At 52.8% G+C, this 57,671-nt stretch carries 53 protein-coding genes, 1 other RNA gene, 1 pseudogene and 1 riboswitch (1 of these 56 running past the window's edge); of the genes and pseudogenes, 48 read left to right on the top strand and 7 right to left on the bottom strand.

Annotation, left to right across the window (positions count from 1 at the left end):
* The 5 genes from dapF to NOS26_RS03870 form a co-directional block, all read left to right on the top strand.
* On the top strand, window positions 1–589 hold the 3' portion of the coding sequence (gene dapF / locus NOS26_RS03890; protein ID WP_036205034.1) for a diaminopimelate epimerase. Its footprint begins 251 nt before the window's first position; the window shows 589 of its 840 coding nt (coding positions 252–840); the start codon falls outside the window, past its left edge; its stop codon occupies window positions 587–589.
* Between the two features lie 215 nt (window positions 590–804).
* The gene (gene sfsA / locus NOS26_RS03885) at window positions 805–1,950 is read left to right on the top strand and encodes a DNA/RNA nuclease SfsA (protein WP_370687617.1); all 1,146 of its coding nucleotides are present in this window, start codon (window positions 805–807) and stop codon (window positions 1,948–1,950) included.
* A gap of 29 nt (window positions 1,951–1,979) precedes the next feature.
* Window positions 1,980–2,567: a hydrolase gene (locus NOS26_RS03880; protein ID WP_014015453.1), complete on the top strand. Its 588-nt coding sequence runs from the start codon at window positions 1,980–1,982 to the stop codon at window positions 2,565–2,567.
* Window positions 2,568–2,583: 16 nt separating this feature from the next.
* Window positions 2,584–3,006: an OmpH family outer membrane protein gene (locus tag NOS26_RS03875; RefSeq protein ID WP_022496865.1), complete on the top strand. Its 423-nt coding sequence runs from the start codon at window positions 2,584–2,586 to the stop codon at window positions 3,004–3,006.
* 193 nt (window positions 3,007–3,199) lie between these two features.
* On the top strand, window positions 3,200–4,597 hold the full coding sequence (locus NOS26_RS03870) for a GntP family permease (protein ID WP_014015451.1): 1,398 nt from the start codon (window positions 3,200–3,202) through the stop codon (window positions 4,595–4,597).
* A 100-nt stretch (window positions 4,598–4,697) separates the two neighbouring features.
* Here the strand turns inward: NOS26_RS03870 and NOS26_RS03865 are convergent, their stop codons facing one another.
* On the bottom strand, window positions 4,698–5,081 hold the full coding sequence (locus tag NOS26_RS03865) for a MarR family winged helix-turn-helix transcriptional regulator (protein WP_051014185.1): 384 nt from the start codon (window positions 5,079–5,081) through the stop codon (window positions 4,698–4,700).
* Window positions 5,082–5,281: 200 nt separating this feature from the next.
* On the opposite strand from NOS26_RS03865, the gene NOS26_RS03860 reads away from it, so the two are divergent.
* The 13 genes from NOS26_RS03860 (at window position 5,282) to eis (ending at window position 16,737) form a co-directional block, all read left to right on the top strand.
* Window positions 5,282–5,731, top strand: coding sequence for a GtrA family protein (locus tag NOS26_RS03860; protein WP_014015449.1), 450 nt, complete (start codon window positions 5,282–5,284; stop codon window positions 5,729–5,731).
* 12 nt (window positions 5,732–5,743) lie between these two features.
* On the top strand, window positions 5,744–7,288 hold the full coding sequence (locus NOS26_RS03855; protein ID WP_255917308.1) for a M20/M25/M40 family metallo-hydrolase: 1,545 nt from the start codon (window positions 5,744–5,746) through the stop codon (window positions 7,286–7,288).
* 134 nt (window positions 7,289–7,422) lie between these two features.
* Window positions 7,423–8,535: an OmpA family protein gene (locus tag NOS26_RS03850; RefSeq protein ID WP_255917307.1), complete on the top strand. Its 1,113-nt coding sequence runs from the start codon at window positions 7,423–7,425 to the stop codon at window positions 8,533–8,535.
* Between the two features lie 183 nt (window positions 8,536–8,718).
* An RNA gene (gene ffs, locus NOS26_RS03845) (signal recognition particle sRNA large type) lies at window positions 8,719–8,912 on the top strand.
* A gap of 40 nt (window positions 8,913–8,952) precedes the next feature.
* Complete coding sequence (dnaX, locus tag NOS26_RS03840) at window positions 8,953–10,872, top strand: DNA polymerase III subunit gamma/tau (protein ID WP_255917306.1); 1,920 nt, start codon at window positions 8,953–8,955, stop codon at window positions 10,870–10,872.
* A 27-nt stretch (window positions 10,873–10,899) separates the two neighbouring features.
* Complete coding sequence (locus NOS26_RS03835; RefSeq protein WP_014015445.1) at window positions 10,900–11,217, top strand: YbaB/EbfC family nucleoid-associated protein; 318 nt, start codon at window positions 10,900–10,902, stop codon at window positions 11,215–11,217.
* On the top strand, window positions 11,217–11,807 hold the full coding sequence (recR, locus tag NOS26_RS03830) for a recombination mediator RecR (RefSeq protein WP_014015444.1): 591 nt from the start codon (window positions 11,217–11,219) through the stop codon (window positions 11,805–11,807). The genes NOS26_RS03835 and recR overlap by 1 nt, the downstream gene beginning before the upstream one ends.
* Window positions 11,808–11,814: 7 nt before the next feature.
* Window positions 11,815–12,060 (top strand): pro-sigmaK processing inhibitor BofA family protein, encoded by a 246-nt coding sequence (locus NOS26_RS03825; RefSeq protein ID WP_014015443.1) that lies wholly within the window; start codon window positions 11,815–11,817, stop codon window positions 12,058–12,060.
* A 21-nt stretch (window positions 12,061–12,081) separates the two neighbouring features.
* The gene (locus tag NOS26_RS03820; RefSeq protein WP_014015442.1) at window positions 12,082–13,257 is read left to right on the top strand and encodes an efflux RND transporter periplasmic adaptor subunit; all 1,176 of its coding nucleotides are present in this window, start codon (window positions 12,082–12,084) and stop codon (window positions 13,255–13,257) included.
* Between the two features lie 21 nt (window positions 13,258–13,278).
* A complete protein-coding gene (locus NOS26_RS03815; RefSeq protein WP_255917305.1) occupies window positions 13,279–14,028 on the top strand; it encodes an IclR family transcriptional regulator in 750 nt (249 codons plus the stop codon).
* The gene (locus NOS26_RS03810) at window positions 14,025–14,633 is read left to right on the top strand and encodes a DNA-3-methyladenine glycosylase (protein WP_255917304.1); all 609 of its coding nucleotides are present in this window, start codon (window positions 14,025–14,027) and stop codon (window positions 14,631–14,633) included. The genes NOS26_RS03815 and NOS26_RS03810 overlap by 4 nt, the downstream gene beginning before the upstream one ends.
* 46 nt (window positions 14,634–14,679) lie before the next feature.
* Window positions 14,680–15,564 (top strand): phosphatidylglycerol lysyltransferase domain-containing protein, encoded by an 885-nt coding sequence (locus NOS26_RS03805; protein ID WP_353885128.1) that lies wholly within the window; start codon window positions 14,680–14,682, stop codon window positions 15,562–15,564.
* A gap of 12 nt (window positions 15,565–15,576) precedes the next feature.
* Entirely contained in the window at window positions 15,577–16,737 is a 1,161-nt protein-coding gene (gene eis / locus NOS26_RS03800) for an enhanced intracellular survival protein Eis (RefSeq protein WP_014015438.1), read from the top strand.
* A gap of 187 nt (window positions 16,738–16,924) precedes the next feature.
* Here eis and NOS26_RS03795 read toward each other — a convergent pair whose 3' ends face one another.
* Window positions 16,925–18,013: a hypothetical protein gene (locus tag NOS26_RS03795; RefSeq protein WP_255917303.1), complete on the bottom strand. Its 1,089-nt coding sequence runs from the start codon at window positions 18,011–18,013 to the stop codon at window positions 16,925–16,927.
* A 143-nt stretch (window positions 18,014–18,156) separates the two neighbouring features.
* Between NOS26_RS03795 and NOS26_RS03790 the strand changes: the two genes are divergently transcribed.
* The 6 genes from NOS26_RS03790 (at window position 18,157) to NOS26_RS03765 (ending at window position 26,139) form a co-directional block, all read left to right on the top strand.
* Window positions 18,157–20,202, top strand: a complete 2,046-nt coding sequence (locus tag NOS26_RS03790; RefSeq protein ID WP_255917302.1) for a zinc-ribbon domain-containing protein — start codon at window positions 18,157–18,159, stop codon at window positions 20,200–20,202.
* Window positions 20,192–21,535: a hypothetical protein gene (locus NOS26_RS03785; protein WP_255917301.1), complete on the top strand. Its 1,344-nt coding sequence runs from the start codon at window positions 20,192–20,194 to the stop codon at window positions 21,533–21,535. The genes NOS26_RS03790 and NOS26_RS03785 overlap by 11 nt, the downstream gene beginning before the upstream one ends.
* Before the next feature lie 27 nt (window positions 21,536–21,562).
* Window positions 21,563–22,477: a polyphosphate kinase 2 family protein gene (locus NOS26_RS03780; RefSeq protein WP_014015434.1), complete on the top strand. Its 915-nt coding sequence runs from the start codon at window positions 21,563–21,565 to the stop codon at window positions 22,475–22,477.
* 103 nt (window positions 22,478–22,580) lie between these two features.
* Window positions 22,581–23,093, top strand: coding sequence for a ferritin (locus NOS26_RS03775; RefSeq protein WP_014015433.1), 513 nt, complete (start codon window positions 22,581–22,583; stop codon window positions 23,091–23,093).
* An 11-nt stretch (window positions 23,094–23,104) separates the two neighbouring features.
* Window positions 23,105–23,285: riboswitch (cobalamin riboswitch) on the top strand.
* A 155-nt stretch (window positions 23,286–23,440) separates the two neighbouring features.
* Window positions 23,441–24,427, top strand: a complete 987-nt coding sequence (locus NOS26_RS03770; RefSeq protein WP_370687616.1) for a sirohydrochlorin cobaltochelatase — start codon at window positions 23,441–23,443, stop codon at window positions 24,425–24,427.
* A gap of 128 nt (window positions 24,428–24,555) precedes the next feature.
* Window positions 24,556–26,139 carry an acyl CoA:acetate/3-ketoacid CoA transferase gene (locus tag NOS26_RS03765; RefSeq protein WP_014015431.1) on the top strand — a complete coding sequence of 528 codons (1,584 nt, stop codon included), beginning with the start codon at window positions 24,556–24,558 and terminating at the stop codon, window positions 26,137–26,139.
* 307 nt (window positions 26,140–26,446) lie between these two features.
* On the opposite strand, the gene NOS26_RS03760 is transcribed toward NOS26_RS03765, so the two are convergent.
* Window positions 26,447–27,907, bottom strand: a complete 1,461-nt coding sequence (locus NOS26_RS03760) for a hypothetical protein (RefSeq protein WP_014015430.1) — start codon at window positions 27,905–27,907, stop codon at window positions 26,447–26,449.
* A 317-nt stretch (window positions 27,908–28,224) separates the two neighbouring features.
* Between NOS26_RS03760 and NOS26_RS03755 the strand changes: the two genes are divergently transcribed.
* The 4 genes from NOS26_RS03755 to NOS26_RS03740 all read left to right on the top strand — a co-directional run bounded on the left by NOS26_RS03755 (window position 28,225) and on the right by NOS26_RS03740 (window position 31,680).
* A complete protein-coding gene (locus tag NOS26_RS03755) occupies window positions 28,225–29,007 on the top strand; it encodes an enoyl-CoA hydratase-related protein (protein WP_014015429.1) in 783 nt (260 codons plus the stop codon).
* Window positions 29,008–29,130: 123 nt separating this feature from the next.
* Window positions 29,131–30,279 carry an acyl-CoA dehydrogenase gene (locus NOS26_RS03750; protein ID WP_014015428.1) on the top strand — a complete coding sequence of 383 codons (1,149 nt, stop codon included), beginning with the start codon at window positions 29,131–29,133 and terminating at the stop codon, window positions 30,277–30,279.
* 305 nt (window positions 30,280–30,584) lie between these two features.
* The gene (locus tag NOS26_RS03745) at window positions 30,585–30,935 is read left to right on the top strand and encodes a desulfoferrodoxin family protein (protein WP_014015427.1); all 351 of its coding nucleotides are present in this window, start codon (window positions 30,585–30,587) and stop codon (window positions 30,933–30,935) included.
* 496 nt (window positions 30,936–31,431) lie between these two features.
* The gene (locus NOS26_RS03740; RefSeq protein ID WP_014015426.1) at window positions 31,432–31,680 is read left to right on the top strand and encodes a hypothetical protein; all 249 of its coding nucleotides are present in this window, start codon (window positions 31,432–31,434) and stop codon (window positions 31,678–31,680) included.
* Window positions 31,681–31,682: 2 nt separating this feature from the next.
* Here the strand turns inward: NOS26_RS03740 and NOS26_RS03735 are convergent, their stop codons facing one another.
* Window positions 31,683–31,889 (bottom strand): zinc-ribbon domain-containing protein, encoded by a 207-nt coding sequence (locus tag NOS26_RS03735; RefSeq protein ID WP_014015425.1) that lies wholly within the window; start codon window positions 31,887–31,889, stop codon window positions 31,683–31,685.
* A gap of 174 nt (window positions 31,890–32,063) precedes the next feature.
* Here NOS26_RS03735 and NOS26_RS03730 point away from each other — a divergent pair, with 174 nt between their 5' ends.
* The 16 genes from NOS26_RS03730 to NOS26_RS03655 all read left to right on the top strand — a co-directional run bounded on the left by NOS26_RS03730 (window position 32,064) and on the right by NOS26_RS03655 (window position 50,981).
* Entirely contained in the window at window positions 32,064–33,320 is a 1,257-nt protein-coding gene (locus NOS26_RS03730) for a dicarboxylate/amino acid:cation symporter (protein WP_014015424.1), read from the top strand.
* Between the two features lie 340 nt (window positions 33,321–33,660).
* On the top strand, window positions 33,661–33,912 hold the full coding sequence (locus tag NOS26_RS03725) for a TM1266 family iron-only hydrogenase system putative regulator (protein WP_014015423.1): 252 nt from the start codon (window positions 33,661–33,663) through the stop codon (window positions 33,910–33,912).
* 9 nt (window positions 33,913–33,921) lie between these two features.
* On the top strand, window positions 33,922–34,677 hold the full coding sequence (locus tag NOS26_RS03720; protein ID WP_014015422.1) for an AAA family ATPase: 756 nt from the start codon (window positions 33,922–33,924) through the stop codon (window positions 34,675–34,677).
* A 2-nt stretch (window positions 34,678–34,679) separates the two neighbouring features.
* On the top strand, window positions 34,680–35,984 hold the full coding sequence (locus NOS26_RS03715) for a nitrogenase component 1 (protein WP_014015421.1): 1,305 nt from the start codon (window positions 34,680–34,682) through the stop codon (window positions 35,982–35,984).
* Window positions 35,981–37,015, top strand: a complete 1,035-nt coding sequence (locus NOS26_RS03710) for a nitrogenase component 1 (RefSeq protein WP_072983743.1) — start codon at window positions 35,981–35,983, stop codon at window positions 37,013–37,015. Before NOS26_RS03715 ends, NOS26_RS03710 begins: the two co-directional genes overlap by 4 nt.
* Before the next feature lies 1 nt (window position 37,016).
* Window positions 37,017–39,299: a carbamoyltransferase HypF gene (gene hypF / locus NOS26_RS03705; protein WP_255917300.1), complete on the top strand. Its 2,283-nt coding sequence runs from the start codon at window positions 37,017–37,019 to the stop codon at window positions 39,297–39,299.
* A 376-nt stretch (window positions 39,300–39,675) separates the two neighbouring features.
* Window positions 39,676–39,885, top strand: a complete 210-nt coding sequence (locus tag NOS26_RS03700) for a HypC/HybG/HupF family hydrogenase formation chaperone (RefSeq protein WP_014015418.1) — start codon at window positions 39,676–39,678, stop codon at window positions 39,883–39,885.
* A complete protein-coding gene (hypD, locus tag NOS26_RS03695) occupies window positions 39,885–40,943 on the top strand; it encodes a hydrogenase formation protein HypD (protein ID WP_022496894.1) in 1,059 nt (352 codons plus the stop codon). The genes NOS26_RS03700 and hypD overlap by 1 nt, the downstream gene beginning before the upstream one ends.
* A complete protein-coding gene (hypE, locus tag NOS26_RS03690) occupies window positions 40,936–41,940 on the top strand; it encodes a hydrogenase expression/formation protein HypE (RefSeq protein ID WP_022496895.1) in 1,005 nt (334 codons plus the stop codon). Before hypD ends, hypE begins: the two co-directional genes overlap by 8 nt.
* Window positions 41,941–41,954: 14 nt before the next feature.
* Complete coding sequence (locus NOS26_RS03685; protein WP_027895582.1) at window positions 41,955–43,310, top strand: nitrogenase component 1; 1,356 nt, start codon at window positions 41,955–41,957, stop codon at window positions 43,308–43,310.
* On the top strand, window positions 43,307–44,533 hold the full coding sequence (locus NOS26_RS03680; protein ID WP_255917299.1) for a nitrogenase component 1: 1,227 nt from the start codon (window positions 43,307–43,309) through the stop codon (window positions 44,531–44,533). The genes NOS26_RS03685 and NOS26_RS03680 overlap by 4 nt, the downstream gene beginning before the upstream one ends.
* A 12-nt stretch (window positions 44,534–44,545) precedes the next feature.
* Window positions 44,546–45,292, top strand: coding sequence for an AAA family ATPase (locus tag NOS26_RS03675; RefSeq protein WP_014015413.1), 747 nt, complete (start codon window positions 44,546–44,548; stop codon window positions 45,290–45,292).
* A gap of 15 nt (window positions 45,293–45,307) precedes the next feature.
* Window positions 45,308–46,504, top strand: a complete 1,197-nt coding sequence (gene hydF, locus NOS26_RS03670) for a [FeFe] hydrogenase H-cluster maturation GTPase HydF (protein WP_255917298.1) — start codon at window positions 45,308–45,310, stop codon at window positions 46,502–46,504.
* Window positions 46,505–46,598: 94 nt separating this feature from the next.
* On the top strand, window positions 46,599–47,927 hold the full coding sequence (locus tag NOS26_RS03665) for an aspartate ammonia-lyase (RefSeq protein WP_014015411.1): 1,329 nt from the start codon (window positions 46,599–46,601) through the stop codon (window positions 47,925–47,927).
* Between the two features lie 24 nt (window positions 47,928–47,951).
* The gene (gene rpoN / locus NOS26_RS03660) at window positions 47,952–49,220 is read left to right on the top strand and encodes an RNA polymerase factor sigma-54 (protein WP_014015410.1); all 1,269 of its coding nucleotides are present in this window, start codon (window positions 47,952–47,954) and stop codon (window positions 49,218–49,220) included.
* A gap of 105 nt (window positions 49,221–49,325) precedes the next feature.
* Complete coding sequence (locus NOS26_RS03655) at window positions 49,326–50,981, top strand: RNA-binding domain-containing protein (protein ID WP_255917297.1); 1,656 nt, start codon at window positions 49,326–49,328, stop codon at window positions 50,979–50,981.
* 112 nt (window positions 50,982–51,093) lie between these two features.
* On the opposite strand, the gene NOS26_RS03650 is transcribed toward NOS26_RS03655, so the two are convergent.
* Together NOS26_RS03650 and NOS26_RS03645 are read right to left on the bottom strand one after the other, a co-directional pair.
* Window positions 51,094–51,525, bottom strand: a complete 432-nt coding sequence (locus NOS26_RS03650; RefSeq protein ID WP_255917296.1) for a helix-turn-helix domain-containing protein — start codon at window positions 51,523–51,525, stop codon at window positions 51,094–51,096.
* Window positions 51,526–51,645: 120 nt separating this feature from the next.
* On the bottom strand, window positions 51,646–52,146 hold the full coding sequence (locus NOS26_RS03645; protein ID WP_255917352.1) for a hypothetical protein: 501 nt from the start codon (window positions 52,144–52,146) through the stop codon (window positions 51,646–51,648).
* Between NOS26_RS03645 and NOS26_RS03640 the strand changes: the two genes are divergently transcribed.
* Window positions 52,033–53,166: a thiamine pyrophosphate-dependent enzyme gene (locus NOS26_RS03640; RefSeq protein ID WP_255917295.1), complete on the top strand. Its 1,134-nt coding sequence runs from the start codon at window positions 52,033–52,035 to the stop codon at window positions 53,164–53,166. The genes NOS26_RS03645 and NOS26_RS03640 overlap by 114 nt on opposite strands.
* A gap of 1 nt (window position 53,167) precedes the next feature.
* A complete protein-coding gene (locus NOS26_RS03635; protein WP_255917294.1) occupies window positions 53,168–54,394 on the top strand; it encodes an acetyl-CoA hydrolase/transferase C-terminal domain-containing protein in 1,227 nt (408 codons plus the stop codon).
* A gap of 525 nt (window positions 54,395–54,919) precedes the next feature.
* Here the strand turns inward: NOS26_RS03635 and NOS26_RS03630 are convergent.
* The gene (locus tag NOS26_RS03630; protein WP_255411309.1) at window positions 54,920–55,675 is read right to left on the bottom strand and encodes a helix-turn-helix domain-containing protein; all 756 of its coding nucleotides are present in this window, start codon (window positions 55,673–55,675) and stop codon (window positions 54,920–54,922) included.
* 229 nt (window positions 55,676–55,904) lie between these two features.
* Between NOS26_RS03630 and NOS26_RS03625 the strand changes: the two genes are divergently transcribed.
* Both NOS26_RS03625 and NOS26_RS03620 read left to right on the top strand, forming a co-directional pair.
* A complete protein-coding gene (locus NOS26_RS03625; RefSeq protein ID WP_255917293.1) occupies window positions 55,905–57,128 on the top strand; it encodes a MalY/PatB family protein in 1,224 nt (407 codons plus the stop codon).
* 40 nt (window positions 57,129–57,168) lie between these two features.
* Window positions 57,169–57,671, top strand: a pseudogene (locus NOS26_RS03620) (transporter); the annotation flags it as partial.

Raw genomic sequence — 57,671 nt, 5'->3', positions numbered from 1 at the left:
CAACGGCATCATCGACAAGAAAGAATTTGCTGTCGAAACCCTGGCGGGCATCATGAAACCGAAAGTCACTGTCGGCGACGACGGCAAAGTCAGCCTGGTCACGATCAACATGGGCAAACCCTTTACCGACCGCGCCCAGATTCCCATGGAAGGCCCGTCGGGTCCGGTCATCGATGAACCCATCGACATCGACGGCAAGACCTATAAGATCACCAGCCTGCTCATGGGCGTCCCCCACACCATGACTTACGTCAAGGATGTCGATGCCGTCGATCTCCATGAATTGGGCCCGAAATTTGAAACGTATAAAGCCTTCCCGCGCAAGACCAATATGAACTTCGTCCAGGTCATCGACGACCACACCATCAAAGTCCATACGTGGGAACGCGGTGCCGGGGCCACCCTGGCCTGCGGAACCGGCTCCTGCGCCTGCGCCGTCGGCTCTTTCCTGAACGGCTTCACCGGCCGCAGCGTCGACGTCCAGCTCTACTTGGGCACGCTGCACATCGAATACAACGAACAAGACGGCAACGTCTACATGACCGGCCCGGCCGCCGTCACCTTCACCGGCGACTGGCTGGAAGACTAGCGCTTTGGCAGAAAACGGTTTCTGACGTTGGCCATGAGCTGTTTTTTCCCATCGTTTGCCGTTGTAGGGGCGCCACGCGGGGCGCCCGCGTGAATCCTGGAGATATCCTCATCATGTATTTACGTGAAACTTCGGCAAACGAACCACGAAAAAGGGCTGCTCGCTTATGCGACAGCCCTTTTTCATTTTACCAAGGGAGGTTTTCACTATTGGAAATGCATGATATACAACGCGGCGCCTTTGTCGACAGGCCGAATCGTTTTATCGCCCATGTTTCTCTCGATGGCGACATCGCAACTTGTCATATGCCCAATCCAGGGCGAATGTGGGAATTGCTCTTTCCCGGCGTCACGGTCTATGTCCGGCCGGCGACTAATCCCAAGCGGCGGACGGCTTACGACGTCGTCGGCATCGAGCGCGACGGCATCCCGATTCTGCTCGATACGCAGTACAATAATGATACGGCGGCCTGGCTGGTCCAGGAACACCGCATCCCCGGCTGGGAAGACTGGGACCTCATCCGCCGGGAAGTCACCGTCGGCGACAGCCGCTTCGACCTCCTACTGGGACGGGGAGAAGAACGCTTTTTCGTCGAAGTCAAGTCGTGTACCCTTTTCAGCCGAAACGGCGCCATGTTCCCCGATGCCGTCACCGAACGGGGCCGAAAGCATATCCTGGAACTAGCCGCCATGAGTCGTCAGGGCATCCATACGGGCGTCTTGTTCCTGGTCCATTGGGACCGGGCCCGCTGGTTCCTGCCGGATTATCATACGGATCCGGCCTTTGCCCAGGCCTTTTATGAAGCGGCACCGCACCTGGACTGGAAAGCCCTGGCCCTGCACTGGGACGGCTCCTTTTCCCGGTCCGGCGTAGCCGGTGTGTTAGCGTATCCCCAGGCTATCCTGGAACGGGAGAATCACGACGGCGGTGATTATACATTCATCCTGCACCTGCCAGAAACGAAGGATATCGTCATCGGTTCCAAAGGGAGCTTCCATTTCCCGGCCGGCTACTATGTCTATACCGGGTCGGCCCGGAAGAACCTGGCTGCCCGCCTGGCCCGGCACAGCCGCAAGCGCAAGAAGATGCACTGGCATATCGATTACCTGCGGCAGGAAGCGGACGTCGTCGCCGCCCTGCCCATCCGGACGGCCGATGACCTGGAACACGATCTGGCACAGGCCGTCGGCGCCGTTTCCGACTGGTCCATCGACGGCTTTGGTTGCACGGACTGTACATGCCCATCCCATCTCTTCGGCTTTACGGTCAATCCCATCCATTACCGGCCCTTCATCCAGATTGTCGAAGATTTCCGCATGAACCGCCTAGACTCGTCTATTTTTTATGCTATAATGGGGTAAATCACAATTTGCTAGGGGGAGATAAAGACATGGAACGCGCACAAGCATTGGCTTTATTGCAAAAATATAATCAGGAACCGTTTCACATCATGCATGCTCTGACCGTCGAAGGCGTCATGCGCTGGTATGCCCAGGAACTGGGCTATGGCGACGACGTCGATTTCTGGGGACTCGTCGGCCTGCTCCACGATGTGGATTTTGAAAAATATCCGGACCAGCACTGTAAAAAGGCGCCGGAACTGTTGAAAGAAATCGATGCCGACGACGCTTTCATCCACGCTGTCGTCTGCCATGGCTATGGCATCTGTGTCGACGTCGCACCGGAACACTTGATGGAAAAAGTCCTCTTCGCGGCCGACGAATTGACGGGCCTCATCTGGGCTGCCGCCAAAATGCGTCCGTCCAAGAGCACGAAAGACATGGAAGTCAAGAGCCTGAAGAAGAAATTCAAAGATAAGCGCTTCGCCGCTGGCTGTTCCCGGGATGTCATCAAACAGGGGGCAGAAACCCTTGGCTGGGACCTGAACGACCTCTTTGAAAAGACGATTTTAGCTATGCGCTCCTGTGAAGACGGCGTCCGCAAGGAATGTCTGGAACTGACAGGCGTAGAAGAATAAATAGGAGGAAACCACTATGAAATTACGTAAAATGATGATGACCACTGTAGCCGCAGCCATGCTGACCCTCAGCGCTGCCGGCGTATCCTTCGCATCGGGCTTGGGCACGATCAATGCCGGTGCTCTCTTGCAGCAGCATCCGCAGTACGCTAAGACCATGGCTGCTTGGCAGTCCGACGTCAAATCGGCTCAGCAGGATTTCCAGAAAGAATTAAAAAAGACTAACGACAAGGCCGCTCAGCAGGCACTGGTACAGAAATATAACACCAAACTGAACCAGCAGCGCATCGCCCTGTTCTCGCCCTTGGAAAAGGATATCCTCGCTAAGACCCAGGCCGTCCAGAAAGAAAAAGGCCTGGACTACGTCGTCCTCTCGGGCTCCGTCGTCATCGGCCAGGCCCAGGACATCACCAAAGACGTCGCTGCTAAATTGAAATAATACCCATAGCCACTAACCACTTAAAAGGACTTGTCGCATGGCGGCAAGTCCTTTTGCATTCATGGAATTTCCAAAACGGGCAAAAAGCGCAAAGGTTGTCTTAGGGCGTTATCTTTTATTCCCTATGGCTCTAACGTATGATAAGGGTACGAAATGAGTCATTCGGAAACTAAAAGAAAAGGAGAACAAGTAGATGGAAATTGTTGCTATCGTCCTAAGTTTATTTTTACTTGTCACATTTGCTTATCGCGGATTCTCGGTTATTTTGTTTGCGCCGATTTTCGCCCTCTTTGCAGCCAGCTTTTCGGGGCTGCCGATTTTACCGGGGTATACGGAATTGTTCATGGCTAAAGCCGTTACCTACATCAAATCCTTCTTCCCGGTCTTCCTCCTCGGTGCCGTTTTCGGCAAGGTCATGGAAGAAACGGGCATGGCCCGCAGTATCGCTATGGAAACGATCAAGCTCATCGGGAAAGATAAGGCTGTCTTCGCCGTCGTCTTCGCCTGCATGATCCTCTGCTATGGCGGTATTTCCATGTTCGTCTGTGCTTTTGCTGTTTATCCCTTCGCTGCCGCTCTGTTCCGCGAAGCTGATATTCCGAAACGTTTGATTCCGGCCTGCTTCGTTGCCGGCGTCTTCACGGCTACCATGGACTGCTATCCTGGTTCGCCGCAGATCCAGAACATCATCCCGACGATTTATTTGGGAACGACGACTTTTGCCGCTCCGATCTTAGGTTTGATTTGTGGTACTTTATTGATCGTCCTCTGCTTCATTTACCTCGAATTTCGCCGCAAACAGATGGCCCGTTCCGGCGAAGGCTATGGCAACCATACCCTCAATGAAACGGTCATCGATCCGGAAGCTTCTCTTCCGCCCTGGCAGTTGTCCATCATTCCGCTCATCGTCGTCCTGGTCCTGAACTTCTACTTCTCCATGATTTTCCAGTGGGATGAATCCTTATTAGAACCGTTCCGCGCCATGAACGTGCCCCTGTTGGCTAAAGGCGTCCACAATGTCGTCGCTATCTGGGCCCTGGTCCTCGGTCTCTTGGCTGCTATCATCATCGCCGCTGCAACGGGCCGCAAATTCATGTCCAAGAACACCAGCGTCAAAGCTGCTCTCAATGCCGGCGCCTTAGGTTCCCTGCTGGCAATCATGAACACGGCATCGGAAGTTGGTTACGGCAACGTAATTTCGTCCTTGCCGGGCTTCATGGAAGTCGCTGATGCCCTCCTCGGTATCGGCCAGGGCATGCCGTTGTTCAACGTCGCCTTGATGGTCAACATCCTGGCTGGTATCACCGGTTCTGCTTCCGGTGGTTTGAGTATCGCCCTCGATATCTTTGGTCAGCACTTCCTGGCAGAAACAGCTGCTGTCGGTATTCCGGCTGAAGTCGTCCACCGTATTGCAGCCATGGCTTCCGGCGGTATGGACAGCCTGCCCCATAACGGCGCTGTCATCACGACCTTGGCTATCTGCGGTCTGACTCATCGCGAAGCTTATAAGGATATGTTCGCCATTACCCTCTTGAAAGTAGTCGTCGCCTTCTTCGGCGTATTCTTCTACATGTTAACTGGTATTGTATGATTGGTTATTAGCGGGCCGCCCTTTGGGACGGCCCCTACAAATGCTAACCACTAGCCACTAACCACTCAAAAAGGCGCTGTCTTCGAGGACAGCGCCTTTTTCATTTCCCTTCTTTCAAATCAGCGGCACAGACTTTTCCGATGCGTGTGAGCAGGTTCAGTAGTTCCTCCCGCTCTTCTGGCTTAAAATCTTTAAAGACCATGTCGTTCAGTTCTTCGATACGCTTCTGGACCGGTTCTTTGATGGCCATGCCGGCAGCCGTCGGTTTGACGCGGATGCTGCGGCGGTTATTGGGGTCGAGGATGCGGTCGATGAGGCCTCGCTTCTGCATCCGGTCGAGGACGCCGGAAATGGTGGAGTTTTCGACGCGCAGGATGTTGGCAATTTCCTTCGGCGTCAGCGTTTCATCTTTCCAGAGACAGGCCAGGACGCCGTATTGTCCCGGTGTGATGCCGAACTCGGAAAGGTTTTCGGAGAAGATCAAAAAGACTTCATGTTGTGAAATGGTTAGCAAAAAATTAATGCATCTCGTGTAATCCACAGGATATCTGCCTTCCTTCTGACAATATTTCGTATTCCTAATTAGTTTACATTTTATCATATTTTTGCATATCTATCTAGTAAGTAGCTTTTATTTTTGCCTTGCCGTATAATAAATGTGAAAACATGCAAAGGAAGGGTTCTATGAAACGCAAGCAGATTTTTGGCTTTGATTATACCAACAACGAGTATATGAAAATCTTCATGTACCTTCTCGTCGGCGGCTCGGCGGCTCTCTTGGAATGGTCGCTTTTTTATATTTTCTTTCGGCTGTTGTCAGCCGGTGCTGTGTTTTCGATGCAGACGCAGACCGTCCTGGCTGCGACGACCCTGGCTTTTGCCTCGTCGACGCTATATCATTATGTGCTCTGTAACCGCTTTGTCTTCGACAGCGGCAGCCGCTATCACCGCGGGACGGAAGTGTCCCTGGTCTTCGTTGTCAGTGCCATCGGCCTGGGCTGGAATCTCCTGCTCATGTGGCTGTTTACGTCACCGGCTATTTTAGGGCTGAATCCGATGGTGTCGAAAATCATGGCCAGTGCCATCGTCACCGTTTGGAATTATGTGTCGCGTAAGAAATGGATTTTTAAGTAAGGGGGTGTCTCTATGGCACGAGCAGCACGCGTTATGGAAATTTTACAAGATATGATTCATATTGACAGCGAGACGAATACGCCTAAAGAACGGCAGATGGAATTGTACCTGCAGCAGTTCTTTTCTCATCTCGATGGCGTCGCCAGCGGCCTCATCCACGTACCCGACGATAATTGCCAGCGGTCTGTCGTCTACGGCCTCGTCCGCGGCAGTACGGGCCATACGGTCATTTTCATGAATCATCACGATGTCGTCGACGTAGAGTCCTATGGCTATCTGCGGGACCAGGCCTTTGACCCGCAAGGGCTGTATAAGGCACTGGAACGGGCTCCGCTCAGTGAGGACGTGCGCCGGGACTGGGAAAGCGGGGAATGGCTCTTTGGCCGCGGCTCCTGTGACATGAAAGGCGGCGCGGCTGCGCAATTAGCCGTCTTTGAGGATTATGCAGCCCATCCGGGCAAGGCCAGCCTGATTTATTTATCCCTGCCTGATGAAGAAACGTATTCGGCCGGCATGCGGACGGCCATTACCCTGCTCAACGAACTGCGCTCTTCTTATGGTCTGACCTATGATATCCTCATCGATAGCGAACCGAATCATAAAGAACAGGGGAAACTCGTCGCTTACACCGGTTCTGTCGGTAAAATCCTGCCCGTCGTCCTGGTACAGGGCGAACCAGTCCACATCGGCTGCTATGATAAAGGCATGAATCCCGTCGGCGTCCTGGCCCACCTCATCGCGGCGACCGAAGGCAGCCGGGAACTGACCGACAGCTGCGATGGTGAACAGACGCCGCCGCCGGCCTGGGTCTATCTGCGGGACCGCAAGGAACGCTACGACGTGACCCTGCCCCAGCGCGTAGCTGCCGCCCTGAACCTTCTGACTTACGACAAGACACCGGACGATGTCATGTATGTCCTTTTGGAAGAAACGCGGAGGGCCGTCCATGACTTGCAGCAGACCATGGGCAGCAATCTGCCCGTCTCCGTCTGCAGTGCAGATGAGCTCTTGCAGCAGGCTGCGGCCTACCCCGGCTTCGACGTCTTCTATGAAGCGGCTAAACAGGCTTCTTTCGTCGCCCTGCAAGACGGGCGCAGCACCTATGCCGAAGAAACGATACACCTCTTGGAGCAGATCCTCGATTTTACGGGCATTACGGCGCCGATGGCCGTCGTCGCTTTTGCGCCGCCTTATTATCCGGCAGCCGACAGCCTGTCTTTCCCGACGCCGGCCTTTACAGGCTTGCTGGAAAAGATTTCCTCGATGATGGATGTCCGCTTTGAACGCTATTTCAACGGCGTTTCCGATTGCAGTTACTGCTGCGTCGACCCCGATTTTGACGAAGGTATGGTCGAAAAGAACTTGCTCCTCTGGGGCAAAGCCTATCCTTTTGACTTGGAAAGCCTGAAAAAATTGCAGATTCCCTTCCTCCTCCTGGGACCGTGGGGCAAGGATTTGCACGAACGGACAGAACGCGTCCATATTGAAAGCGTATCGCAGAAATTGCCTCATATCCTCGATACCATCATTTCTTACGTCGGCCAGGCTGAATTATAAAATGTATGATGGTCGGTCAAGACATTACTAAAAAGCATGAAATAATGTAACCCATTTGTGACAATGATATGATATACTAGAACATAATAATGTCATAGGTGGCACTATTAAATACCAATAGGAAGCTGGGATTTATGATGAAAAAGAAATCTTTAGTATTGGCTGCAGTCATGGCAGCCTGCGCTACTTCCTTTGCTTTCGCTACGCCGCAGACGCAGTGGAACCAGGGACAGTGGCAGCTCGACTTGGGCGCTTGGAACCCGAAAGCTTCGGTTGACTCCAGCAACTGGGCCAAAGACGAATGGAAGGGTGGTCAGGAAGATACTGACTCCAAATGGGATTTCCAGGGCGGCCTTGGCTACGGCCTTTCTGACAAATGGGCTTTGCAGTACAACTACTACGGCTTGAAGACTAAGAGCGACAACAACAAATCCTACAAGACCGATGGCGATGAACACGAAGTAAACCTTGTTTACTCCATCAACAAGAACTTCGCTGCTTACGCCGGCTGGAACCGCATTAAAAACGACCTCGGCGGCGATGCTAACGACACCAACAACGTCGCTCAGCTCGGCTTGATTGCCAAAGCTCCCCTGGCTAAGAACCTCGACTTCTACGCTAAAGGCGCTGTCGGCACTAAGAAGACGACCATGTGGGAAGCTGGCCTCGGCTACAGCATTACACCGGACCTCGACATCAATGCTGGCTATCGTTACTTGAACACCAAATTGGCTGATGGCGGCGATTCCACCTTTGGCAACAAAGACGACGCTAACATCTCCTACAAAGGCTTCATCGCTGGCCTCTCCTATCGCTTCGGCGGCGGCCACAAAGAAGCTCCGGCTCCGGAACCGGTTTACACGCCGGAACCGACTCCGGCACCGGTCGTTGAAACGCCGGTCCAGAAGAACGACTACTACGTTGAAAGCGTTCACTTCGGCTTCGACGAAGACCAGCCGCTCGCTTCCGAACGCGCTAAGATGGACCACTTCGTCCAGGTTGCTAAAGCAAACCCGAGCGATACGTTCAAACTCGTCGGCAACACCGATGCCAAAGGCTCCAACGCTTACAACGATGACCTTTCCAAACGCCGCGTAGACAACGTAGCAGCATATGCTGAAAGTCAGGGCGTACCGGCTTCGCAGATGCAGCTCGACTACAAAGGCAAAACGGACCCCGTCAGCACCAACGACACCGAACAGGGCCGCGCTGACAACCGCCGCGTAGATATCTGGCAGAATCACTAAGTTTAGTGGCTCGTGGCTAGAAAAAACAGGCTATCTTTATGATAGCCTGTTTTTTTGTTTGATGTGAGATGTTTGACGTTTGATGTAGATGGAGCAAAATTTAAAAGCCATCGCTTCAAACATCATACATCAAACTTCAAACCAGAAATTCCCTCAAAAAGGGAATTTATCCTTGCCAAACTTCTGTTTTCACGATATAATAATGTAGCTAACTTAATAAAAGTACTGGTGCGTGGTAATCCGCCGGGGCTTGTGCAATGGGAACCTATGAACCTTGTCAGGTCCGAGAGGAAGCAGCAATAAGTAGACCTTTCCATGTGCCACGAGGAAACCTGGCGGGTTATCATACACGAGTACTTTTCAGTTGGTAAAAGCAGCGGTTAGCTGCTTTTTTTCGTATACGGAAGGGAAAGACTCATGGCATATATTGCATTATACCGCAAATGGCGGCCGAAGGATTTTGAAGATGTCGTCGGCCAGTCCCATATCACGGAAACCCTGCAAAAAGCGATAGATACGGACAAAGTAGCCCATGCTTACTTGTTTTCCGGTCCCCGCGGGACGGGCAAGACGAGCACGGCTAAAATTTTTGCCCGGGCCATGAACTGTGTCCACGGGCCGACGTCCCACCCGTGCAATGAATGTGAAGTCTGCCGCCACATCATGAGCGGCGAGTCCCTGGATGTCGTCGAAATCGATGCCGCTTCCAACCGCAGCATCGAAGACATCCGCACCTTGCGGGAAACGATTAAATTCATGCCGGCTGAAGGCCATAAGAAGATTTACATCATCGATGAAGTCCATATGCTGACGACAGAAGCTTTCAATGCCCTTCTGAAGACCCTGGAAGAACCGCCGGCCCATGTCATCTTCATCCTGGCGACGACGGAGCCGGAACGGATTCCCATGACCATCTTGTCGCGCTGTCAGCGTTATGAATTCCGGCGTATTACCAGCGAGGATATTGCCAAACGCCTGCTCTATGTGGCCGGACAGGAACAGATCGACCTGACCAAAGGTGCTGCCCATATCCTGGCTGTCCAGGCCGACGGCGGCATGCGCGATGCTTTGAGTATGCTCGACCAGTGCGTTAGCAACACGAGCGGTACCATTGACGAAGGCGTCGTCCGCGATTTGCTAGGCCTCATCGGCAAAGACTGGCTGTTTTCCCTGGCTCAGGCCATTTTCGACGGCCAAGGCGATGTCATCATCAAGGCTGTCGACGACGTCATCCATATGGGCAAGGAGCCGCGGGTCATCTTGATGGAGCTGCTGGCTCATTTGCGGGCCGTCATGCTCTGCCAGGCCGTGTCATCTTCCGACACCCTTTCGGCTTACGACGACTGCCTCGACGAGTTGCGTAAACAGGCTGGCGAATGGACGCCAGCGGCAGTTTTTCAAGTCCTGGCCATTTTACAGCAGGCACTGCTGACGGCCAAGACGTCGCCGGTTCCGCGCATTGCCGTGGAAATGGGGCTGCTCATGGCAGCGCGGCAGCTGAATCAGCCGCCCGTTGTCCCCGTTGCAGCGGCTTCTGCCGCCAAGGCTCCGGCTAAACCGGCTAAAACTGCTGTGGCAGAAAAGCCGGAAGTCGTCCCAGTTCCGGAAGAGGACGATTACAGCGGCGGCTACGGCCTGGAAGAAGCTGTTCCCTTTCCGGAAGAAGAGTTTACTTCACCTGGACCCACCGTTGGCCAGGCACCGGTACAGGAAGCTGCGGCCGCTATGCCCCAGCCTGCTCGTCCGCCTGTGCCACCGGCACCGCCCCGGCCCGAGCCCGTGAAGGCGGCCGCTCCGGCTGCGAACGTACCCGCTCCGGCACCGTCCCCGGCAGCGCAGCCTGTCGCATCGGCCGAATACCAGGACGTCTGGAAAAAGATGTGCGCCATTCTCGATAAAGAAAAGAAGAAAGCCGTCTTGTCCTGTATCCGCAACGGCCGCGTCGTTTACATCGGCGAAGGTCAGATCATCGTCGCCTTTAAGACGGCCTTCATGGTGAAAAGGGCCAACCGGGAAGATTACTATAAGTTTACTGATGCTGCCTTATCCCAGATACTGGGTGGCACGTACCACATGCAGGGCTTTTTGGAAGGTGATGCCGAACTGGATGGGTACGAAAAAAAAAAGAGTAACCTGACCCGGCCGGCGGAACCTGAACCGCTGCCCGAAGAGGATATTCCAGTTCCTGCGCCATCTCAAGAAGCAGCTAGTTCCAGCGATGAAACGGCATGGCAACCGGCTTCCATCGAGGATATGGATGAAGCCGAACGAGCCGCCTTGGGACCATTGCTTAAAAACGTAGGAGACTGTAATATATATATAGAAAATAAAAAATAAGTTTACACAAAATTAGGAGGAAAACAAATGTTTGGTGGAAATATGCAAGGTATGATGAAGAAAGTACAGAAAATGCAGAAAGAAATGAAGAAACTGCAGGAAGATTTGAAGAAACGCACTGTCGAAGCGACCGTCGGCGGCGGTGTCCTGACCATCGTCATGAACGGTGAAAAGAACGTCGAAAGCGTCCACATCGACCCAAGCATCATCGACCCGGAAGACGCTGAAATGCTGGAAGACCTCATGGTCGCTGCCGTCAATGAAGCCAACAAGAAAGTGGACGATATGATGGCTCAGGAAATGAGCAAGATCACCGGTGGCATGCACCTGCCGGGCATGTTTTAATGGATACGCCATTAGATAAGCTGACGGAAGAGTTCCGCCGCCTTCCCGGCATTGGCGTCAAGACGGCACGCAAGCTGGCTTACTATATCGTCCAGCAGCCGGCCAGCCGTGTCGACGAATTTGTCGATGCTATCCGCGATGCCAAAGCGAATATGCACTTCTGCTCGGTCTGCTTCAACTTATCGTCCCAGGATCCGTGCCCGATTTGCAGCGACATCAGCCGCGACCGCTCGACGATCTGCGTCGTCGAAACGCCGCAGGATGTCCAGGCCATTGAACGCAGCGGCGATTACCACGGCTTATATCACGTCCTGCACGGGGCCTTATCGCCTTTAGACGGCGTCAACGTCGAAGACCTGCGTATCCGCGAGCTCCTGCAGCGTCTGGGGAATACGACGGTCAAGGAAGTCATCTTGGCTACCGATCCTGACGTAGAAGGCGAAGCGACGGCGTTATACCTGGCCCGCCTCATCAAGACGGCCGGCATCCGCGTGACCCGCATTGCCCGCGGGCTTCCCATGGGCGGCGACATTGAATATGCTGACGAAGCGACGCTGGCTGGTGCCGTTGCCAATCGGCAGGAAATGTGAGGGTATTATGGAATATCTATGGATAGCCGCAGGCGTTTTTGTCCTGTTCTTAGTGCATAAGCTCATCTTGGCACCGATGCGCCATTTACTGGTCAATGTCGTCGTCGGCCTCATTGTCCTGTACGGCGTCAACCATTTTGGCTATCTTTTTGGCTTCCAGCACGTCCCCATCACCATCGGGACAGGCCTCATTATCGGTCTGTTCGGCTTGCCCGGGGTCGTACTGGTTACCTTGTATTACACGTTTTTTTAACCTACGCGAAGAGGGGATATCGTGAAATTGAAAAAATGGGCCGTCCTTGCCTGCACGGCTGCCTTGGCTGTATCAGTCCTTTCGGGCTGCGGCAACAGCGTGTCTACGAAAACTGAAACGGTTTCCAAGTCGGATCATCCTGTGGCTCTGACGCTGGATGCCAATATTACGGCTTTACATATGACCAATATCGTGCCGAAACTGTCGGGGAAACTCGTATCGACACCGTTGGCCGTCGGCCAGGAAGTCAAGGCTGGCGACGTCGTCGTCCAAGTTGATTCAGCACCGTATCAGCAGAGCGTCAGCCAGGCTGAATCGCAGCTTGTCGCTGCTTCATCGGCTGCGACGCCGACGTATAAGACCGTTACCGTACCGGCTGCCAGCAGCGGCGGCGGTGGTGGCGGCGATAACAGCGGCCACCGGGCGGAATTGAAGGCCTGGTATAATATGGGGGCCTTATCGAAAGTCGAATACAATCAGATGATGGCTGATGCTGGCGGCTCTTCAGGTTCTTCTCAGGGCGAGACGACTCAGACCGTCCAGGTCCAGGAAGCGCCGGCTGTGGACCATGAAAAAATCGCCCAGCTGCAGCAGGCCGTCCAGGCTGCCCGCGATATGTTAGGCAATACGACGATTTATTCGCCCATTGACGGCCGTGTCACGGCCGTATCGGATAATCCGTCTGTCGCCGTCGCCGGCAATGTCCTGGCTACGATTCAGCAGATGTCGCCGTTAGTGGCGACCTTTGCCATTCCTGAAATGTACATTGACGCTTTACAGGATGCCAAAAAAGACGGCAGCCTGCAAGTATCTATCATTGCCGCTTCGGGCGAAACGGAAACGGGGGAACTGACCTATCTGGCAACGACCAAGGATCCTTCGACCGGTTCTTATATGGCCAAGGTCACTTTCAACAACGCCAAGAACCTGTTCGTTCCCGGTGAATTTTATCACGTCCGCATCGCCACGCCGAAAGAAGTGTCCCAGATTACCGTTCCCAAGACGGCGGTCCGGACCAAAGACAGCGGTGACTTCGTTTACATCGTCAATGACAGCGGCCTGGCCGATGCCCGTTCCGTCCTGACTGGCGATGAAGAAGACGGCCGCGTCGTCATCCTCGACGGCCTCGACGAAGGCGATGTCGTCGTTGCCGATCCGCCGGATTCGCTGGAAATCGGCATGAAAGTTAAATCGTAATTCCAAGGAAGGTGAGAGCCAGTGGCAAAAGAAGAGCATCACAGCAGTTTATTGAAGTCCTTGGAAAAGAGCCTCGACGTCCTCGACCTCTTCGTGGAATGTAATACCGGCATGACCCTGAAGGACATTGCCGAACACACCCACTTGAATACGTCGACGGCCTTCCGCATTGTAAACACCTTGGAGCGGCGCCAGTATTTGACCCGCAACGATACGTCCAAGCAGTACCGCCTCGGTCCTCGAGCCCTGGCGCTGGGCTATTCGTCTCATTGGACAGAGAATGTCATCACTTTGGCCAAACCTTATTTACGGCGTTTACAGCAGTTGTTTAATGAAACGGTCAGCATTTACATTGCCGAAGGCGACTGCCGCATCTGCCTGGACCACGTCGAAAGCACCCATTCCCTGCGCCGGGTCATCCCCATCGGGGAGTCCCTGCCGCTCTATAAGGGGGCTGCCGGCCGGGTCCTGCTGGCCTGGACGAGCGATGACGAACGCAAGCGGTACATTGAAAAATACGGCAATATTTCTGAAGAAGAGTTCGCGGCCATCCGCCATAATGGCTATGCCATGACTCAGGATGAAAGCGAACACGGCTTATTTGCCCTGTCGGTACCTATCTTCAATTTTGAAGGCCAGGTCATCGCCTCTTTGACTATCGCCGGGCCGTCTATGCGTTTCTATGACTCGATCCGTCAGAAAATGCTGTTCACCATGAGCCAGTATGCCTATGAGATTTCCCATTCCCTGGGCTACCGGAAGAAAACATGACCGGCCGGAAATGGAGGGCTGACGAGTTTTGCGTCGACGCCAGCGTACTGGCCTCGCGCCTGCTGGGGCAGTACCTCATCCATGAAACGCCGCAGGGCCTCTGCAGTGGCCTCATCGTCGAGACCGAAGCTTATGGCGGCTGTTACGACGGCTTTGCTGACGACGGAGCCCATAGCTTTCATGGCCTTACCAAGCGGACGGCACCGATGTTCCACGCCGGCGGCATCAGTTATGTCTACCTGATTTACGGCATGTACTGCTGCTTCAATGTCGTCGCCGGTCCGGAAGGACAGGGCCAGGCCGTGCTCATACGGGCTGTTGAACCAGCTGAAGGGACTCCGCTCATGGTACAGCGCCGGAAGGCGAAGAAAGTCAGCAAGAATCTGACTAACGGGCCGGGAAAACTTTGCCAGGCCCTGGCTATTACGCGGGACCAGAACGGTCTGGATTTGACCGGTGATGAACTCTATCTGGCCCATCCGCTGCGTCAGGAACCTTTTTCTATCGTTCAGACGACGCGCATCAATATTGACTATGCCGAACGGGGAAAGCATTTTCCCTGGCGGTTCTATATAAAAGACAATCCTTATGTGTCTAAATTGTAATCCTAGTTAGGGGGAGATTACTATTATTGAATTTAGAGAAATCCGTTTGGAAGATAAACCTATTATAGATGACTATTTTCATCAGAAAAGATATGAACAGGCTGATGCTACCTTTATGACGCTCTTTGCCTGGCAGAAGCCCTATGAAATCCAGTGGGCTGAAGAAGACAATGTCCTCTACATCCGCTCGGGCCGCGGCAAGAAACAGTTCTGGATCCCGCCTTTCGCCCGCAAAGACGGCAGTTTCGCTAAAGGCGTCCTGCGCATGCATGAATGGTTCGAAGAACACGGCTATCCTTTCTTGATGAAAGGCGTCACGCCGGCTGCTGTCGAACGGATCAAAGCGCTCTGCGAAGACTGTTACGACTTCACGCCGGACCGGGACAATTATGAATACGTCTACCTGACGCAGAACCTGATTAATCTGTCGGGCAAGAAATACCGCCAGAAGAAGAATAACCTCAACCATTTCCGTAATCAGTATTTCGGCAACTGGGAATACGTCCCCATTACGGAAGATATCTTCGATGAATGTCTGGCCGCTGAACAGTCCTGGTATGACCAGCATGAAGCCGGCGATGAAGACGATGAACTCTTAGGCGAACGCCATGCCATCGAAACGGTCTTTAACAACTGGGAAGTCCTCCAGCCGACAGGCGGCGCCATCCGCATGTATAATAAGATCGTCGCCTTCTCCATCGGTGAAATGCTCAACGATGATACGGCTATCATCCATTTTGAAAAGAGCGATCCGACCATCCGCGGCCTGTACCAGGTCATCAACCATGAATTTGTCGTCCATGCCTGGCCGCACACGACGTACGTCAACCGCGAAGAAGACATGGGGATTCCCGGCCTGCGCCATTCCAAAGAATCGTATAATCCGGATCACTTCGTCGAAAAATACGACGTCACACTGCGCCAGAAATAAGGGGGCCTTTCTATGCACTTCCGTTTAGCGACTGAATCGGACCGGGGCCTCGTCGAAAGCCTTTGGGACTATTGTTTCGAACACCGGGAAGATCCGTTTTTCCAGTGGTATTTCAATCATTTTTATCGGCCTGAAAACGTCCTCATGGGCTTTGAAGGCGATGATATGGCCTGCCTGACCCATCTCAATCCGTATACGCTGTGCCTGCGCGGCAAAGCCATCGACACGTCGTATATCGTCGGTCTGGCAACGCATCCTGCAGCCCGGCGCAGCGGTGTCGGCGGGAAACTGTTGACGGCAGCCCTAAAGGAAATGAAGCGCCGCGGCCATTACATTCACATCCTCATGCCCAGCAAGGCCGGTTTCTATCAGCCTTATGGCTATGAACTCTATTGTCATCAGTGGAAGGAAACGATGCCCCTGGAAGCCTTGCGGCCTCTGACGGACCGGACCGTGCGCTATGCCTTTGTCAACAGCCCGGATCAGTGGCCTTATCTGGCCGCCGTTTATGAAGGTTATACGAAGGGCCTGTCCGGCTATGCCCTGCGCGATGAACAGAGCTGGCGGAGCCATATCGAGGCCCAGCTGGCCGAAGGCAATATCGCTGTCTGCTTCGATGGGGACGAACCGATTGGCTATGCCTTCTATCAGCTGGGAGAACCGACCATCATCAGCGGTGAATTTGTTTACACCTGCCGCAAGGGAAAACGGGGCCTCTTAGGCTATATGTACAACCACCGTTCTCAAGGCGAGGCCTTCCAATGGAACGAAGGCATCCATGACCAGTCCTATCGCTTTTATCCCGACGGGAAACAGGGCCATGAAACGATGCCCTTCATGACGGGACGCATCGTCGATGTCAAAGGGGCCTTGGAACAGCTTCCCTACCAGACCGACGGTACGGTTACCTTCCATACGGAAGACCCCTTGGCGGATTGGAACTGCGGGACCTTTACCTTGACAGTAAACAATGGTAAACCCGTAGTTACCCAAGAAAAGAATGAGCAGGCCGACGTTACCCTGCCCATCGGTACCCTGGCTTTATTAGCCTTTGGCGCTATGGATGTAAACGACCTGGTTTTCAATGAAAAACTACAGGGAAATGAACAGGCCCTGCAAACCCTGCAGGCCCTCTTCCCGACCGAAAAAAACTGGATCAACGAGTGGTATTAGTGTCTTTTGTGGTTCGTTGTTAGTGATTCGTGGCTCGTAGGAGCTCGTACGTGGCTCGTAATCCGTAGGGGATTATACAAATCCATGGCGGGCCGCCCTTTGGGACGGCCCCTACGAAACCATTCACTAGCCACTAACCACTAACAACTTAAAAATAGGCTGTCGCATAAGCGACAGCCTATTTTTTTTACCGATAAACAGTGTAAACGACAATCCCGGTCACGAGAAACACGGCGGTATACACCAGGAAGAGTGTGATCAGGGTATGGCGGCCGATGTTGGCGACGACCCGCCAGCCGCTCTTCATGCCGCCGGCCAGCATGACGTACAGGGAGTGGCCTGTGCTGGCCGGGACGTGAGCTGCTTCTCCAGGAAGAGCTTGGTACGTTCCTTCTACGACGGGATGGTTTCCGTGATAGGACAGGTTGTTTTCTAAAATGCCGTCCGGGTTGGAGCGGATGTAGTCGTGGACATATTCCGTATGGCCGTCTGGGGCGATGCGGGTATAGCCGTTTACATGGTGGTAACCGGACGGCGCTTTGACTAAGCCTTCGTGGCTGACGACGCCGTCATGGGCAAAGGCGCCATCGTGGGCGAAGCCGTCGGCCATGCCGCCGTCGACGACGCCGCCGGCAGCGGCTTTCAGGAAGGGCAGGACCAGGGCGATGATGACCAGGGGGATACTGCCCATGATGTTCAAAGCACCTGACGAGGAGTAACCATTCCGATAGAGCCAATACAACAAGAGCTGGAAGACGAAGGCGATAAGGGCGGCTAAGGCTGTCAAGGCCAAGACCCGAACCAGGAGAGACGCGTGAACGACTGTAAAGAAAACGTGAGGAAACGTGTTTACTATCGTTGCCAAGCCTCGGTAAATCGGCCGGTATAAGGTATTGAGCCAATCCATGCGGAAGTAGAGGACAAAGGCCAGGCCGTAGACCATAAGACCGGCAATGACAGCCCGCCAGTTCTTCAAGATGAAACCGATGCGGGCGATGAAGAGGACGATCATGATGATGAAGGCGACAGGCGCCAAAAAGGGAAATATGGCACAGAGGCCGCCGGCAATCAGGGAAAAGGCGAGCATCATGTAAATCATCTGCCAGGCCGTAACGATAAAAAAAACGACGAAGCCGCCGATGATGACCCAGGGATTAAAACCGTGGATAAAAGTATACATGAGGATAGCGAAAATCCAGATGGCACTCAAAACATTCTGCCAAGTCGTGAGTTGTGCCGATACCCACTCCCGGCGCGTCATTTGCTGTTTGTCCATAAAACACCTCGCATACGTAGTCGTTACTTTTTATAGTAGAGAAAAAGCTGTAAAAAATCAAGAACATTACAGCCCCTTTTCCTTTTTGCCAAATAGGTGTAACATGAAATTATAATTCCCCTTATTGGCACGGAGGTGTTTCTATGGATTCTTTAGGTTATTTTGGCAAGTGGTTCCCGACAGAACACAAGAAGTATACCGCTATCATCGCCATGATGTATCTTGGCGTGGTAACGACGGTACTGGGTGTGTTGTTTGAATTGGCTCTTCGGGGACTGGAAATGATCGGCCTCTTCGGCGGCCCTGTTGGGATACGGCGGACGATCGATGTCCTGACTTTTTTCAGCGGTCTCAATACACTGGCTTCGCTGGCCCTTTTTGTCATCATGATTTATCTGCTCTATAAGACGCGGGCTTTAGTCTACCTGCTCAAGATGGCCCTGGGCTATTTCGTTGTAGACCTTTTATTGATTTTGATTGCCGACCTTTTCAGTGGGACTGTCGCTGCCATTCTCTGTATTCTGGGTATCATCGCTACTATTTATGTGAATCGCAGACGTTGGCATTATATCAGCAAATACCGTCGCTATATTTACTACGTCGTCCTCAGCTGGCTCATCAGTGCCCTTTGTACGGCGGCTGTCGTCGGCCACATCGTCTATAGTATGACCCAGCTCATGTTTGGCATGACCCGTGGTGGTTATGGGACTTTCATCGGCTATGCCGTCCTCCTGGTCCTGGTCTGGATGATCCCTGTTTTCTGCCAGCATTATATCTATCGCCGGGAAGAACGGCTGGGAACTTCCTTTTACCAAGCCTTCCGTCTCATGAATACCGTTCCTTGGACGGCCGTCTTCTTTATCTTCGGGATTTCGTCGCTGGCTTCTATCGGAACGATTAGTGATGAAAAAATGTTTACATCGTTTGACTTTGACGATACAGGTGACAACCAAGCCAATCTTGAAGATAGAAAAAATGGAATGTCAACGCGGAAAGTAAATGAAGTAAATAAAAAGACCTGCCCGTACTGCGGCCATCCTGTCGAAGGCGATGCCATTTTTTGCAGTCACTGCGGCAAATCCGTCTATACGTGCCCGCAATGCCATCACGTCGTCGACCCGACGGCCAAGTTCTGCCCTTCTTGCGGAACCAGACTGCAGACTCCCGATGCCTCAGCAGGCCCTTTGCCGGACCCTTTTAGCAAGGAAACGGAACCGGCAGCAGCGCCGTCATCTGAGGTTCCCCGCCATGACATTCAGCAGAATATGCCTCCTCAACGGCCTTTGAAGGAACAATTACGGGAACATGGCAAAGTCCTCATCGCCTTAGGTGTCGTCCTGGTCCTGGCCGTAGCGGGCGGTATCTGGTATGCCCATAGTCAGCCTAAAAGCCTTCCTGCCGGTACTGGGACCCATTCGCAGCAAGTTGTCAAAACGGCCGATTCTGAACTCTCTTTAAACGGTGTTTACCTGGGACAAAGCTGGGATGAAGCCAACGACGGGCTGGGACGGGAACTCAGTACCTCCGACAGTAAGGACGGGGCCGTTCACCATAAGTTCACCGATATGGACGTCGTCGTCAAAGACAACAAAGTCATCATGTTGACGTCGTCGTCGCCGGCAGCCCAGAGCAAGCGGGGAATCCATCAGGGAAGCTCTTTCGATGATGTCGTCAATGCCTATGGCGATGACTATCAGGCCTCGGAATACGGAGCCCAGATCCATTACGAATATACTTTTAAGACCGATGACGGGAAAACGGGAATCCTGCGCTTTGCCGTCAGCAAGAACAGCCAGGCTGTCGAATACATCAGCGTCCGCCTGGCCGATGAACAGACGGATGGCGCCAAACAGGCTTTCCTGGCTTATCATAAGGATATTTCCGGGCATCACCTGCAAGAGGCCTTCCAATTGCTGACACCTGATTTCCAGACTTCCGTCGGCGGTTATGATGGTTACGCACCGGGCTATGCCAATACTTTGTCCAGTGACGTTTCCAATATCCGCCAGATCGCTTCCGGCGGGAACAAGACGACCTTTTCCTTTGCTTTGAAAGCGCGGGACCGTATCCCAGGCAGTAGTAAAGTTAAAGTGCAGTATTTCAACGGTCAGGTGACAATGGTCAAAGAGGGAGATACCTGGAAAATCAGTGATATGAGTGCCAAGAAGACGGGAGAACATGTGGAATAATTGGTATCGTCTTCATAAAGGGAAACTCAAGAAAATAGCAGTCTTATTCCTCTGCGTCGCTGTCGCCCTTTATGGCCTCTGCTTTTACATGAGTTATAAGGCAGCGGACATTTTCAACCAAGTCGTCGCTGAGCGCCAGCTCTTTCCCGGTACGGTCACCGTAGAACGGCTGACGGCGACGCCGGGCGGAACGGTGTCCTTTGAGAACCTGGTATGGAACGATGAGGACGGCCATAGGCTAGTCCAGATTCCGGAAGGCCAGTTTACTGTTAAAGTAAGGGATATCCTGACCGGTCATATTGGCACGCAGACTATTGAAGATGTGACTTTGAACCAGGCCTATATTCATTTGATTTTTAATGATAAAATGGAGTTACAACATATCAAGAAGGCCGGTGACCATCAGAGCAGCCATCCGAAGGATTTCATCAAGGTCACAGGCCCTAAGAGTAACCGTCCTTTTAATTGCCATGTCGCCCTGCATCAGGGCTCTATCGAAGCCGAAGCGCCAGGGCGCCATTTTAAAATCGGCGACGTCGAGTTCTCTTCGGATATTCACACCAAAGGTGAGACGACTATCGACTTACGGGCCGGTCACTTTTCCGGCACCCTCGACGCCCAGTCCCTGCGCATCCGCGGGAGCCTGGATTTCAAACCGGATACGCCACAGTATAACCTGTCCCTGTTGCTGAGCGACTGCAATCCCCGTTCTCTCGGAGCTGGCCTCGACATCGACGACGCGGCGACGGTGTCGGCGGATATCCGCGGCCCCTTGTATGCGCCGGTCATCGACGGGACTTTGAAGATGGACCGCCTGGACATTACGGCCCTGGTCTTTACCGATGTCGTAGGGCAGGTCCACTATGAACAGGGTCTCCTCGATGTGACCGAAGTCACAGCCAGCGTCTTTGGCGGTTCCATGAAAGGGCATGGACAAGTGAATCTGGATGATAAGTCGTATACGGCCGACATGACCGGCTCTCAGCTCAAAGGCGGCATTGCCGCTCATGACCTCTTCCTGCGCTGTAACGTCGACTTGGACCTGCATATGGAAGAAAATAAATCGGCCGGCACGAAAGCCATTTACGGTGATTTCCGTTCCGGTCCGGGCCGCTATCACAACGTACCGTTCCGGGGCATTTCCGGTTCCTTTGCTCAAGATGGAAAGACCTTGAACTTCCGGGACGTCGTCATTTCCATGTTCTTTGGCGACGTATCGACGGATGCCTTTTCCATCGTCAACGGCAAAGTCAAGATAGGGGCCATCAACATCGACTATAAAAACGGCAAGCGGAGCCGCTGGGGAAAGGGCGGCCCGCAGACCATCCGGTGAACATAGATAGAGAAAGGAGTTTTCATCATGGATATTTCACGCTATTTAGCGAAATCAGGCGAAAAAGTCGATTTGGCCCAATGGCCGACGGCCTGCGATGTGGATATCGACAAGAAAAAAGTCAAAGAAGAACTGCTGGACCAGACGATTACGGAAATGCAGGATTTACAGGAAAAACTCTTTGCCGATAACCATTACGGCTTGGTCATCGTCCTGCAGGCCATGGACGCTGCCGGGAAAGACGGGACGGTCAAGCACGTCTTTGCCCGCCTCAATCCGGCTGGCGTCAAGGTGCAGAGCTTCAAGAAGCCGAGTTCGGAAGAATTGGACCACGACTACATGTGGCGCATCAACAAGGCCCTGCCCGGCCGGGGAGAAATCGGCATCTTCAACCGCTCCCATTACGAAGAAGTCGTCGTCGCCCGCATCCACAACCTCATCAAGAGCGACGGCATGCCGGAAGAACTGGTCCGCAAGGATATCTGGGAGAGCCGCTATCGCCAGATACGCGACTGGGAACGGTACTTGTCGGAAAATGGCTTTCCTATGGTCAAGATATTCCTTCATTTGTCGAAAAACGAACAGAAGAAACGCCTGATCGACCGCATCGTGACCAAGCAGAAGAACTGGAAGTTCGACATGTCCGATATTGAAGAACGGAAATACTGGAACCGATATCAGAAAGTCTATGGCGAAGTCCTGACAGCGACGTCGACGAAGTATGCGCCCTGGTATATCGTCCCGGCTGACGACAAGTGGTACACGCGCTATGTCGTTGCCCAGATCGTCCTCAAAGCGCTCAAGGCCATTGATCCGAAGTTCCCGAAATTATCGCCGGAAGTGGAAAAGCAGCTGACCCAGTTCCGTCAGCTCCTGAAAGAAGTCGATATCAAGGATTTGAAAACTATCAAGAATGTCATTGATGAGCAGAAGGTCAAATAAGAAGTGTTCCCGATAGGGCTGAATATGCTATAATTAAAAAAGGTTCAAGGAAACCGATGAAGTTCTGTACAGGTTTTGAGATATATCTCAAGGAGGTACTGCCATGCTCGATGCAAAAGTAAAAGAATTAATTAACAAACAGATCAATCAGGAATTTTATTCGGAATATTTGTATTTAGCTTTTGCCAACTATTTCTATGATAATGGCCTCGACGGCTTTGCCAACTGGTATGATGTCCAGGCTCAGGAAGAACGGGACCACGCCATGCTCATGCGGACCTATCTGCACAACAACGGTGAACGCGTTACCTTCTCGGCCATTGCCGAACCGCAGAACGACTTTGACAGCATCAAAGCTGTCCTGAAAGCCGGCCTGGCCCATGAACAGTATGTCACATCCCTGATCAACAAGATCTATCAGGCCGCCGATAAAGTCCACGACTACCGGACCATGCAATGCTTCGACTGGTTCGTCAAGGAACAGGGTGAAGAAGAAAAGAATGCCGACGATTTGATCAAGAAATACAAGATGTTCGGCAGCGATGCCAAAGGCCTGTATTCTCTGAACCAGGAATTGCTGGCCCGTACCTATGTTGCTCCGACATTAGTCCTGTAAGTTTTACGATAATTCCATAAGCGCAATCAGGTGCGTAAGCTCAATAGAGAAGTCCGGTGCAAAACCGGCGCGGTCCCGCCGCTGTAAGGAGGAGCCAGGCTGCAAAGATGTCACTGTACGTTAGCGTATGGGAAGGCGCAGCCAGGACGATGAATCCGAGCCAGAAGAACTGCCTGATCCAGAATCACCGGTTGACCTGCGAGCGATGGGGATGGCGATTTTCATAGTTAGTGACTGTGATCGACTAAGTATGCAAAGGACTGTCGCATAAGGGTTTTACCCTCGTGTGGCAGTCCCTTTTTTTTATGTTTTTTATAAAAGGAGAGATGGTTATGTTCCACAAAAAAATGAAAACAGCGTTACTCTTGTCCTTAGCCCTGACTTCGTTCGGTGCTTTTTCGGCCCCTTCGTTTGCTGCCGGCTATACGCTGAACCCCGAAGTCAAAGACGCCACGCCGGCTTTGAAGCAGGCCGCAGAAATCGGCGTCCGTACCTATAATAACCCGGCCATGCAGAACGAAGCCAATAAAGATGCCATCCTGGTGTTGAGTTTCGGTACGACTTATAAAGACAGCCGCCAGAAGACCATCGACCGGACTGTCGACGCCATCAAGGCGGCCCATCCGGACCAGAAAGTCGTCGTCGCCTTTACGTCACATATCATCGTCGACCGCATCAAGGCCAAAGAAGGCCTGACCGTACCGACGCCGGAACAGGCTATGGCCCAGTTGAAAAAAGAAGGCTATACGCGCGTGGCCATTACGTCCCTCGACGTCATCCCCGGCATGGAATACGCTTATGACTCGGCTATTTTCGACCTCTATAAAAAGGATTTCAAAAAAATGACCCTCGGCACGCCGTTGATGTATTGGATGGGTCAGGAAGACCAGCGCGATGATATCGCTGAATTTGTCAAAGCCTTTTCGACACAGTTCCCGAAAATCGGCAAGAAAGATGCCATCCTGGTCATGGCTCATGGCACGCCTCATCCGGCCAATGCCTACTACTCCGTCGTCCAGAACCGCCTCGATGCCGCTGATCTGGGCAATGTCTTCATCTATTCCGTCGAAGGCTGGCCCCATCTGGATACTGTCATTCCTCAGCTGAAAGCCAAGGGCATCGAGAACGTCATCCTCATGCCCATGATGATGGTCGCCGGCGACCATGCCAATAACGATATGGCCGGCGCTGATGACGATTCCCATAAGAGCATCCTGGAAAAAGAAGGATTCAAAGTGACAACCTATATCCATGGCTTGGGAGAAAATGAAGCGGTCCGCCAGATGTTCGTCGAACGGGCAGATGAAGCCTGGCAGGCCCTGGAAGCCCAGTAATTTGACTTCTTGGAATTTTTTCCTACCAATTTAGTCCATTCCTTTCGTCTATCATTCCACTTGCTTCCTCTGTATACTGAAGTCACGAAATGAACATAACAAACGTGAAGAAATAGGAGATGGAAGACATGAAGCAAGTGAAAATAATTACAGCGCAAGAAGCAGCACAGCTCGTCAAAGACGGTGACGTCGTTACGACTAACGGGTTCGTCGGTTCCGGCCAGCCGGAAGCCTTGACCAGTGCCCTGGAAGAACGCTTCCTCAACACGGGTTCGCCGAAAGATTTGACCCTCATCTATGCCGCTTCCCAAGGGAATACGGACGGCCGCGGCGGCGACCACTTCGCCCACGAAGGGATGCTGAAAAAAGCCATCCTCGGCCATTGGAACGCTGTTACTTCTTTACAGAAATTAGTCAATGAAAATAAAATCCAGGCTTATAACCTGCCGCAGGGCACGTTGTCCCAGTACTTCCGCGACGTCGCAGCTCATCGCTTAGGCACGATTACCCACGTCGGCCTCGATACCTTTGCCGACCCCCGCATCAGCGGCGGCCGCCTCAATGACGTCACCAAAGAAGATTTTGTCAAAGTCATCAACATCGAAGGCCATGACCAGCTCTTCTATCCGCGCATGGATATGAATATCGGCTTCATCCGCGGGACTTATGCCGATGAATGGGGCAACGTCGTCATGAGCAAGGAAGTATCGCCTTTCGATGCTACACCGCTGGCACAGGCCGTCCATAACAGCGGCGGTATCGTCGTCGTCCAGGTCGAAAAAATCGTCAAAGGCGGCACGCTCGACCCGAAACTGGTCAAAGTACCGGGCATCTATGTCGACTATATCGTCCAGGTCGATGATGAAACGAAACGGCAGCAGTCCTTTGATTGCGAATACGATCCGTCCCTGACCGGGGAAACGACGATTCCTGTCAAAGCCCTCGATCCGGCTCCGCTCAATGCCAAGAAAGTCATTGCCCGCCGGGCAGCTCTCCTGCTCCTCAACATGAGCAATGAAGCCGTCATCAACCTGGGTATCGGTATTCCGGAACTCGTTTCGTCGGTTGCTAACGAAGAAGGCATCGGCGACAGCCTGACCATGACTGTCGAAGCCGGGGCTATCGGCGGCGTTCCCCTCGGCGGCGTCCGCTTCGGTGCTTCTGTCAATGCCGAAGCTTATATGGACCAGGCTACCCAGTTCGACTTCTACGATGGCGGCGGTCTGGACCTGACCTGCCTGGGCCTGGCTGAATGTGACAAAGACGGCAACATCAACGTATCCAAATTCGGTACGCGTATCGCTGGCTGCGGCGGCTTCGTCAACATCACCCAGAATACGAAGAACGTCGTCTTCTGCGGCACCTTCACGACAGGGAAACTCCGCGAAGAAATCAAAGATGGCGAACTGCACATCACGCAGGAAGGGAAAGTCAAGAAATTCGTCCCCGAAGTCGGCCACATTACCTTCAGCGGCAACTATGCCCGGAAACATAAACAGCATGTCCTGTACATTACGGAACGTGCCGTATTCGAAATGAAGGAAGATGGCGTCCATCTGACAGAAATCGCACCGGGCGTCGACCTCCAGAAAGATGTCCTCGACCAGATGGGCTTCAAACCGATCATCGACGACGTCAAACTCATGCCGGCCTTCCTCTTCGAAGATAAACCCATGGGCCTGAAAAAAATGAAAGAAGAAATGAATAAATAATAGTTTGTAGCACAGAGTTTGTAGTTTGCAGAAAGGCTCCCCTGATAGGGGAGCTGGCCGCCGAAGGCGGTCTGAGAGGTTTTGACACAGCCGCGGACTATGCCATGAGTTGCGGACTGTAAAAAAAGAGGCTGTCGCATTAAGACAGCCTCTTTTTAAGTATTAAGTTTGTAGTTTATAGTTTTTAGTGAAGGTTTTTAAATTTAAAACCCTCTTCTACAAACTACAAACTCCCAACTACAAACTATAAAGCAAAAGGGACTACGCATGATGGCAGAAACCTTCGTGCGATAGCCCCTACTTTTTTTTACTTCGACAAGGACAAGGTCCGTTCGATGAGGGGTTTATAGGTTTCGTATTTTTTCTTGAGTGCCTCTAAATCGTACTGGCGGTACGACGGCTGGTTCTTCATGCTCTGGAAAGCGTTGAGCAGGATGGAGTGGAGACGGTTGCTGCTGATGACGTAGAAGGAATCGGCGTCATTGTGGATATTCCGCTTGTTCTTTTTCAAGAAGCCCGTCTTGTAGTTCGAGTAGAACGATAAGTCCTTGCCCGTGTACATGTCGTCGCTGACCGTCGGCAGGAGGACGCCCGTCGTTAAATGGGGATTCTTTTCCAGGCCCTCAAAGATACTTTTTATATGATCTTTCCGTTCTTCTGCGGTCAAGCTGTATTCGATATCGGTCAGGTAGATATAGCCCGATTCGACGTAGCGCAGGAGCGACGTCGTCGGCATGATGAAGGTTATTTCCGAGGCGTTGAGGATTTCTTCCCACGTGACGCAGAGGCGCTGGATAGAGAAGGCCTGTTCGGGCGAGACCCTTTCGCTGATGTGGTCGAAGACTTCGTGGGGCAGGAGAAATTCGAAGCCGATGGTCAAGTAGAAGAAGAATTTCGTCGTCGCATAGAAGGCCGTGCGGTAGCCTAATTCATCCATTCCCAGAGAGCTGACCGTCGACATGAGGGGCTTCTTTTCGGCGCCGTTGAAGCTGAATTTTTCATAAATGTCGCCGATCAAGGATTCATCGAAGATATAGGTGCACATCTTGAAGCGGGGCTGCGTGTCCAAAGCGTACTGGACGACGAACGAGTCCTTGAGGATGATGAGGTTGGCATTGGACGTATCCTGGATATCGTAAAAGACGAAATCGATGTCCAGGAAGCTGTCGAGGATGCGGTACACCGTGAGTAAGTCATCGAAGTTTTCTTCGATCTTATCCAGGTCCAGGCCGACGCGGATGGTCAGCTTGTGCTGCAATTTCAGTCCATCGAAATACTTCCAGAATCCCGTTTTATACAAGGTGCAGAATTCACCGAGGACCAGGAGTTCCCCGTCTGATTCCAGACTTTGGATGCTCTTTTGCAGTAAGTCCGACAAGAAAGCCGACGTATCGTGATGGCCGGTAATGACTTGAATGGACGGCCGGTTTTCTTTCCCCTTGGGGGAGCGGCTCTGATTGAGCGTCGTCCGGTAAGCTGCGCAGAGATACTGGCCGATTTCAAAACCTAAGTCTTCCGTATTTTCCGAAATGGGGAAGGCCTTGAAGAATTTGGCTTCTTTCTTCTGCTTGGCAATCAGTTCGGCAAAGTACTGACCCATTTCTTCGTTGATCCGTTCGACATAACGGGAAGACGGTAATTTCGTGCCATTGCTCCATTTATTGACATACGAGACGTCATAGCCGACGACGTCGGCCAGGGAGATGAACTTGGCCTGAGTGAAGGTAATGAGCCGTTTTAACGTCGATGCATATCCATCTGAAATCACGTTGGAACCTCCTTATAAATAAGTTCATGCTATTATCTAAAACGTACAGTTCGTAAAACACATGAAATACGCTCATGTGACGTATAGATTTAATTCACCAAAGCATGTACATTTTATCACATGCCTTGGTGAACCACAACGGATTTGGACAAAAAAATTCACAAGGACTTAATTCTATGCAAAAAAGGTCAAGCCTTTCCTGTTTTGTTCCAAGCCGGTCATTTGTATACTGTAGTCACAAGGTTGGTTCAAGGCAAGGCCAATCCATTAAGAAATAGTTAGTAAATCTAAGTAACTATATTAGGAGGTTTTTTATTATGGCTTACAACAACATTAAATTCGTCAACGAAGATGGTATCGGTATTTTAACGATCAGCCGCCCGAAGGCTCTCAACGCATTGAATACGGAAACGGTTACGGAACTGAATGATTGCGTTGGTAAAATCGAAGCTGACGAATCGGTCAAAGTTGTTATCATCACTGGTGAAGGTGCTAAATCCTTCGTAGCTGGCGCTGACATCGTCGAAATGTCCACCAAGAACCCTGTCGAAGGCCGTAAATTCGGTAAAATTTCCCAGGATACCTTCACTCGCATTGAAAACCTGCCCCAGCCGGTCATCGCTGCTGTCAACGGCTACGCTCTCGGCGGCGGCTGCGAACTCGCTTGCGCTTGCGACTTCCGTTATGCTGCTGAAAACGCTAAATTCGGTCAGCCTGAAGTTGGTCTCGGCATTACACCGGGCTTCGGTGGTACACAGCGTCTCCCCCGTGTCGTAGGCCGCGGCTATGGTAAAGAAATGATCTTCCGCGCTAACATGATCGACGCTCAGGAAGCTCATCGCATCGGCTTGGTCAACAAAGTCGTTCCCCAGGAAGAATTGATGGATACCTGCAAAAAGGTAGCTAAAGAAATCATGGGCAACGCTCCTATCGCTGTACAGCTCGCTAAGACCGCTATCAACCGTGGTATCAACTGCGACGTCGTCACCGGTATCGCTTACGAAGACGAAGTATTCGCTCTCTGCTTCTCCACGGAAGACCAGAAGGAAGGCATGGACGCATTCGTCAACAAACGCGCTAAACACTTCCAGGGCAAATAATAGCGTAAGTGCTTGATTGTTAGAAAAAGGGGCTTCGCATGGCAGCCAAAGCTTCGTGCGACAGTCCCTTTCCTATAAACCTTTAGTATGGAATAAGAATTATTTTTAGGAGGAATATTTACTATGGATTTCAAACTCAGCGAAATGCAGCAGGATATTGCTAAATTGGCGAAAGACTTTGCTGAAAAAGAATTGGCACCGACTGTCAAAGAACGTGACGAAAAAGAAGTCTTTGACCGCGCTATTCTCGATAAAATGGGTACTCTCGGCCTTCTCGGCATCCCCTGGGAAGAAGAAAACGGCGGCGTAGGTGCTGACTTCCTCAGCCTGGCTGTTGCCTGCGAAGAAGTCGCTAAAGTCGACCCGTCCATCGCTCTCAGCTTTGAAGTACACACCATGCTCTGCTCCTGGCCGATCTGGAAATTCGGCACGGCTGAACAGAAAGCCAAATATTTGAAACCCTTGGCAGAAGGCACGAAACTCGGCGCTTTCGGCCTCACGGAACCGAACGCTGGTACCGACGCTTTGAACGGCTCCACGGTTGCTACGAAAAATGAAGACGGTAGCTACACCTTGAACGGTTCCAAAGTCTTCAACACCAACGGCGGCGAAGCTGACGTTACCGTCGTATTCGCTTCGACGGACAAATCCAAAGGCGCTAAAGGCATGAGCGCTTTCATTCTTGAAAAAGGCATGGAAGGCTTCACCTATGGCAAAGAAGAAGTTAAAATGGGTATCCGCGCTTCCGTACAGCGTGAACTCGTATTCCAGAACGTAAAAGTTCCGGCTGAAAACCTCCTCGGCAAAGAAGGCGAAGGCTTCAAGATCGCTATGATGACCCTCGACGGCGGCCGTGTTGGCGTTGGCGCACAGGCTCTCGGCATTGCGGAAGGCGCTTACAATGCAGCTGTTCAGTACGCTAAAGAACGTACACAGTTCGGCAAACCGATTGCTAAATTCCAGGCTATCAGCTTCATGCTCGCTGACATGAAACTCAAAATCGAAACGGCTCGTCTTGCTGTTTATCAGGCTGCTTGGAAAATGGCTCAGCCCGACGTTAAATCCTACTCCGTAGACGCAGCTATCGCTAAGAAATACGCTTCTGACGTAGCTATGCAGGTCACCACTGATGCTGTCCAGGTATTCGGCGGCTATGGCTTCACTCGCGAATACCCGGTTGAACGCTACATGCGCGACGCTAAGATCACTCAGATCTATGAAGGCACCAACCAGGTACAGCAGATGGTTATCTCCGGCGCTATCCTCAGATAAGCCTTTCTTCCTGAAAAACGAATAATAGTATAGTAAGTATATAAGAAACGCTCCATAAAAAAAGGACCTCACATGAAACTTCCGCCCATCATGTGGGGTTCTTTTTTTGCTGGAAATTAAAAAAATAAAGAATAATTATTTGTTAATTATTTCTTGACAAAAAGAGTCAAATCATGTAAGATATAGACATAACAAAGAACTAATATCAATTAAAAGTACAAAAGATTTCATGACCACCTATGAATGACATATAATATATATCTTTATATATAGAACTTGAATTTTTTATTAGAGGAGGAGTTACTATGAAAGACGTAAAATTCTATCAGCTCGAAGGTAAAAACGTATTGGCCTTGCTCAGCGGCAGTGTAGAAGGGGCTGAACCCATTGCTGTCGGCTCCGTCGATGCAGCGAAAGAAAAACACATCCCCGTCGTAAAACGCGTCGGTGATACGCTGGAAGTCACCGTTGGCTCTGTAACTCATCCGATGCTGGAAGAACATCATATTGAATGGATCGCTTTGGCAACGGACGATAAACTGGAAATCAAATTCCTCAAACCCGGTGAAGAACCGAAAGCCGTATTCGCAGCCGTAGACTCCGGTGTCGTATACGAATCGTGCAATCTCCACGGCATCTGGAAAGCTGAATTTTAATGGATGAAAAAAAGGGGCTTGTCGCGCGACGACAAGCCCCTTTTTTCGCCGGTCGCAGTTCGCAGGCCGCAGGCCAGAGCTCATCGCCTCGAGTAACCCTCGGCTCGTAAAAAAAGCCCCGATTGGGGCCAGCGTAGGGGCCGACCCGGCTAGGGCGGCCCGCTGAAATGTGATGTACACGTAATGCATGGTAAGTAAAGGAGCCTTGCGACGCGCAAAACCGTGTGAGTCGCTTATGACGAATCTCGTGACCTGATGGTGTGAAGGTATACAAGCCAGACAGAGATGTCCTAGATTCGGCAGGAGAGGTGGGACGACCGCCAACCTTTTTGCGTGTGTATATTATTTTTTCACATAACGGATTGACTTTTCTTATTGTGAAATATATAATAAATACAAAGAATAAAAGCAAGGACAAAGATGTCTTGAGAATGAACATTATGCCCTTGCTCTTTTTTTACTCTTTTGTCAAATTTACATGAAAGGATGGATGGTTATGCTTTCACGGACCTTGTTGGGAATGAGATGGGGCGACTTATCGGAAGATACGCGCCAGATGTTGTTGAACCGCGCCGATATTGATGGCTTTAATGGCGCTGATGGAGACCGTTATAGTCGAGGGACGCTCCATTTCCGCGATACCCTCATGGGAATCCAGGCCTCAGTGGAAACAGACCGTTTTTCCGGCGATATGGGAAACAACGGCATTTTCATTGATGATGATGCTGTCATTTCCCGTATCTAATCTCATTTAAATACGAACACCTTGCATAAGCCGATGATGATAAAGGCTGCAACGATGATGACACTGATAACCCGAGTCTTAGTAAAGATCTTCGGGTTATTTTGTATGTTTTTTGGCGGGACTGGCGGCGGTACTTCCTGTTTGGTGCCGCAGATGGGGCACATGAGGACGCCGTCGCGCAATTCTGTACCGCATTTTGGACAAATCATAAGCTCAACTCCTGTTCTTCTTTTATGTATACTATAGAAGGCTCTTCAGGCTGTGTCAAGAAGTTATCTTTTTGTGAGGAAAAGATACGTATAAAACCTTGTATAAATGGGGAAAATAGCATACAATTTTACTTGTCTGCTGTTTTTTTATTACCAGAGAAAAGGAGATACGCCTTGAAAAGAAAAATTGGCTTGAGTTCACAGATTTTGATCGGCTTGGTCCTCGGTGCCCTGGTCGGTTATTTATTTCCTGATTTCGGCGATAAGCTGAAACCCTTCGGCGATGCTTTCTTGCGCATGATCAAGATGATCGTCGTTCCCCTCATCTTCAGTACCCTGGTTATGGGTATTGCCGGTACGGGTGATTTTAAGAAGCTCGGCCGTTTAGGCGGTAAGGCCATCATTTGGTTCGAGTTCGCTACGACCATTGCCCTGGCTATCGGCCTGCTGTTCATGAATATTGCAGAGCCTGGCGTAGGCGTTACCTTGTCGGCGTCTGCTGCCAATGCTTCCAACGCCGCTGCAGCCAGCCAGCACAGCGTCGATCTCGTCGATTATGCCGTACACATCATCCCGACGAATATCGTCGATGCCATGGCCCGCCAGGATATGCTGCAGATTATCTTTTTTGCCTGCTTCTTTGGCGTCGCCGTCGCCCATATCGGCGGTAAAGGCGAAACCATCGTCGATATCTGTCAGAGCGTGGCCGAAGCTATGTTCAAAGTGACGGGCTATGTCATGCACTTCGCCCCTATCGGCGTCTTTGCCATGATTGCCTATACCGTTGGCAGCTATGGCATTGCCATGCTTATCCCTTTGGGGAAGCTCATCCTGTCCGTTGCCTGTGCTACGGCTCTGTTCATCTGTGTCGTCGCCCTCATTGCCAGCGTCTTTACGGGCATCAATTTCTTCCACGTCATCCGGGCCTTGAAGGACATCCTCTTCCTGGCTTTCTCGACAGCCAGTAGTGAAGCGGCCCTGCCTGGTGCCATGAAGCGTCTGGAAGAATTAGGTGTTCCCAAGACCATCGTCACCTTCGTCATGCCTACAGGCTATTCTTTCAACCTCGACGGCTCGACGCTGTACAGTTCGGCCGGTATCTTATTCATTGCCCAGCTCTACGGCATCCAGATGCCCATTGAGCAGCAGCTGTTGGTCATGGTAACGCTCATGCTGTCGACCAAGGGCATTGCCGGTGTTCCCGGTGCAGGCATCATCGTCGTTGCTGCGACGGCTGCAGCCTTCAATCTGCCGACGGAAGGCGTTGCCATCCTCCTCGGTATCGACCGTCTCCTGGATATGATCCGCACGATCTGTAACGTCTGCGGCAACTGCATGGCTACGGTCGTTGTCGCCTGCTGGGAAAAGGAATTGAACAAGGCCACGTTCAATGAAAAGTACCGCGCTTTCTTAGGCGGGAAAAATAGCTGATTATTCGCCAAACTAGACTAAATCTGTTATAATAGTAGGGTAAATAAGTGCTCCGTAAGGGTTGCCTGACGGAAAACTTCATTCATGAAGCAGCCGTGCTCCTCTGCAAAGATTTGACTGCGCAGACGAGGCGAAAGCACCATTATCCGAAAAGGGACTGTCGCACGGAGGCTTCTTCCATCATGCGTGGTCCTTTTTTCTTTAATGTTTGAGGTTTGATGTATGATGCTTGAGGCGATGGCTTTTAAATTTAAAACCAGTCACATCAAACATCAAACTTTCAACATCAAACTTAAAAAGAGGCTGTTCGACAGCCTCTTTTTCTTTAGGAGGTATAAATATGGAAACAAGAGTCGCTTTAATCGGTATCATCGTAGGGAACCGCCAGGAATCGGCTAAACTGAACGAAATCCTGCATGAATATGGCCAGTACGTCGTCGGCCGCATGGGCGTTCCTTATAAAGATAAAGACATCAACGTCATCAGCCTCATCGTCGATGCGCCGCAGGACGTCATCAGTGCGCTGTCGGGTAAATTGGGCATGCTCCCCGACGTCAGCACCAAGACGATTTATCCGCCCATGCCGCAGTAGGAGGCACGTATGCTGAAAATTGCAATCTATGGTAAAGGCGGTATCGGGAAATCGACGATGACCAGTAACTTGGCGGCTTCCTTCGCTTATTTAGGCAAGAAAGTCATCCAGATAGGCTGCGACCCCAAGGCCGATTCGACATTCAACCTCCTCGGCGGCCATCCCGTCCAGCCGGTCATGAATTATCTGCGGGAACACGACGAAGATCCGGAATCCATCGAAGATATTTCCCGCATCGGCTATGGCGGCGTCCTCTGTATCGAAACGGGAGGGCCGACGCCGGGCCTGGGCTGTGCCGGCCGGGGCATCATCGCCACTTTTTCGCTCCTCGAAGACTTAGGTCTTTTTGAAAAATACGAGCCTGACGTCGTCCTGTACGATGTCTTGGGCGACGTCGTCTGCGGCGGCTTTGCGGCGCCGATCCGCGAAGGCTATGCCGAACAGGTCCTCATCGTCACGTCTGGCGAAAAGATGGCCCTCTATGCGGCCAATAATATCAATACGGCTGTGGCCAATTTTGCCGACCGCAGTTATGCCAAGGTCCGGGGCATCATCCTCAACCGCCGCAATGTCCCCGACGAAGAAGCCAAGGTCCGGGCTTTTGCCGACCGGGCTCATTTGTCCATCGTCGGCGATATTCCCCGCAGCGATGACATCAACCGCTACGAAGATTTGGGCCAGACCGTCATCGAAGGCGATCCGGACCTGCCGATCAGCCGCACCTTCCTCGATTTGGCTCAGAAATTATTACAAGATAAGGAATGATTATGACAGAAAGAAAACCTTATGCCATTACCGTGCAGGACTTAGTGGAACGCGGCCGTGACGACATCCCGGCTGAACTCATTACGTCGACGCACCTCATTTATAATTCACCGGCCGCCCTGGCTTTCAACTCGCCTGGGGCCCAGGGCTTCGGCGTCAAACGGGCAGGCCTTTCCATTCCCGGTTCGGTCATGCTCCTCGTCGGTCCGGGCTGCTGCGGCCGCAATACGACCATCCTCAGCGAACTGGGCGGCTACAGTGATCGTTTCTTCTTCTACATCATGGATGAGACGGATATCGTCACGGGCCGCCATTTAAAGAAAATTCCCCAGGCCGTCTGTGAAGTCGTCGACAGCCTGGCTGAAAAGCCGTCGGTCGTCATGATCTGCATGACTTGTGTCGACGCCCTGCTGGGCACCGATATGGAACGGGTCTGCCGAAAAGCGGAAAAAGAAGCGGGTCTGCCCGTCGTGCCCTGCTATATGTACGCCCTGACCCGGGAAGGCCGCAAGCCGCCTATGGTCGATGTCCGCCGGGCCATTTATTCACTGCTGGAAAAACAGCCGCGCCGCCGCCGGACGGTCAACCTTTTGGGCTATTTCGCGCCCTTGCAGGACGACTGTGAAATCTACGATATCCTCCGCGGCGTCGGCTTTACGCAGATCAACGAAATTTCCCGCTGCCCCGACTTTGCTGCCTATAAAGCCATGTCTCAGGCCAACGTCAATTTCATCCTCAACCCGGAATCGCGCCTGGCTGCTCAGGATATGGAGAAACGGCTGGGGATTCCCAGCGTCGAACTGACGCGGCTCTACCAGGTCGCTCAGATCCACAAACAGTACCAGGCCCTGGCCCAGGTATTGGGGACGGAGATCGACGACAGTTCCTGGCACGAACGGGCCCAGGCCGTCGTCGGGAAGATGCGGGAGAAATACAGTGGGACGACTGTCGCCATCGGCGAGATGCAGAACGGCAATGCCTTTGAGATGGCCTTAGCCCTGACCCGCTATGGCTTCGTCATCAAAGAAATCTACGCCAACCTGGGACCGGATGACTTCGTCTACCTCCGCCATCTGGCCGCTTTGAGCCCGGATACGGAAGTCTACTCGAACTTATCGCCGTCTATGCTCTATTACCAGGGCCAGGATCATCCTGTCGACGTCACCATCGGCAAGGATGCCGCATATTACCATGAACAGGCCGCTCATCTTCATTGGGATGAAGATATCCAGCCCTTCGGCTATGCCGGAGTCATTTCCCTGTTACAGGGACTGGATCGGGTCCTGTCGGAAAGGAAGCATCCATGAAAGGTTTATGGAAATATATTTCACCCTTTGCTCCGGACGACTCCGGCGCGGCTGCCGTCCTCTACGGACTGAATGGCATTGTCGTCATCTGCGACGCCGGCGGCTGTGCCGGCAATATCTGCGGGTTTGACGAACCGCGCTGGTTCAGTGGCAAAAAAAGTGCCGTCTTCAGCGCCGGCCTGCGCGATATGGACGCCATCCTCGGCCGTGACGACCGCCTGGTCGACAAGCTCTGTGATGCGGCCAAGACAATCGATGCGTCCTTTGCGGCCATCGTCGGCACGCCGGTCCCTTCCGTCATCGGTACGGACTACAAGGCCTTGAAGCGCATGGCTGAAAAGCGCTTGTCCCTGCCGGTCGTTACCGTCGATACGACGGGGATGGACTATTACGACAAGGGCATTGAAAAGGCCTATGAGGCCCTGTTCCCGGCCCTGATCGACCCGTCACAGCAGGCCGAAGCCGATACGGTCGGCGTCCTCGGCGCCGTCCCGCTGGAACTGATGCATCCCGGCGATATCGAATGGATCAGCCAGTCCCTGGTCGAAGACGGCTGGCAGCAAATCCTCTTGTTCGATGAAATCGAAGATTACCGCAAGGCCGGCAAGGCCTCTCTCAATCTCGTCGTGTCGCCGGCGGGCCTGAAAGCGGCTCAGTATCTGAAAGAGACTTTTGGTACGCCTTATGAGCTCCATTACTTCGGCCTCGACGCCGTCGTCGATTTCGATGACAACCTCTTTGCCGGTAAGAACGTCCTCATCATCCATCAACAGGTGGCCGCTTCGGCCATGGCCGCCATGGCGGAAGAAGCAGGCGCTGCCTATGTGACGACGGCTTCGTGGTTCATGGAACTTCCGGGACCGCAGTCGACGGACTACGTACAGCTCCGGGAAGAAGATGATTTGCGCCAGCTGGCCGATAACGACCATTTCGACGTCATCCTCGGCGATGCCTATTTCCGCCGGGCCCTGCCGAATTTCCACGGTCAGTACATTGATTTCCCGCATTTCGCTGTATCCGGGAGGGGATAAGATGTATACGGAACGGATTTGCGTCTTTGGTATCGTCCAGGGCGTCGGCTTCCGGCCCTTCGTCAGCCGCATCGCAACGGCCCACTCGATTTGCGGGACGGTCTGCAACAAGGGCTCTTACGTGGAAATCCTGGCCCAAGGGTCCCAATCAGACCTGGCCGCTTTCCGCGAGGATCTGGAGGCCAGGGCGCCGGAACGGTCGGCTATTTTGAAGGTCCTTCGGGAAAGCGAAGACCGGCCGCCTTATGAGGCCTTTTCCATTGTCGAAAGCGCCAGGGAAGAAGGCGATATCTTCGTCTCGCCGGACATTGCCATCTGCGATGCCTGTAAGAAAGAACTCTTTGACAAGACGAACCGCCGCTATCTCCATCCCTTCATCAACTGCACGGCCTGCGGGCCGCGGCTGACCATCCTCGACGCCATGCCCTATGACCGCGAGCGGACGAGTATGGGCGAATTTCCCATGTGCCCGCAGTGCGAATATGAATATACCCACGCCGAGACGCGGCGTTACGATGCCCAGCCCGTCTGCTGCAACGACTGTGGTCCCGAAGTCTATCTCCTGGACCGGCCCGAACGGCGCCGTCAGGCCATCGTCGCAGCCAGACAGGCTATCGTCGATGGGAAGATCATCGCCATCAAGGGCATCGGCGGCTTTCACCTGTGCTGTGATGCCCGCAATGAACAGGCTGTCCGGACACTGCGCCAGCGCAAGCGGCGGCCTGTGAAGCCCTTTGCCGTCATGATGAAGGACCTCGAAGCCGTTCGCCGGCAGTGCGTCATTCCCGACGGGGCGGAAAAGGTTCTCGACGGCCATCAGAAGCCCATCGTCTTACTGCCTAAGAAAAGCGGTCAGACCTTGGCGCCGTCCATCGCGCCGGGCAATCCGTCCGTCGGCGTCATGCTGCCCTATACGCCGCTCCATCTCTTGCTGTTTACCTATGACGATGACCTTTCCGTACCGGATGCGCTGGTCATGACCAGTGCCAATGAGTCCGGCGCGCCCATCTGCCATAACGATGAGGAAGCGCGGCAGGAATTATCCGGCCTTTGCGACCTCGTTTTGAGCCATAACCGCCGCATCCGCCTGCGGGCCGACGATTCGGTCATGGACTGGTATGACGGCAGGCCCTATATGATACGCCGGTCCCGGGGCTATGCACCGCTGCCTTTCTTCTATGGCAGGGGAAGCGGCAAGGACGTCCTGGCTATGGGCGGGGAACTGAAGAACTGTTTCTGTATCGGCCGGAACAACTTGTTCTATCCATCGCCGTACATCGGCGATATGGCCGATATCCGCACGGTCGAAGCCCTGCGCCAGTCCATCCGCCGCATGACGACGCTCCTCGAAGCGAAACCGGCTGTCGTCGCCTGTGACCTGCATCCGCGTTATAATACGACGGCTGTAGCCCATGAACTGGGCCTGCCCGTCGTCGCCGTCCAGCACCATTATGCCCATATCTTGTCCTGCATGGCTGAAAATGGCTGTGAACAGCCCGTCATCGGCGTCGCCTTTGACGGCACCGGTTATGGGACGGACGGGACGATTTGGGGCGGCGAAATCCTGGTCAGCCAGGTCCAGGGCTTCCGCCGGGCTGGGTCCATCCAGCCTTTCTGGCAGCGCGGCGGCGATGCCTCTGCCCGCGAAGGCTGGCGCATTGCTGTCAGCCTCATCGACGGCTTGCAAGAAGACCGGGAAAAGGCCTCGGCCATCATCGATGAACTACAGCTCTGCAGCGCTGTAGAAAAGCAGGCCCAGTTTTTCCTGGCTGACCAGCAGATCAACAGCGTCTTGTCGACCAGTGCCGGCCGCCTCTTCGATGGCGTCAGCGCCATCCTCGGCATTTGCCGGGCTTCGACCTTTGAAGGTCAGGCGTCGATGGCCCTGCAGTTTGCGGCGGAGACCTGGGAAAAAGAACACCCTCAGCCGGCCGTGCAGCCCATGGCACCGCTCCACGATAAAGAGCGCCTGCTCTTGCCGACCGGGGCCCTGGTCCAGCGTTTTCTGGAAGAACGCCTGGCTGGAGGGAATACGGGCCAGCTGGCCTATGTCTTCCATCGTGACCTGGCGGCTATGATCGCCGGTGCCTGCCTGGCTGTCCGCGAGGAAACGGGCCTGACGACGGCCGCCCTGAGCGGCGGCGTCTTCCAGAACCGTCTGCTCCTGCGCCTTTGTGACCAGACCCTGCAGCAGCTGGGCTTCACCGTCCTGAAGCACAGTACGGTCCCGCCCAACGACGGCGGCATCGCCTTAGGACAGGCCGTTTACGCCGCGTATATGTAGGGGCCGTCCCAACGGGCGGCCCGCCTGGAACAATGATGTATGCATTATAAATACATGCGCAGGCCATCGCGTAGGGGCCGTCCCAACGGGCGGCCCGCCTGGACAATGATGTACACATTATAAATACATGCGCAGGCCACCGTTCGTAGGGGCCGTCCCAACGGGCGGCCCGCCTGGACAATGATGTATGCATTATAAATACATGCGCAGGCCACCGTTCGTAGGGGCCGTCCCAACGGGCGGCCCGCTTGGACAATGATGTACACATTATAAATACATGGCAGGCCATCGCGTAGGGGCCGTCCCAAAGGGCGGCCCGCTTGGAACAATGATGTACACGTTATACATGTTCGATGATATAAAAGGAGGAATTATCATGTGTGTAGGATTACCGGCACGTGTTATGAAAATACAGAATGGAATGGCCCTCGTCGATGCTTCCGGAGCCAAACGGGAAGTATCGGCAGCCCTTATTGATGAACTGGATCCTGGCGATTACGTCATGGTCCACGCCGGCATGGCTATTGCCAAGATTACCAATAATGATGCCGACGAAACCGACGATATCCTGGAGGAACTGGACTGATGGCAGAAGCAAAGAAGCGGACGGCCCTGGATATCATCCGCAGTTATGACGGGCCGAAAATCCGCATCATGGAAGTCTGCGGGACCCACACCCATGAAATCTTCCGACAGGGCATCCGCCAGATCCTGCCGTCCCAGGTCGACGTCATTTCCGGACCGGGCTGCCCGGTCTGCGTCACGCCGGTCGGCTATATCGACCAGGCTATCTGGCTGGCTCTGGAAAAAGGCGTCACCATCTGCACCTTTGGCGACCTCGTCCGCGTCCCCGGCAGTACGATGAGCCTGGCTGACGCCCGCAGTGAGGGGGCTCATGTGGAGATCGTCTATTCGCCCCTCGATGCCTACGACTATGCCAAGGCGCACCCGGATGAAGACGTCGTCTTCTTGTCCGTCGGCTTTGAAACGACGACACCGCCGTCGTGCCTGGCCGTCAAACAGGCCGTCGCCGACGGGATGACGAATTTCTCCCTGCTCACGGCCAATAAGACCATGCCCATGGCCTATGAAGCGATGAAAGACAGCGCCGATGCCTTCCTCTATCCCGGCCATGTCGACGCCGTCATGGGGACCGGTGACGGCGAAGCCATGCTGAAAGAAGGCGTATCCGGTGTCGTCGCCGGTTTTACGGCCAAGGAACTGCTCACGGCCTTTGCCGTCATCCTGGCCAAGTTCCCCCAGGGGAAACCGTTCTTTAAGAACTGCTATCCCCGCGTCGTCAAAGCCGAAGGCAGCCCGGCAGCACAGGCCCTCATGAAAGAAGTCATGGAACCGTGCGATTCGGAATGGCGCGGCTTAGGCGTCATCCCCCAGTCGGGTCAGCAGCTGCGGCCCGCTTTCGCTGTCTGTGACGCCCGCAAGAAATACGGCGTACCCGATATGGACGGTCGCGCCAACCCGGCCTGCCGCTGCGGCGACATCCTGAAAGGTCAGTGCAAGCCGCCCCAGTGCCCGCTCTTCGGCAAGGTCTGCACGCCGGAACATCCTGTAGGAGCCTGCATGGTTTCCCATGAAGGGGCCTGCTCGGCTTATTATTTATATGGAGGCAATTTACATGAGTGATGTCATTACCTTAGCCCACGGTGCCGGCGGTAAACAGACTGCCGAACTCATCGACCGTGTCTTTAAAGCGCATTTTTCCAATCCCCAGTTCACCGGTGACGACGCCGCTGTCCTGCCCATCGGCGGGGCTAACCTGGCTTTCACGACGGATGGCTTCATCGTCTCGCCGCCGGAATTTCCAGGTGGCAATATCGGTAAACTTAGCATCTGCGGGACCGTCAACGACTTGTCCTGCATGGGCGCCAAGCCCTTATATCTGTCGTGTGCCTTCGTCATCGAAGAAGGCTTCCCCCTGGCCAAAGTCGAAGAATACGCTGCGGCCATGGCCAAGACGGCTGCCGAAGCCGGCGTGCGCATCGTCGCCGGCGATACGAAAGTCGCCGGTAAAGGCCAGGTCGACCACCTGTTCATTACGACGACGGGGATCGGCCAGATCGTCGACGGCGTCCATACGTCGGGAACTCTGGCCCGGCCTGGGGATGCCGTCATCGTCAGCGGCGACGTCGGCCGTCACGGCTGCACGATTCTCCTGGCCCGCAACCAGTTCGGCATCGACGCCGACGTGACCAGTGACTGTGCGCCCCTGTGGGGGACTGTCGAAGCCATGCTGGATACGACCAAGGACATTCACGTCATCCGCGATGCGACTCGCGGCGGCGTCGGCACGGTCCTCTACGAAATCGCCGGCCAGAGCCATGTCGGCATCCATTTGGACAGCCAGGCTATCCCCGTCGATCCGGCCGTCCGCGGCGTCTGCGGCATGCTCGGTTTGGAACCGCTTTACCTGGCCTGTGAAGGCCGTTTGGTCATCTTTGCGCCTAAAGCCGTTGCCGGCGATATTGTCGCCACCCTGCGTCAGGGCAAATATTCGAAAGATGCGGCCATCATCGGCGAAGTCACAGCCGACCAGCCGGGCCGGGTCATCATGCGTACGGAAATCGGCGCGGAAACGCTGCTGCCGCCGCCGGGCGGTGAACTGCTGCCGCGCATCTGCTGAGGAGGAGGGAGAGCATGATTTACGAAAATGAAATCCATCCACCCCAGGTGCCGCGGTATCACGTCACGCCGGACGGAGCTGAAATCGCCATCGGCCAGGCATCGTTCCCCAAGCCGTTCCATATCGGCTTGCAATATGCTTCGCCGGCCCGGGGCCACTGGACCATCGCCCATTCGCCCATGCTCATCCCCGGTTGTCACGAAATCTACGTCTGCTGCGCCTGCTGCCTTCACGGTGTCGTCTTGTCGGCCGATGAAGTCCCGGACGGTGCCGGCCGTTTCTCCATGGTCACCTTGACCAATGAAAACCTGATCAAAGGCAATCTGGAAGAGATGATGATCGATGGCATTTCCCATATCATCGACGATATGCCCGAACGTCCGAAGTGCGTCGAAGGCTTTACCAGCTGTATGCAGCATTTCCTGCACATCGACTTGCACGTCGTCTACGATACGCTGCGTCAGAAATATCCCGACATCGATTTTATCGACGGCTACATGATTCCGACTCTGCAGCGGCGCTTTACGCCGGATATCCTCGGCCGGCGCCAGCTCGTGCGGGCTGTCCAGCCCCTGCCGAAACAGAAGGCTGTCAACTATGTCGTCAATTACTATCCCGTCGACGAAGACAATGAATTGACGGTCATGCTCCGCCAGGGGGGCTACGCTATCCACGATTTCGCTGCCTGCAAGACCTATGAAGAATACAAGGCCATGGGCGAATCGCAGGCGAATATCTATTTCCTGGAAAATGCCGGCCCTGCCGCCAAGGACATGGAAAAGCGACTGGATCAGCAGGCCCTGTATCTGCCTTATGCCTATGACTATGAAACTTTGCGCCGCAACCTGCAGCAGGCAGCCCAAATCCTGGGCCTTGACCTGCCGGACTGCGACGCCTATGAACGGGCTGTCGAAGAAAAAGTAAGGGCTCTGAAGGAACGAGTCGGCGACACGCACATCGCCATCGACTATACGGCGACGCCGCGGCCCCTGGGATTGGCCAAGTTTCTCTTGATTCACGGCTTCAATGTCTATGCCGTCTATCTCGATGCCATTTCGCCGGACGAAAAGGATACCTTCCAGTTCCTGCAGACCCACTATCCGGACCTGTCCCTGCGTTCGACGATGCATTTCAAGCGCCGTCTCCTGCCGCGCGACGACAGCCGAAAGTATGGGAAAGTCCTGGCCATCGGCCAGATGGCGGCGTATTTTACCGATACGAAGTACTTCGTCAATCTGATTGAAAACAGCGGCCTCTATGGCTATGTCGGCCTACTCAAGCTCCTCGATTGGATCGGTCGGGCTGACGAAGCCGAAAATCCCAAGATGCGGGATATCATTCAAATCAAAGCTTGGGGGTGTCACGGTTGAAACAAGCACAACGCGTCTTATCGACGTATGCTGTCGACATGTTCGGCATTGCGTCGTCGCTCTTTGAGTTAGGCGGCCTCATCGTCATGCACGATGCATCGGGCTGTAATTCGACATACGATACGCACGACGAACCGCGGTGGTACGATACGCCGAGTATGGTCTATATTTCCGGTCTCAACGAAATCGATACCATCCAGGGCAATGACCAGCGCCTCGTCGACGATATCGCTGAAGCCGTGGAAGCGGCCCATCCCCGATTTGTCGCCATCGGCGGCAGTCCCATGCCGAACGCCATCGGCACGGACTTCAAGGCTATCGAGCGCCTGGTTGCGGCCCGGACGGGCCTGCCGACGCTGGGTTTCCGGACCGACGGTATCCACAGCTATCTGCCCGGTGCCGGCGGCGCCTATGTCTGGCTGGCCAAGACCTTCGTCAAGGCGCCGGAAAAGGCCCCGCAGCGACCGGCAAAGCGGGTCAATCTCCTAGGGCTGACGCCATTGGACTTTTCCGTCGTCGGTAATGCGACGACGCTCAAGCAAATCGTTACCGATGCCGGCTTTACCTTGCAGAGTTCGTGGTCCATGGGGGACACGCTGGACCAGCTGGCGACGGCTGCCAATGCCGACGTCAACGTCGTCCTGTCGTCGACGGCCTTCTACCTGGCCCAATACCTGCGCGACACCTACGGCATCCCGTATGTCGTAGGCATCCCCGTGGGCGAAAAGGGGACGGCGGACTGGCTGGAAGCTCTGCGGAACTGCGATTCGTCGTATCTCACGGGCTTTACAGGACAAGAAAAATATATTAGAGCCCAGTATGCCCTGGCCGACCTCAACGCCTGGAAGACGGAACAGGCCTACGACGATACGCCGTGCGACGTCCTGGTCATCGGTGAACCGGTCTACCTGCTGTCGATGAAGGCTTTCCTCCAGCAGGAAATGGGCCTTTCCGACGTCCGCCTGCTCTGCCCTCTGGCCGATGCGCCGCGGTGGCTCCTGGAACAGGTCGAAGTGGCCAGTGTGGAAGACGTCATCCGTCAGGAATGTCACAAAGCCCGCCGGGTCATTGCCGACCCGATTTATGCCCGGCTCTTGCCGGACGAAAAGGAAAAATTCGTTTCCATGTCCCATGAAGCCTATTCCGGCCGTCATTACCACGCTGACATGCCGATCTTCGTCGGGCCGTCCTTTACGGCATGGATGAAAGAGAAGTTGACTTGAGGAGGAAGACGTATGAGAAAATTTGCGATTTATGGGAAAGGCGGCATCGGCAAGTCGACGACGACGGCAAACTTATCGGCGGCTCTGTCCATGATGGGGAAAAAAGTCGTCCAAGTCGGCTGCGACCCTAAGGCCGATTCGACGCTGAACCTCTTGCACGGCGAACCGGTCATGCCGGTCATGGATTACTATCGGAAATATACGGAAGGACCGGACTTCGAGCACATCGGCAAAGAAGGTTTCGGCGGCGTCTTCTGCATCGAAACGGGCGGACCTACGCCGGGTCTGGGCTGTGCCGGCCGGGGCATCATTGCCACCTTCGACCTCATGGACGAACAGGAAGTCTTCCAGAAGCTCCAGCCTGACGTCGTCTTGTATGATGTCCTGGGCGACGTCGTCTGCGGCGGTTTCTCCGCGCCTATCCGCGATGGTTATGCCGATGAAATCTTTATCGTCACGTCCGGCGAAAAGATGGCTCTCTATGCAGCGGCCAACATCATCAAGGCCGTCGAGAATTTCAAGAGCCGCGGCTATGCCCAGGTCAAGGGCATCATCCTCAACCGCCGCAATGTCGACGACGAATACGAACTGGTCAAGGCCTTCGCAGACGAACACGGCCTGCCTATCGTAGCCGACATTCCCCGGAGCAAGGATATCCAGTATTATGAAAATAAGGGCATGACCGTCGTCGAAGGCAATCCGGACCTGGCGGTCAGCCAGATTTATCAGGACTTGGCCCGGAAACTGCTTCAGGCCTAGGAAGGGGACGATGTTATGGGAATGAATGATACGCCATCAGGCGAACGGGTCCATATCGGTTTCTTTGGCCGCCGCAATGCCGGGAAATCGAGTGTCGTCAACGCCGTGACCGGCCAGGACCTGTCTATCGTATCGGCGACGAAAGGGACGACGACGGACCCGGTCTACAAGGCTATGGAACTCCTGCCCCTGGGGCCGGTGGTCATCATCGACACGCCGGGCTTCGACGATGTCGGGGCCCTGGGCGAGGAACGGGTGCGCCGGACGAAGCAGGTCCTCAACAAGACGGATATAGCCGTCGTCATCATCGATGCTGCGGAAGGAAGGTCGCCGGCTGACGACGAAGTCCTGGCTCTCATCCGGGACAAGAACCTGCCTTACCTCATCGTCTATAATAAGGCGGACCTGCTGGACCAGCCCTTCAAGGCGCAGGACCATGAAATCTACGTCAGCGCCTTGAAGGGAGAAGGCATCCACGAACTCAAAGAGCGCCTGGCCCGCCTGAAGCCCGTCGAAACGGCATCGCCTATCGTGAGCGACCTCATCCAGGGCGGCGATTTCGTCGTCCTCGTCGTCCCCATCGATACGGCAGCGCCGAAAGGGCGCCTCATCCTGCCGCAGCAGCAGACTATCCGGGAAATCATCGACAACGACAGCGCGGCTATCGTCGTCAAGGAATATGAACTGCGCCATACGCTGGAATGTCTGGGCCAGAAGCCGGCCCTGGTCATTACGGACAGTCAGGTCTTTGCCAAAGTGTCGGCCGATACGCCTATGGACGTGCGCCTGACGTCGTTCTCCATCCTCATGGCTCGACATAAAGGCCTGCTGGAAACGGCCGTCCGCGGCGTCACGGCCATAGAAAAACTGCAAGACGGCGATACAGTCCTCATTGCCGAAGGCTGTACCCATCATCGCCAGTGCGACGACATCGGCACGGTCAAGATTCCCCGCTGGCTTCGTAATTATACGCATAAGGATATCCGCATCGAAACGGCCAGCGGCCGCGATTTTCCGGAAGACTTGTCGCCGTATGCCTTGGTCATCCACTGCGGCGGTTGTATGCTCAACGGCAGGGAAGTCCAATACCGCATGAAGTGCGCCGCCGACCAGGCTGTGCCCATTACCAACTACGGCATCGCCATTGCCTACATGCAGGGCATCTTGAAACGCAGCCTCAGCGTCTTCCCGTACTTGCAGTCGCTGGTTTAAAAAATAGTTTGTAGTATGGAGTTTGTAGAAAATGGTAGGGCGGTTGCTGAAACGGACCGCTGTAGAGGGGGCGCCCGTTTTAGGAGGGATTTGAATGGAAAAAACGCGTATCGAACGCGATGTACTGGGTGAAGTGGAGTTACCTGAAGGGACGATGTACGGTATCAATACGGCCAGGGCCTTGGAAAATTTCCCTTTAGGCCATAAGCGGACAGCGATGGATCTCATTTATGCCATGGTGACCGTTAAGAAAGCCGCTGCTCTGACTTATGCCCGCCTCGGTGTCCGTGAAGACGGGATTTATCAGGCCATCGCCGCGGCTTGCGACGCTATCTTGGCCGGTCAGTATGACGATGCTTTTGTAACCGAAGCCCTTCAAGGCGGCGCCGGTACGTCGACGAACATGAACGTCAATGAAGTCATTGCCAACGCGGCCTTGCTGAAGCTGGGGAAACAGCCCGGGCAGTACGACGTCATCCATCCCCTGGATGACGTCAACCGCGGCCAGTCGACGAATGACGTCTACCCGACGGCCCTGCGGATCGCCGCCATCCGCAAGCTGCGGGAACTGAGCCAGGCTTGTGCCGACTTGCAGGAAGCCTTCCAGCATAAAGAGCAGGCCTATGAAAAGACGTATAAATTGGGGCGGACGGAGCTCATGGATGCCGTTCCCATGACGGCAGGCGAAGAATTTGGCGCCTATGCCCAGGCCTTGTCCCGTGACCGCTGGCGTTTGTATAAAATCGAAGAACGCCTGCGCATGGTTAACCTTGGTGGCACGGCTATCGGCACATCCGATACGGCATCACGGCAGTACCGCTATGAAGTCATTGAGGAATTGCGCCGTTTGACGGGCATCGGCCTGGCTGCGGCAGAATACCCTGTCGACCTGACCCAGAACAACGACGTCTTCGTCGAAGTGTCGGGCTTGCTCAAGGCCCTGGCCGTCAACTTGATGAAAATTGCCAATGATTTGCGCCTCATGAATTCCGGCCCTCACGGCGGCATCGGTGAAATCCGCCTGCCTGCCCGTCAGCAGGGCAGTTCCATCATGCCCGGCAAGGTCAATCCGGTCATCCCGGAAATGGTCATGCAGTGTGCCATGAAAGTAATGGCTGACGACAGCGCCATCGCCATGGCCGCTGCCCACGGCGAATTTGAACTCAACGCCTTTGAACCGCTCATCGCCGACTGCCTCCTGGAAAGCCTGCAGCTCCTGATCCGGTCGGTACGCATCTTCCAGACGGCCTGTGTCGAAGGCCTGGAAGTACGGGAAGACCGGTGCCAGCAGCATTTGAAGGCATCTGCCGCCTTCGGGGCGGCCTACATCGGCGCTTTGGGCTATGATACGGTGAGCCGCATCATCAAGGACCATGAACCGGACGAAGCGCGGCGCATCTTGGAATCTATGGTGAAAAAGTAAGCCATGAATGGAAAGAGGGGCCTTATGTCGAATTTATCCTTGAAACTCGAACAAAAAGCGAAAATACTGCAGGTCCAGCGATTGACCATCCAGATGCTGGCCCTCCATGGCCAGGATTTGGTAGATTTCTTGCAGGAAAAAGTGACGGCTAACCCCTTGATGGACATCTGCTATCATGATGTCCGGGCCGACGAAGAAAAGGGCCGTAAAGCTATCGAGAATGTGCACAATCACGGCGCCTCCCTGGAAGCGAAGCTCATGGCCCAGCTGCGGGTCCAGACCCTGCCGAAACCGGTCATGCTGGCGGCGGGCCTGGTCATCGGCTCCCTCGATGCCAAAGGGTTTTTCCAGGGTGACTTAGCTTCTCTGGGCCGGGCTTACCAGTTGGGACCGGCCGATATGGAAAAAGGACTGGCCCTCGTCCAGTCCTTCGACCCGCCGGGCATTGCCGCCAGGGATCTCCGTGAAGCCCTGCTCATCCAGACCCGGCGGGCCCGCAAGGCGCCTCGCCAGGCGGAAGCCCTGCTAGAAAAGCATTATGACGATTTTCTCCAGGGGAAGTGGCAGAAAATCCAGGCTTCCCTGGGCTTGTCGGACTCGGAATTGCGGGATATCCGGGATTTTTTCAAGAGCCTGTCCCTCCAGCCGGCCAGCCAGATCGTCCAGGAAGAGGTATATATCCGGCCCGATATAGAAATCTACTGCGATGCCAAAGGCCAGCTGACCCAGCGGTCCCTTGAGGACATACCGGATGTCTATTTCCGCGATGATTTATACGACCAGTATGCCGCCCGGGGGGACAAGGAAATCTTGGATTACATCCGCAAAGCCCGCCGGGATTTTACCGATTTGGCCTCAGCCCTGGCTTACCGCCATCATTCCATCGAACAGGTCGTGGCCTGCCTCATGGACCGGCAGAAGGACTATTTCTTGCACCATCGGTCTTTGCGGCCCCTGCGCCAGAAGGATATCGCTGCCGACACCCAGCTCAGTACGGCGACGGTCAGCCGCGTCTGCCGCCACCGCTATGTCCTGTTTGAAGGGCGGATATATCCGCTCCAATCTTTTTTAGCGACGGCTTATCCTTCCGATACCGAAGGCAGTGTATCCGATAAGGTCGTCATGGAGAAAATCGCCGCCCTCGTCGCCGGTGAAGACAAAAGCCATCCTTATTCGGACCAGGACCTGTCTGAGTGCCTGGCTTTGTCGGACCGGATTTCCGTGGCCCGGCGGACAGTAACCAAACTCCGGCAGAAGCTGAATATCCCCAACAGCCGTATCCGCCGGTTGTAAGCGAGGCGTTACCACATCTTAATACCCTCTTAACGCACATATGCGTTAGGGTGAGTTGATTTTAACGCACGTGTGTGTTAGAATCGACACAAAGGATGTGATACGATGTATAGGTTTCCTACCGAAGAAAGCTTGACCGTAGAATTTAAAAGCGACAGAAATTGTTTACCTGATAACGATATTATTGATGCTGTTGTAGCTTTTGCCAATACAGAAGGTGGCGATTTGTATCTTGGTATAGAGGATGATGGTACAATAACAGGTCTCCATCCTAAACATAGGGATATCACTCGTCTTACTGCCTTCATTGCCAATAAAACAGTTCCTCCAGTCAGCACACGTGCGACAATACTTCATGATGGGCAATGTGATGTTTTGAAGTTAAGTGTTCCCCGATATACTTCGATTGTAGCAAGTGCTGCTGGAAAAATACAAAAACGTCGATTAAAAGCAGATCATACACCAGAAAATGTTCCTTTATATCCCTATGAAATTCCTCAGCGGCTTTCCAGTTTGTCTTTATTGGATTTCTCTGCACAACCATTGCCTGACTCAACCCGGGATGATTTGAGTGTTGCCGAACGGGAACGGTTGCGTCATATTATTCGTACCTATCATGGAGAGTCCGCACTTTTGGAGCTAGATGATCTGGAGCTGGATAAAGCTCTTCGGCTTGTCACCCAAATAGGCGAAGGCTATATTCCTACGGTCACCGGAATGTTGCTCATTGGTCGTGCAGAGCGCCTGCAGGAACTTATCCCTACAGCGGAATCATCTATACAAATTATGGATAATGCGCAACTTCGCGTCAACGAAACATTTACTCTCCCTCTGCTGGCCAGCATTGAAAAAATTAATACGTACTTTCTTTCTATTAACCAGGAAGATGAAATTGATGTTGGCTTATTCCGTGTTCCCATTCCACATTATGCTCCTCAGGCATTTCGTGAAGCGCTCATCAATGCGTATAGTCATCGGGACTATTCCATGCTGGGACGTGTCCGTGTTCTTATTGAACGCGATGGCATGACTATTGCTAATCCTGGTGGCTTTATCCAGGGCATTACTTATGATTCTCTGTTAGATGCTGAACCTCATGGTCGAAATCCCGTGCTTGCTGATTGTTTAAAACGCATTGGAATGGCCGAACGGTCTGGCCGGGGTATTGACCGTATCTATGCTGGTAGTTTGCGCTATGGCAAACTGCCACCAGACTACAGCCAATCTACTGATACTTCTGTGCGGCTTTATATCCCGGACAGTCGTCCTGATAAAAATTTTGTCCGCTTACTCATAGAAGAACAAGAAAAACTGAACCGTGATTTTACCGTTTATGAACTCTTAATTCTCAATTTATTGAAAACACATCACCGGATGTCACAAAAGGAAATAGCTGATGCTGCCGGAATTCCTTCATATAAGCTCCCAACTACGCTTGAATCGCTTGTAGAATCTGGCCTGATTGAGGCGATAGGACGGGGAAAAAGTCGTGGATATTTTCTCAGTGCCCATCTATATCAGCGACAAGAGAACACCATTGGATATGTGCGTCAAACTGACATTGATACAGTTCGTTACCCGGAACTCATCTTGAAGCTGGCTCAAAAGCAAGGACTGGTAACAAGATCAGATGTTGTCAAGCTTCTTCACGTTTCACCAGCTCAAGCTTATCATCTACTTAATAAGTTAAAGAAAAATCATAAACTTATTTTAGAAGGGCGAGGGAAATATGCCCACTATAAGCCAGTGAGTCGGCAATAGTCATGAAGATACTGAGAGGAAAATTGTATTTCAGCACACGTTTCACACATCTTAACGCACATGTGCGTTAAACATATTGATTCTAACACATGCATGTGTTAAGGTGCGTTGGTTACCGGTGCAACTTGTTGAAAATCGTCTGGCGCGATACATTGAGTAATTTGGCTATATCCTTCTGGCTATAGCCTTTTTCTTGCAGCTCTCCGATGAGTATCTGCTGGATCGTCTTTTCCAGGTGCTTCATGTCCAGCTGGAGCGATGCTGTATCGAGGAGACTTTCCTTCCGGTTTTCGTCGGGGATGTCAAATAATGAATCATAAGCCCCATTCAGGGTGTCGCCGAAGATGTAATAACGCAAGGCGACGCTGTGCAGTTCGCGGATATTGCCCCACCAGTCATGCTGGATGAGGGCTTTTTTTAATATTTTGGGAAGGGAAACTTGGCGATGGCTGAAGCTTTGCAGGAAGTACGAGAATAAGTAGAGAACATCATCAGGCCGGTCGTTCAGAGATGGCAGGCTCAGGCGCAGGGTATTTGTCCTCAAAATGGTGAGCCGCCGTCATACCCGTCTTGGACGATTTGCGGCAGAAGCGGACAACCGACGATGGCCGTATCTGGTGTGACCGGAATCTGACGGACCTGGGCCAGTAGTTCTAAATGGGTCTTATCCAGGCTGTAGCGGCGATAGAAGACGATTTTTTTTACGCAGCTCTTCCGGGCAGGCGTCTTTGTTGAACATGAAGTTTTCGTTGAGGAGCAAATGGATCTTCTTATATTTCGGCGCAATGGAACGGAGCGTATATAAGGCATCGTTCGTCGAACTGAACAGGCAGAGGATGGGGATGGTGTCGATGACCTTGGTCAATATCTGGTGAGACCCGCTGTTGGTGATGATGACCTTGGCGCCCTGGCGGATGAGGTCGCGGGCCTGGTCGATGAGACGGGGAAAATCGATGATTTCTATTTTGATGCGGAAAGAGTGTTGGGTTAATTTTTCATTACTCAGAATGAACAGGACAACCGGAATTATGCCAAATTTGCCAAAATCGCCATGTTCGAGCCGTCCGATTCGCAGGAATGCATCGACATGACCAAGGAAGCCTATCGGGTCAGTGAAACCTATGACGTCCCGGTCATGATTCGCATGACGACCCGAGTCTGCCATTCCAAGAGCCTCGTCGAAGAAAAAGACCGCCAGGAAGTGGCGCCCGTCCTCTATCAGAAACAGCGGGATAAAATGGATGCCGTACCGGCCATTTCCAAGAGACGCCGCTATGTCATCGAAGAACGGGAAGAAAAATTGAAGGGCTATGCCGAAAGCTGTCCTTTCAATGAAATCGAGATGAACGACACGAAAATTGGCATTATCGCAGCCGGTGCGGCTTATCTGTATGCTAAGGAAGCCTTAGGCGATAAAGCGTTGTATTTGAAGCTGGGCTTTACTTATCCTCTGCCGATGGAGAAAATCAAAACCTTTTCCGATAACTTTGATGAACTCTACGTCATCGAAGAACTGGACCTCTTTATGGAAGAACAGATACGCCATCGGAAAGACACGGTCATGATCGGCGATATCGGCTGTTACGCCTTAGGCGGGGCGGCGCCGCTCAACGCCAAGGACCTGGCCGTCTGCATGGGCGATTCGACGTTCTTCCATACGGGCATCAATTCCCTGACCGATGTGGCCTATAACGGCTCGAATGCCATCTGTGTCATCCTGGACAACCGCATTACCGGTATGACCGGCCATCAGGATAACCCCGGGACGGGCTATAACATCAAAGGGGAACCGGCCACGCTCATCGACGTCGAAACGGTCGTCAAAGCCCTGGGCATCAAGCACGTCCGGACGGTCAATCCCCTGGACCTGAAGGCCATGAAAGAAACGATGGACTGGGCTTTTGCCATGGAAGATGAACCGTCGGTCATCATCACCAAATGGCCTTGTGTCCTCAAAAAGTATTCCAAAGAAGATAAAGCCCAGTTCAACCTCGACAAGACGCCGTGCGTCGTCGATGCGGATAAGTGCATTGGTTGCAAGAAATGCCTCTCCACCGGCTGCCCGGCCCTGCGCTATGACAGTGAAACGAAGAAATCCAGTATTGCTCATGTGGATTGCGTCGGCTGTACGGTCTGCATGCAGGTCTGCCCGGTTCAGGCCATTTCCAGAAAGGGGGATAAATAATATGTCAGATATAAAGAGTGTACTCTTCGTCGGTGTCGGCGGCCAGGGTACGATATTAGCCAGCAAAATCCTCACCATAGGCCTCATCGGACATGGCTACGATGTCAAGATGTCCGAAGTCCACGGCGAAGTCCACGGCATGAGCCAGCGCGGCGGCAGCGTCAGTACGCAGGTCCGCTTTTGCTCCAAAGTTTACTCGCCCATCATCGGCGAAGGCTCGGCGGATATCCTCGTTTCCTTTGAAGAAATGGAAGCTGCCCGCTATGCCCGCTTCTTGAAGACAGACGGCAAGATGGTTGTCAATACGGCGCAGCTCCCGTCGCTGCCCGTCCTTTCCGGAGACTGCCCGTATCCCCAGGGAATCGTGGAAGAATTGAAGAAACACGTGCCCGTCTGGGCTTTCGATGCGACGAAGGTCGATGCCATCGTCGAAAGTGAAGAACCGATTAGCCTGGCGCCGAACCGGGAACCGAGTGCTATTGACCAGCAGATTGCCGAGAATATTTTCCCTTACTTGCACGACGGCATTACCTTGCAACTCGGTATCGGTGGTATGCCCAATGCCTTAGGCAGCCTCATTGCCGGATCGGATTTGAAAGACTTAGGTATGCATACAGAGCTCATGAGTGACGGCTATCTTGACCTGTACCAGTCAGGGAAGATTACTAACGACAAAAAGCCTTTCCAGCGGGGGAAAGGCGTCTTCTCCATTTGTATGGGCTCGAAAGAACTCTATGAATTTTTGGACCATAACCAGGATATCCTGTCGGCACCTATGCATTATGTCAACAATCCAGAAACAATCCGCCAGCTCGATGATTTCATTTCCATCAACAGCTGTATTGCCGTCGACCTCTATGGCCAGGTCTGCTCGGAATCGGCAGGGACACGGCAAATCAGCGGGACTGGCGGCCATCTGGACTTCGTGACCGGCGCCTATGTAGCCGATCATGGCAAAGCCTTCCTGGCCATGCCGTCGAGCCGGGTCGATAAGCAGGGCATCCGTCATTCCAATATCCTGCCTAAGTTCACGGCCGGCGACATCATTACGACGCCGCGGACCCAGGCGCCGTACATGGTCACGGAATACGGCGTAGCCAACCTGTCCGGTCTGGCTACTTGGCAAAGGGCCGAAGCGCTGATTAACATCGCTCATCCCGATGTGCGCGAAGCCCTGATTCAAGCTGCTGAAGCCCAGCGCATCTGGCGGCAGAGAAACAAATGCTAGAAAGTGTCAGGATATTGAACCTCTCCCGCTTATAGAAGCGAGAGATTCTTGAGAAGTTTGATACATGGACTAACGCCTAACAGCCTATTCCAAAGGAGTTAGCTGTCAGGATATCCTTATTCTCAAAGGGCTGTCCAAAAGCCCCTTACACAGTCCCTCGAAATCGAAGTTCTGCTTACTTGAGTAGATACACATTTTGCACTTCTTTTCTACCCGTCGCGATTCGCCTATGGCGTCGTGCTGCGGCAAGGGGGAGTGCTCCTCCGAAAACGGCTCAAAGACCGTTGATTGAAAATACTTTTTTGTTCTCGCAGAAGTTCTAACTGCTATTAATATTATACCACAAGCTCGCCATTCATCCACCACCTAAGAGGTGGGGACGGTGTCAACGAACGCATTCCTGCTGCCACACTTCCGGGATCTCGTAATTTCTTCCGCAGACTGATGGAAAATTACAATGCATAACAGAATAAGCCTAAAAAAATGGTTTATGGAGTATTTTGTTCCATAAGCCAGTTTTTTTACTTATACGAAAGATAGCATGTTGTATTGCTTCATGCGGCGGATATCCTCTTTGGAAATCATCAGAGATTTGATGAGGTCGTCTGTTTCCGGGAGAATTTTTTTTGAAATAAGCATTTTGGTAGCGACGGGCATTAATGGTCGGGAAGAAACGCCGAATCCCATGGCCCATTTGGTGGGAGCATCTAAAAACGACGCGAGGATGCGGATAATATATTTTTCTATATAGGTATCCTGATTCTGGAATTCCATAGTGGTCAGGGCGTCGTAATGGGATATTGTTCCTGTATAAGTGTTTTCACAATTCTGATATTCATTATAATTCTTTATATTCATGTACATGATGGCTGGAAATATATGCTGATTTTCCGGAAATACATTGATAATCGTGCGGTTCAGATGGTTATTACGGCCATCATACATATATATGTACATGTGATTCAGATTTTTGAAGAAATTGGGAACGGTTACAGTTTCTGTTGGGACATTTTCCGGTGGCATGTATAATAACTGCTCGAGGCGGACCTGTAATACCTGTGCAATATCGAACAGGGTATCCAAATCCAAAGAAATTTTACCGCTTTCATATTTGGAAACTGTTGCTTTGCTCTTACAGATGCGATCCGCCAGTTCCTGGACGGTCAGCTTATTCTTTTTCCGGAATGTACGGATTGCCTTACCCGTATTTTCTGTTACCAGAGACATGAAATCACCTCTGATGTCATTGTACACGTTTTTTTGTTTCTTTAAAATATTCAAAATAAAAAAAACAATTGAAAAAACATGTCTTCTGATGAAATTGGAAGATGATTGGCTCTTATGTTTCGCTTAAAGAAACACAGTGACTATGTTTATGTCTTTAAACGAAACATAGGGGCTTTTGCCAGTGGACATCGGAACTGATATAGTATAAGCATAAACAGAGCGCTCTTACCTATAATAATTATAATTCTGAATAATCGCATATTTGTAGAAAAGAGGAATACTGATGACGTACGATTTTGATGAAATCATTGACAGAAAACATACGAATGCACTCAATACGGATGGGTTCCGTGGCTACATTTTCCATGATTTTGAAGGGAAAAAGACCTTTCCGTTCAAGGACGATGAATTTGTCCGCATGTGGGTAGCCGACATGGAATTTGCCATGTGCCCGGCTATTATCCAGGCAATCAAAGACCGGGCCGACAAGCGCATCATCGGATACAGCCAGGTGTTTGAACCGGAATTTTTCCAGGCCTATAATTCCTGGTGTGAAAAGATGTACGGCTGGACCTATCCGAAAGAAGAAATCTGCTTTTCTCTGGGTATCATACCGGCATTGTATACATTAGTCGATCTGCTTCTTGGCGACTATGATTATGCCATCATCAATACGCCGGCATACGGATATTTCCAGCACCCGATTGATGAACGGCATAAACACGCTATCCACAATAAGCTGAAATGTGATGCCCAGGGAAATTGGGCCATCGATTTTGATGCATTAGAAAAAGACGCCTCCAATCCGTTTGCCAAACTTCTTATCTGGTGCAATCCACAGAATCCGACGGGACGGGTCTGGACAGAAGAAGAACTCCGCAAGGTAGCGGCTATTGTAGAAAAACATAATCTTTGGATTATCAGTGACGAAATCCATTGCGATCTCCTGCGCCAGGGCGTTAAACATATCCCCATGGCTAAGATTATGCCAGAATATAAAAAACTGATTACCTGCACCTCTGTATCCAAAGCATTCAATATGGCGGGGATGATGTTTGCCGAAATCATCATCCGCGATAAAGGGCTGCGCGATCTCTATATCGGTACGACCAATGCCTATGCCATGAACGTAAATCCCCTTTCTATCGCCGCCCATCAGGCAGCTTACGAACACGGGAGTGAATGGCTGGACCAGCTCAAGACGTATCTGGACGGGAATTTCCAGTTTGTGAAGGACACTCTGGACAGAGAACTCCCGGATATCACCTTCCAGATTCCACAGGCAACCTATCTGGCATGGGTCAACATGAATCCGTATCTCGGCGATGTGGAAGATATTCCTGATTTCATGGCTAATAAAGCAGGGGTTCTCCTGGAAGGAGGAGATGCACTCTTTGTCGATAATGCAAAAGGCTATATCCGCCTCAATCTGGCTATGCCGCGGGTTATCGTTGACAAAGGCCTGCAGCGTATCGTAAAGGCCGTTAAAGCCCATCAGGCTGAATAAGGGGTGGCCTACTATGGAAAATGCTACAAAACGTATAGGAATGGCTTCGGGCAGTACCCATTGGGAAAAAGCGGGTATGACTAGGAAGAATGGAAGAAGGCCGTAAAATTCGATAGTACAGACTGGGGCTGGGTAATTATGAGTATTGGCATGGCTATCGGTTCGGGCATTGTCTTCCTGCCGGTACAGGTCGGTCTAGTAGGTCTCTGGGTATTTCTCGCTTCGGCAGTCATCAGCTACCCAATCATGTATGGTTTCCAGCGGCTGTACATTAACACCTTGGCTAGCTCGCCGAAGTGTGAAGATTATGCCAGTGTCATCAGTGGCTATCTGGGAAAAAACTGGGGATTCTTCTTGGGGATTATTTACTTCATCATGATTATTATGGGAGTCATGATGTACTCTACGGCTATCACGAATGACAGTGCTTCCTTTTTGTACAGTTTTGGAGTAACGGATGCTATTTTATCTGAAAATCCTCTGTATGGACTGGTCATCATTGTATTATTGGTCGCAGTCGCTTCCCGTGGGGAACAAATCCTT

This window comes from Megasphaera sp. SC8-1 (assembly GCF_024436295.1).
GTDB classification, from domain to species: Bacteria; Bacillota; Negativicutes; order Veillonellales; family Megasphaeraceae; genus Megasphaera; species Megasphaera elsdenii.
Note: the sequence above shows the minus strand (reverse complement) of the source record. Positions and strands in the feature narration are given on the sequence as shown.

Coding starts and splice junctions, on each gene's coding strand:
- NOS26_RS03715 (WP_014015421.1), top strand. CDS start 34,680: ATGACAGAAAGAAAACCTTATGCCATTACCGTGCAGGACTTAGTGGAA.
- NOS26_RS03735 (WP_014015425.1), bottom strand. CDS start 31,889: ATGATTTGTCCAAAATGCGGTACAGAATTGCGCGACGGCGTCCTCATG.
- hydF (WP_255917298.1), top strand. CDS start 45,308: ATGGGAATGAATGATACGCCATCAGGCGAACGGGTCCATATCGGTTTC.
- NOS26_RS03720 (WP_014015422.1), top strand. CDS start 33,922: ATGCTGAAAATTGCAATCTATGGTAAAGGCGGTATCGGGAAATCGACG.
- NOS26_RS03740 (WP_014015426.1), top strand. CDS start 31,432: ATGCTTTCACGGACCTTGTTGGGAATGAGATGGGGCGACTTATCGGAA.
- NOS26_RS03710 (WP_072983743.1), top strand. CDS start 35,981: ATGAAAGGTTTATGGAAATATATTTCACCCTTTGCTCCGGACGACTCC.
- NOS26_RS03790 (WP_255917302.1), top strand. CDS start 18,157: ATGGATTCTTTAGGTTATTTTGGCAAGTGGTTCCCGACAGAACACAAG.
- NOS26_RS03855 (WP_255917308.1), top strand. CDS start 5,744: ATGGCACGAGCAGCACGCGTTATGGAAATTTTACAAGATATGATTCAT.
- NOS26_RS03835 (WP_014015445.1), top strand. CDS start 10,900: ATGTTTGGTGGAAATATGCAAGGTATGATGAAGAAAGTACAGAAAATG.
- NOS26_RS03795 (WP_255917303.1), bottom strand. CDS start 18,013: ATGGACAAACAGCAAATGACGCGCCGGGAGTGGGTATCGGCACAACTC.
- NOS26_RS03785 (WP_255917301.1), top strand. CDS start 20,192: ATGTGGAATAATTGGTATCGTCTTCATAAAGGGAAACTCAAGAAAATA.
- dnaX (WP_255917306.1), top strand. CDS start 8,953: ATGGCATATATTGCATTATACCGCAAATGGCGGCCGAAGGATTTTGAA.
- NOS26_RS03775 (WP_014015433.1), top strand. CDS start 22,581: ATGCTCGATGCAAAAGTAAAAGAATTAATTAACAAACAGATCAATCAG.
- NOS26_RS03765 (WP_014015431.1), top strand. CDS start 24,556: ATGAAGCAAGTGAAAATAATTACAGCGCAAGAAGCAGCACAGCTCGTC.
- hypE (WP_022496895.1), top strand. CDS start 40,936: ATGAGTGATGTCATTACCTTAGCCCACGGTGCCGGCGGTAAACAGACT.
- NOS26_RS03850 (WP_255917307.1), top strand. CDS start 7,423: ATGATGAAAAAGAAATCTTTAGTATTGGCTGCAGTCATGGCAGCCTGC.
- hypF (WP_255917300.1), top strand. CDS start 37,017: ATGTATACGGAACGGATTTGCGTCTTTGGTATCGTCCAGGGCGTCGGC.
- NOS26_RS03780 (WP_014015434.1), top strand. CDS start 21,563: ATGGATATTTCACGCTATTTAGCGAAATCAGGCGAAAAAGTCGATTTG.
- eis (WP_014015438.1), top strand. CDS start 15,577: ATGCACTTCCGTTTAGCGACTGAATCGGACCGGGGCCTCGTCGAAAGC.
- NOS26_RS03860 (WP_014015449.1), top strand. CDS start 5,282: ATGAAACGCAAGCAGATTTTTGGCTTTGATTATACCAACAACGAGTAT.
- NOS26_RS03745 (WP_014015427.1), top strand. CDS start 30,585: ATGAAAGACGTAAAATTCTATCAGCTCGAAGGTAAAAACGTATTGGCC.
- NOS26_RS03755 (WP_014015429.1), top strand. CDS start 28,225: ATGGCTTACAACAACATTAAATTCGTCAACGAAGATGGTATCGGTATT.
- NOS26_RS03810 (WP_255917304.1), top strand. CDS start 14,025: ATGACCGGCCGGAAATGGAGGGCTGACGAGTTTTGCGTCGACGCCAGC.
- NOS26_RS03635 (WP_255917294.1), top strand. CDS start 53,168: ATGTCAGATATAAAGAGTGTACTCTTCGTCGGTGTCGGCGGCCAGGGT.
- NOS26_RS03770 (WP_370687616.1), top strand. CDS start 23,441: ATGAAAACAGCGTTACTCTTGTCCTTAGCCCTGACTTCGTTCGGTGCT.
- NOS26_RS03725 (WP_014015423.1), top strand. CDS start 33,661: ATGGAAACAAGAGTCGCTTTAATCGGTATCATCGTAGGGAACCGCCAG.
- NOS26_RS03685 (WP_027895582.1), top strand. CDS start 41,955: ATGATTTACGAAAATGAAATCCATCCACCCCAGGTGCCGCGGTATCAC.
- sfsA (WP_370687617.1), top strand. CDS start 805: ATGCATGATATACAACGCGGCGCCTTTGTCGACAGGCCGAATCGTTTT.
- NOS26_RS03625 (WP_255917293.1), top strand. CDS start 55,905: ATGACGTACGATTTTGATGAAATCATTGACAGAAAACATACGAATGCA.
- rpoN (WP_014015410.1), top strand. CDS start 47,952: ATGTCGAATTTATCCTTGAAACTCGAACAAAAAGCGAAAATACTGCAG.
- NOS26_RS03665 (WP_014015411.1), top strand. CDS start 46,599: ATGGAAAAAACGCGTATCGAACGCGATGTACTGGGTGAAGTGGAGTTA.
- NOS26_RS03870 (WP_014015451.1), top strand. CDS start 3,200: ATGGAAATTGTTGCTATCGTCCTAAGTTTATTTTTACTTGTCACATTT.
- NOS26_RS03700 (WP_014015418.1), top strand. CDS start 39,676: ATGTGTGTAGGATTACCGGCACGTGTTATGAAAATACAGAATGGAATG.
- hypD (WP_022496894.1), top strand. CDS start 39,885: ATGGCAGAAGCAAAGAAGCGGACGGCCCTGGATATCATCCGCAGTTAT.
- NOS26_RS03880 (WP_014015453.1), top strand. CDS start 1,980: ATGGAACGCGCACAAGCATTGGCTTTATTGCAAAAATATAATCAGGAA.
- NOS26_RS03875 (WP_022496865.1), top strand. CDS start 2,584: ATGAAATTACGTAAAATGATGATGACCACTGTAGCCGCAGCCATGCTG.
- NOS26_RS03655 (WP_255917297.1), top strand. CDS start 49,326: ATGTATAGGTTTCCTACCGAAGAAAGCTTGACCGTAGAATTTAAAAGC.
- NOS26_RS03675 (WP_014015413.1), top strand. CDS start 44,546: ATGAGAAAATTTGCGATTTATGGGAAAGGCGGCATCGGCAAGTCGACG.
- NOS26_RS03750 (WP_014015428.1), top strand. CDS start 29,131: ATGGATTTCAAACTCAGCGAAATGCAGCAGGATATTGCTAAATTGGCG.
- NOS26_RS03645 (WP_255917352.1), bottom strand. CDS start 52,146: ATGGCAGACTCGGGTCGTCATGCGAATCATGACCGGGACGTCATAGGT.
- recR (WP_014015444.1), top strand. CDS start 11,217: ATGGATACGCCATTAGATAAGCTGACGGAAGAGTTCCGCCGCCTTCCC.
- NOS26_RS03640 (WP_255917295.1), top strand. CDS start 52,033: ATGTTCGAGCCGTCCGATTCGCAGGAATGCATCGACATGACCAAGGAA.
- NOS26_RS03825 (WP_014015443.1), top strand. CDS start 11,815: ATGGAATATCTATGGATAGCCGCAGGCGTTTTTGTCCTGTTCTTAGTG.